Source organism: Alcanivorax xiamenensis, assembly GCF_009846745.1.
GTDB lineage: Bacteria > Pseudomonadota > Gammaproteobacteria > Pseudomonadales > Alcanivoracaceae > Alloalcanivorax > Alloalcanivorax xiamenensis.
On the sequence record NZ_AQPF01000007.1, the window covers coordinates 1 to 56963 of the forward strand.

Sequence of the window (56963 nt, forward strand, 5' to 3'; positions counted from 1 at the left end):
GACTTTAGCGTCTGGCGTCTGGCGTCTGGCGCCCGGCGCCCGGCGCCCGGCGCCCGGCGTTCAATTCTTCGGGAAATGCTCAGCCAGCAGCCCGGCAAGCCGATCCAGGCGGTGGCGGCGTTTGGACAGCCCGAACACGTTCATCATGCGGGTCCCCCAGGTCAGCGCCGTGGCCAGGGTGTCGCCGCCGCGGCGGGGGATCACATGAAGGTGGACATGGGGCACATGCTGATTGGCCTCGCGGCCGTCGTTGACCACCACGTTATGGGCTTTGACATCCAGCCCCGCCCGCTTCTGGGCGCGAATGGTGCGTCTCGCCAGTTCAAAAAGATGGGCCGCCAGATCCGGCTCCAGCTCTTCCAGCAGCGCATGATGGGCCACCGGAATCACCAGACAGTGGGCTTCGCGTACCGGAAACAAATCCAGCAGCACCACCGCCCGCTCGTCCCGGTACACCACACTGGCGGGGGCATCCCCGTTCAGGATCCGGCAGAAAACACAGTCAGTCGTCGTCATAATCCTCATCGGCCCCGGCCACCGCTTTACGGCGCTGGCGCCAGGACTCCAGCAAGGCAACGATAAACGCCACCAGCAGTACCGCCACCAACGGCGCCACCGCCCGCCAGGGCCCGCTGTCGTTGCCGGCGAACAGGCCGTCGAACAGACTGACCACCCAGGCCGGCGCCCATTCTTCCTGATTGGCCGCCACCGGCCACGGTGTCAGCAGCACGGCGGTCGCCAACCCCCGCAGCAGGGTTTTCAGCCAGGACATCAGAGGTCTGGTCAGATACCACAGCACCACCAGCACTCCCAGACTTCCCAATACGTAAGCCAGCCATCCCATCATATAGGCGTTCGTCGTCACAATTACTCCCTGGAGCCCTTCACGCTCTCAAGCCATTCTATACATCCTGGACCAACCTCTCTATCGGCTGGACCGGATCAGTTTTCCACCCAATGGATGACATGGTCTTCCCAGTCCCGCTCCGGCACCCGGTTCTCCGGCACCACGCGACCGGCAACACTGATACCGGCGGCCCGCACCGAGCCCGGTTCCCCGGACAGCAATGGATGCCACTCAGGCAGCGGTTTATCCTCGGCTCGCAATCGATAGGCGCAGCTGGCCGGCAGCCAGTCGGAACCGGCCATCTCTTCGGTCACCTGAAGGCAACCCGGCACCTTGCGCCGCCGCTGGGCGTAGACCTGGCAACGACAGCGGCGGGTATCGAGGTAACGGCAACTGAGATCCGTGAACACCACCTCGCCGCTGTCCTCGTCCTCCAGTTTGACCAGACAGCAGCGCCCACAGCCATCACACAGCGCCTCCCACTCCCGGCTATTGAGCTGCCCCAGTGGCAGGGTCCAGAAGCGCTCGCGCAGCGGCGGCCGGCTCGACGTCATGGCCGCTTCCCTCGCGGGTTGTCGGGATGGCCGGCGGCCAGGAACAGATCCTCGTCCGGCGGTGGCGGCATTTGCAGATAGAACCCCTTGTCACGCACCTCGTCCATGACCTTGCCCACCTCCGCCCGTGCCAGCGGCCGCTTGGGGTCCAGGATCATATCGCTAACGTGCACCAGCTTGCCGCATTGCTCGAGCAACACCTTCGGCACCGCTTCCAGGCCAGTGGCGCGGGCCACGAAAAGATACATCTCGGAGCGGCGGCTGCTCCGGTAGATGGAGCAGAACAACTTGCCTTGCAGTGTCATAGCATCTCCAACAACGGCTCGGCGACCGGCTCCCGGCGCCAGCCTCGCAACGGCTCGGGCAGGGATGCCGGATCGCGCACCAGCGCTTCCAGCCAGCGGCGCCGCACCAATACCTCCGGCTGCAACCCCAGATCCCCGGCCAGAACGGTCACCCGGTCACGCAATTGCTTTACCCGATCCCGCTGCGGCCGGTCCAACGGTTCCGGCAACGGCTCCGGCGGCGCTTGCCGGCGCCCCTGTTGCAGACAGGCGATGATCCGCTCACCGTCCCGCTGAACCAGCTTGGGATGCAGTCCCAGGGACTGCAGCGCGCTCCGATCAACGCGGCTGCGACGGCTCAATTCCAGCATCACCGGATCCTTGAGCACGAAACTGCGCGGCAGGTCCCGCTGCCGGGCGGTCTCCTCTCGCCAGCGCGCCAGCTCCGCCAGGGCGGCCAGTGCCTCGCCCTGCAAGGCGCCGGCGCCCTTGACCCCATGCCAGGGCTCACCACCCTGTCCACGGCGCCGCACGTCCGCCACCAGCCGATCACATTCCTCCCGCCACCAGGCTTCCCGCCCCAGGGCGTGGAGACGTTCACGCAAACGGCCGGTGACTTCAGGCAGGTATTTCACGTCATCCTCGGCGTAGCTCAGCTGCTCGGCGCTGAGCGGCCGTTTGAGCCAGTCGGTGCGCGTGGCGCCCTTGGGCAGCGCCACCCCGAGCAGCTGTTCCACCAGCCGCTGGTAACTCATTTGCATATCTTCACCGACCAGAGCGGCGGCGATCTGGGTATCCTCGATATGCCCCGGGCACTGGCCGGTGAAATACTGCAGCGCTTCCAGATCCTCGGAACAGGAATGCATCACCAGACACCGGTCCGCCAGCACCTGGCCCAGCGCCGTGGCGGTCACCCGGGTGGTATCGATGAGACGGATGGCATCGCCATCGTGAGCTTGCACCAGGGCCAGTCGCGGCCAGTAGGTCCGCTCCCGCATGAACTCGGTATCCAGGTACAGCGGGCCCGCCGCCGGTTGCCAGTCCTGGATCCGTTCGTCTGTGTCACACCATATATAACTCATGCCGCTCCCGGCTCGTCCGAATGGGGCGCATTATACGGGCTCGGGAGCCTCTGAATCACTCCCCGATGCTGCCGGCCTGGTGGGCGTCGCCCGCGAAAGCCCCGAAGGGCGGGCACCGCGGCCCCCGTTAGCCGTGTTAAACGCCTGCCAAGGGCGGGCGCCGCGCCTTGCTAGCGGGCCTGTAGCGCCCGGAGGTGTGCCCGCTATCCGCTTTCTGCTAACCTTGGCGCGCCTTGAAAACCGCACAGGAATCAACCATGAGCACGAAACTGGTACTGGTCCGCCACGGACAGAGCGTCTGGAACAAGGAAAACCGTTTCACCGGCTGGAAGGACGTGGATCTCACCGACCAAGGGCGGGTGGAAGCGAAAACCGCCGGCGATCTGCTGAAAGAAGCGGGCTTCGAGTTCGATATCGCCTACACATCCGTGCTCAAGCGCGCTATCCGCACCCTGTGGACGATCCTCGATACCATGGATCAGATGTGGATTCCGGTAGTGCGCGATTATCGCCTCAACGAACGCCACTACGGCGCCCTGCAGGGCCTGAACAAGGCGGAAACCGCCGCCAAGTACGGTGACGAGCAGGTGTTGATCTGGCGTCGCAGCTACGATACGCCGCCGCCGCCAATGGAGCGTGATGATGAGCGCTACGCCGGCCGTTTCCGCGTTTATAGTAACCTCAGCGAATCCGAAATCCCGCTGTCCGAGAGCCTCAAGGACACCGTGTCCCGCTTCGTTCCCTATTTCCAGAGCGCGATCGAACCGGATATCCGCGCCGGCAAGCAGGTGCTGATCTGCGCCCACGGCAACAGCCTGCGCGCCCTGGTCAAGCACCTGGGCAATATTTCCGACGAGGAAATCGTCAAACTCAATATCCCCACCGGCATCCCCATGGTGTATGAGCTGGACGACGATCTGAGGCCGATCAAGAACTACTATCTGGGTGACGCCGAAGCCGCCGCCGCGGCCGCGGAAGCGGTGGCCAACCAAGGGAAAGCCTGACAGTTATCCCCCCGGTGGCGCCCGCCGCTGGGGATAGCTTCAGGAATCCGGCGCCGGAATACGATCCAGGACTTCCACCCGGCGCCGCTCTCCCGTCTCGAACAAGCGCTCCCGCAACCGCTCTATTTCCGCCTGCTGGTCGCTCGGCGCCAGCCCGCTTTCCAGAATGACTCGGCGCTGTTCCCGGTAATCCTCGTAACGGGACTGCCAGAGTGCCCGGCGCTGATCCAGCTCCGCCAGACGATCCGCCGCCTCCCGCCCCAGTCGTTGTTCGCGCAGTTGATCGATCCGCTGGGACGACGCGCCTTCATTCCTTAACGCCTGTATTTCCTCACGCACCCGCATCGGCTCCCGTGAAGCACGCACCTGTTCGCGCAACTCCGGTGGCAAGGTGGCTTCCAATGCTTCCAGGCGCTCTGCCCTGGTGGCTTCGCCCAGCTCTTCATCTTCAAGAATCCGGCGCCGCTGCAGGGCGAAGTCCGCGTAGCGATCCTCGAAGCCAAAAAACGCCTCGGCGGTGGCGGCATCGAAAAACCGGTCCCGCAAAGCCCGGCGTTGCTCCAGGCTGTGGCGTAACGCGGCCGGTTCCTGTGCCGGCGGCGTCAATTCCGCCAGCGCCTCGCGATAGCCCAGATACTGTTGCAGCAATGCCCACGCCCGGGCCGCCGCCGACGGCGACAATCGTGCCTCGAAATCCGCCGCCAGACGCGCCTTGAGCGTGTCCAGATCCTCTTCACCCAACGCCGACAACACATAGTCGAAGCGGCGCCGCAGCGCCTCGTTGATGATCAGGTTGCCTTTCTCGTCCTCGGCCAGCGCCCCATCCGGGCGGGTGCCGCGCCAGGACGGCGGCGGTGAATCGGCCAGCGCCCGGCCGCGCTCGGCGTAATCATGCAACGGTGGCATTGTCGGGGTTTGCGGCGGGGTTTGGCGCGCCGCTGTCACCTCGCTCTCACCATCGCCGGCCCATCCCCAGATGCCCAGGACCGCCAGCGCCACCAGTGCGATCAGAATTGTGTATATGCGTCCTTTGCTCACGTTCAGTCCTCGACGGAAACCGCTCCCGACCCTCGCACCACCGTTCTAACAGGAGATGCCGCTCGTCGGATTACGACATTTTTATTAGTGAACGCCTGTTCCGCTCTGTTTAGGATCATAGCAGGCTGTTGGCAAACAGTCCGGAACCCGCCGGGTTCCACTGATAAAGGGTGGCCGATGGAATCGGTCATTGGCAAGAAAGAGCGCGGCAGCGGCTGATGCCGTGGTTCAGCCGCGACGGGCTCGACAAAAAATACCGAAAACAACAGATAAACAGGGAAGCTTATGAAAACGTCAAATAAAGCGCTGAAGGCGCTGCTCGGCATCCTGTTGTTCGCATGGTTGGCCGGCGCCACCCATGCCGACGACTACACCGAAACCCGCTATCCCATCGTGCTGGTGCACGGCTTGTTCGGCTTCGATACCGCCGTTGGCGTGGACTATTGGTACCGCATCCCCGAGGAACTGCGGCGAAGCGGCGCCGAAGTCTACGTGGCCCAGGTTGCCGCGGCCCAGGACACCGAGGTGCGCGGCGAGCAACTGGCACGACAGGTGGAGGATATTCTTGCCATCAGTGGCGCCGAGAAGGTCAACCTGATCGGCCACAGTCACGGCAGCCCCACCATCCGTTACGTGGCCTCGGTCTACCCGGACATGGTGGCCTCCGCCACCGGTGTTGGTGGCGTCAACTGGGGCGCGCGCCTGGCGGATGTCTTGCAAGGCGCGGTGGAGGATGTGCCTTTCAGCGGCGACCTGATCGGCTTTCTCGGCAACGCCCTTGCCGGGCTGATCGATCTGTTCTCCGGTGGCGGCCACGAACAGGACATCCTGGCCGCCTTGAAAGCACTCACCACCGAAGAGACCCTCGCTTTCAACCAGCGTTATCCGGAAGGCATGCCCAGTGAGTATTGTGGTGAGGGGCCCCGGGAAGGCAGCAACGGCGTTTCCTACTTCTCCTGGAGTGGCGCCAAGCCACTGACGAATTTCCTCGACCCTTCCGATGTTCTGCTCGGCGCCACCTCCATCGTTTTTCTCGGCGAGAAGAATGATGGACTGGTGAGCAGTTGCTCCAGCCACCTTGGCATGGTGATCCGCGATGACTATCGCATGAACCACCTGGATGAGGTGAACCAGGTCCTGGGGCTACGTGATCTGTTCAGTACCGATCCGGTCACCCTTTACCGTCAGCACGCCAATCGGCTCCGAAACTACCAATTCTGAGTCGAAACGGCCACGCCGGGCGCCACATCGCTGGCGTGGCCGGGACACGGATAATACGGTCTGCGCACCTGCCGAAACACCCGTCATTTTGAAGACCGGGGCGCCGTTGCCGGCCGTCGCTCCGGTATTGAGCGATGATACCAGCGGCCGCCATTATCAGATTCCAAGGGACGATCCAACTTTACTCAAAAGCAGGACAATAACCATGATAAGAAGTCTTCGCATTGTGCTGGCCTTATGCGCCACGCTGACCATTTCCCTGGCCCAGGCCGCCGATCCGATCGAGAGGCGTATCTGCGTGTTCGATCTGGCCGGTAACGTCGGTCCGGTAATGACCGCCATGAAGGACTGGCAGACCGCCGCGCTGCAATGGGGGCTGAAAGCCAAGCTGGTGGCTTACACCAATGAAGCCATCGCCGCCGAGGATCTCAAGGCCGGCGTTTGTGACGCCTCCCTGATCACCGGCCTGCGCGCCCGCAAGTTCAACAAATACGTTGGCACCGTCGACGCCATCGGCGCCATGCCAACCATGGAACACATGAAAGTCCTGTTGCAGGTGCTGGCCGATCCACGCAGCGCCAAGCCAATGAGCCACGGCGATTATGAAGTCATTGGCCTGGCACCGGCGGGGGCGGCCTATATTTTCGTCAATGACCGGGCCATCGATTCCCTGGCCAAGGCCGCCGGCAAGAAGATGGCGGTGCTGGAGTTCGATGAAACCCAGGCGATCATGGTGGCTCAGGCGGGCGCCACGCCGGTCTCTTCGGATATCACCAATTTCTCCACCAAATTCAACAATGGCGTGGTGGATATGATTGCCGCGCCCCTGGTGGTCTATGAGGTTCTGGAACTGTACAAGGGACTGTCACCGGACGGCGGCATCATTGACTACCCGCTACTGCAATTGTCCATTCAACTGGTCGCCAACAAGGCGCGCTTCCCGGAACGGATCGCACAGCAATCCCGCGAATATTTTTACAACAATCTGGATCGCGTCATCGAACAACTGCAACGTGAGGCCGCCACGGTCAACGATAAATGGTGGGTGCAGATTCCCGACAGCGACAAGCAGGAGTACGAACTCATGATGCAGGAAGGCCGGACCCAGTTACAGCAGCGGGGCTTCTACGACGCCGATATGCTGGCACTGCAAAAACGGATTCGCTGCAAGCTGGATCCGACCCGGGCGGAATGTACCTGAACACCGCGATATCACGGTTCGTGAATTGCTGCCGTCCGATCAATTTTCACGGATTGGGCACGTCACTTCATTCGCGAGTAAACTCGCTTCCCACAGGCGTGCCACGGAGCCGCTGTGGGAAGCCGCCGGGCGGCGCTCCGCTTTGGCAGCGAATGGTTTGTCAGCATGCCGGTGTCTCGTTGTATGCGACTTGCCTACAGCCCCAGCCGCTTGGCGATGATCTCGTTCATGATCTCGTAAGTGCCACCACCGATGGATAGGATGCGGTTGTCGCGAAACAGCCGTTCCACCACGGTGCCGCGCATGAAGCCGCTGCCACCGAAGATCTGCACCGCATCCCAGGTGACCCGGTCCGCGCACTGGGTAGCCTGATTCTTGGCCATGGACACATCCAGCACGCAATCCTCACCGGCGGCGATACGAGCCGCCACCCGATAAGTGAACTCGGTACTCGCTTTCACCATCGTGGCCATTTCCGCCAGTTTATGGCGGGTCACCTGGAAGCCGGCCAGCGGCCTCCCGAACGCCTGACGCTCACGGGCATAGGCCAGCGCCTCCTCCAGTGCCACCTGCGCGGTCATGTTGGCGGTGACGGCCAGGATCAGGCGTTCCATCTGGAAATTGCTCATGATGCAGTAAAAGCCGCCGTTCTCCGGACCAATGAGATTCTCCACCGGTACCTGGCAATCCTCGAAGAACAGCTCGGCGGTATCCGATGCCCACCAGCCCATCTTCTTCAGTTGCCTGCCGACGGTGAAACCGGGGGTGCCCTTCTCCACCAACAACAGGCTGATACCGCCAAATCCCGCATCCCCGGTGCGTACCGCCACGGTGTAATAATCCGCGCGCACGCCGCTGGTAATGAAGGTTTTCGAGCCGTTCACCCGGTAATGATCACCCTCCTTGACCGCCCGGGTACGCAGGTTCGCCACATCGGAACCGCCGCCAGGCTCGGTGATCGCCAGCGCGGAAATCTTTTCCCCCGCCAGCACCGCCGGCACCACCCGTTCCTGCAGCGCGTCGCTGCCCCACTTCCACACCGGCGGCAAACCGATGTCCAGGGAGCCGAGACTGGCGCCAACACCTCCGGAGGTGCATCGCACCATCTCCTCACAGGCCGCCACTTTCATGAACACATCCTCGCCGGTGCCGCCCCAGCGCTCCGGCGCGCCAATCCCCAATAGCCCCGCCTGAGCAGCCTTGACGTACAACTCACGGGGAAAAGTCCCCGCCTCCTCCCACTCATCCACGTGCGGGCGGATCTCCCGCTCAACAAAAGCCTTCACGGTTTCTCGCACCATCCGGTGGGTGTCATTGAAATAATCGAGTGCGGACACGGAACCTCCTGTGATTGTCGCCCTGGCACCAGCCATACCTAGCGCTTGCTTGGTTTACAAGGTAGCAAACCCCGCCTGGCCGGACAAAGACCGGAACGCGCAATCTGGAGGACGAATTCGTCAACGGCGGCACGCCAACGCGCCATTCGCTGCTAAAGCGGCTTCGTAGCTCCTCCGCTGTGGGAAGCTGGCTTGCCAGCGAATACGATGCAAGTTCGATCTCAGGGCCTTTTCGCTGCCAAGGCAGTCTCCCACAACGGCTTCGAAGTGAAAGGCCACGGAGCCAGCAAGACTCCCACGGATAGGGCCTCGCTGTGGGAAGCTTGCTCGCAAGCGAATATTGTCAAGTGGCTGAGTGAACCCCATTCACTTGCGAGCAAGCTTCCCACAGCGGCTTCGTAGCCCATGATTCAAAGCGAATGATCCCACCATGGCGCATGTACCGTCCCAGTCACCAAAGCGCCTCATAAAGCCGCACGATCTCCTCGGCCTCCGGCACCCGGGGATTGTTCCCCGGCGAGCCGGAAGCCAGGGCCTGTTCCGCCATGGTGTGACGGACCTCGAAAAAGCGGTCGCGGTCGATGCCGAAGCCCGCCGGCGTCGGCACCCGCAGTTCCTCGTTGATCGCCACCAGGGTCTCCAACAACTTGGCGTTGGCGCGGGCATCGTCATCATCCAGCCCGGCGAACCCCAGCGCGCGGGCGCAATCCGCATAACGGGCCGAAGCCGCCGGCAGCGAATATTCGGTCACCGCCGGCAGCAACATGGCGTTGGACAAGCCGTGGGGCACATGGAAGAAAGCACCGATGGGACGGCTCATGCCGTGCACCAGCGCCACCGAGCTGTTGCAGAAAGCCACTCCGGCCAGCGTGGCGCCCAGCATCATCGCCTCGCGTGCCACCCGGTCCTCGCCATCGTGGTAGGCACGACGCAAATGAGGACCGATCAACCGCAACGCCGCCAGAGCCTGGCTGTCACTGTAGCCGTTGGCCTTGCGGCTAACGTAGGCCTCGATGGCGTGAGTCATGGCATCGATACCGGTGTCCGCGGTGGTTCGCGGGGGCACCGACACAGTCAGCTCGTAGTCCACCAGTGCCGCCACCGGCATGAAGGCGGCGCCGACGCAGAGCAGTTTTTCGTCGGTACGTTCGTCGGTGATGATGGTGAAACGGGTGGCTTCCGAACCGGTGCCGGCGGTGGTGGGAATGGCGATCACCGGCAACCCCGCTTCATCCACCTGACGCGGAAAGCGGTAATCATTGATTACGCCGCCATGCCTGCCCAGCACGGCGATGGCCTTGGCGCTGTCGATGGGGCTGCCGCCGCCCAGGGCCACCACGGCGTCATAATCACCGTCGCGTACCATCGCCAGTCCGCCTTCCAGAGAGGCGGCGGTGGGCTCCGGCAGCGTATCGGCGAACACGTCAGCGCCCATGCCCGCCTCCGCCAGCAACCCCCGCAAACGTTCCAGATACCCCAGTCGCGCCATCATCCGGTCGGTGACGATCAGCGGATTGCGGCAACCGAGCCCCTGCAGTACCGCCGGCAGGCGCGCCATGGCGCCGGCGCCCACCTCCAGCACACGGGGCAATATGATCGAGGCCATGCTGTTCTCCTTGTTCTGTGTGTAGCCGAGCCAAGGAGACTGTTACATGGTGATCGAGGGGGTGCAATAAGTTCGCTAAGTTCGCTGGCAAGCCAGCTTCCCACAGGTTCGGCTACGAAGACCCTGTGGGAGCTGGCTTGCCAGCGAATACCGCGCGGCAAGGCCGCGCACAAGGGCTGGCGCGCTGCGTGTAAGCGTGCCGGCGGCTTTTTCGCTCAATCCTCGAACGGGCGGCGGGCGCGCAGGGCCTGAGCCAGGGTGGCGCCGTCGACGAACTCCAGATCACCGCCCATGGGAACACCCTGAGCGATGCGGGTGACACTAACGCCCGCTTCCCGGGCCAGATCGAGGACATAGTGAGCGGTCGCCTCCCCCTCCACGGTGGTGCCGGTGGCCAGAATCAGCTCGCGAATTTCACCGTCACGCAGCCGTTGCTCGAGCACATCCAGACCCAGTTCCCGCGGCCCGATACCGTCCAGCGGCGACAACTCACCCATCAGCACGAAATAATGGCCACGAAATTCACCGGACTGTTCCACCGCCAGCACATTGGCCGGCGAGGACACGATACAGATCAGCGACGGATCCCGGCGCGGGTCCAGGCAAATGGCGCACAGGGTCTGCTCCGCATTGGTCCGCTCGGCATAGTTGCGGCAACGCTCGCAGTGGCTGACACCATCCATGGCCGCGCGCAGCGCGTCAGCCAGTTCACGCCCCTGCTCGCGACCCCGCTCCAGCAAGGCGTACGTCATGCGTTGCGCGGACCGGGGGCCCACACCGGGCAGGCAGGTAAAGGCGTCGATCAGGTTTTCCACCAGGGGCGGATGCTTCATCACATCGATCCGTTACATGCCCGGGAACGGGAAACCACCTAGCCCGCCACCCGCCATGTTCTTCATGGCATCCTGCTGGCTGCGTTCGACCCGGCGCACCGCGTCATTGACGGCGGCGGCCAGCAGATCCTCAAGGAATTCCTTATCCTCGCTCATGACACTGGGATCAAGCTCCACTTTCTTGACGTCATGGCGGCCATTCATCACCACCTTGACCAGACCGGCGCCGGCTTCGCCGGTGACTTCGGCGTTGGCGGCGTCTTCCTGCATTTTTTTCATCTTCTCCTGCATGGCCTGGGCCTGCTTGAGAAGGTCGTTCATGTCGAAATCCATCGTTTTGCTACCTGTTCGGGCCCTAGTCGCGGGGGCGGATACTGTCTTCATCGAGGCGGCCGCCGAAACGGCTCATCAGCGTTTGCACGGTGTCGTCGGCCAGCAGTGATGCCCGCGCCTCCTCCAGCCGTTCCTGACGGCGCTGCTGATCCAGCAACTCCGGGGTATCGGCCACGGTTTCATGGTAACGCACCTGAACCCGGATACGGCGATGGTAGTAATCACTGAGCGCGCCGCCCAATTCCTCCAGACGCTCATTATTGACCAGCACCTGGTGGCCATTGCTGAGTTCCAGCGTCCACTGATGTTCGTCGCGCTCCGCCAGCACCGCGTTGCGGGCCAGGTGCCGCACCGCCCCGTCCAGCGGCAACCGCATCAACAACGCCGCCCACCAGGAAGCCATTTCGCCGTCATCCCGGGGCTCCCCCAAGGGTTCGGGATCCGGCTGCCGACGTACCGGCTGCTCGGCGGCCGCCGGCCCGGGTTCCGGTTCGGGCTCGGACTGGGGGTCCGGTTCGGGTTCCAGTGCCGCTGGCGCGGTCTCCAGAGCCCGCGACAGCGCCGCGGCTCCGGGCTCCGGCCGCGGGGCCGTCTCAGGCGGGGGCGCCGGTTCATTCCGGGGCGGGTAGCGGTCTTCAGGTTGCGGAGCCAGAGCAGGCTCGGGCGCCGGTTCCGCCGCCACCGCCTGTTGAGCCGGCGGTGCGCTCACCGTGGCGTCCAATCGCGCTTGCGATCCGGATTGCTCGTTGGCACCAGCGGTGCCGCCGTCCAGCATGGCCTTCATAGCGCCGGGGCCCGACGCCGCGGGGGCGTCGCTAGGGGCTGGCTGGGGCTTTTTTGCCGGGGCGCTGCCCTCCCCCGCCGCGAGCACGCCCTTGGGTGAGAACAGCACCATGCGCAGCAGCGTCATTTCCAGCGCGGCGCGGCTGTCCGGGGCGTCCTGTACATCGCGGCGGCCGCGCAGAGCCACGTCGTAATAGAGTTGCACCTGCTCGGCGGTGAACTCCCCGGCCAGCGCCTGCATGTCGGCGTCATCGCTTTCACCCAGCGCCTGAGTCACCGCCAACTCGTGCAGCGCCGACACCAGTTCGTCCAACAATGCCAGCTCGTCCGGAGCGTGTTCGGACACCGCCGCCAGCGCGTTCAGCACCGCCGCCGGCGTATCCTCGGCCAACGCCCGCAACAAGGTCCGCACATGAGCGCGATCAACGGTCCCCAGCATGCCGGAGACGGCGCCGGTGGTCAGTTGCTCACCACCGAAAGCAATGGCCTGGTCAGTGAGGCTGAGGGCGTCACGCATGGACCCGCGCGCGGCCTTGCCCAGCGCCAGCAGCGCCGGCTCCTCGAAGCGGATCATCTCCCGTTCGAGCAGGTCCTTGAGGTGGCGGGCGATCTGTTCCGCCGGTAACGCCTTGAGGCTGAACTGCAGGCAGCGCGACAGGACGGTCACCGGCAGTTTCTGCGGATCGGTGGTGGCGAGCAGGAACTTCACATGGGGCGGCGGCTCCTCCAACGTCTTCAGCAGCGCGTTGAACGAGTGCGCGGAGAGCATGTGCACTTCGTCGATCAGATAGACCTTGTAGCGGCCACGGCTGGGCGCGTACTGCACGTTTTCCAGCAGCTCGCGGGTATCCTCCACCTTGGTGCGGCTGGCGGCATCCACCTCGATCAGATCAACGAAGCGACCCTCGCCAATTTCCTGACAAGTGGGGCAAACGCCACAAGGACGGCTGCTGACGCCTTCCTCGCAATTGAGGCAGCGGGACAGGATGCGGGCGATGGTGGTCTTGCCGACACCCCGGGTGCCGGTGAACAAGTAGGCGTGGTGCAAGCGATCCTGATCGAGCGCGTGCATCAACGCCCGGGAAACGTGTTCCTGGCCCACCAGTTCATCGAAGGTGCGCGGGCGATACTTGCGGGCAAGAACCTGGTAACTCATGGTACTCCAGCCAAAAGGATGCGGGCTTTGCAAAAGCGATAAGCTTGGCGAATGCCGTATGCTAGCGAATCTGGCCGGGTTGCAACAGCACGGGAACGGAATGGTGTGATGGCGCGGCGAAGAAAGGGGGGAAATGGAGGCCTTCCCGCCAGCCGCACCTCGGCACACAAGTCCACCGCGTCCGTTGCTCCCTTCCGGGCCTGGCGGGTTGCGCGATTTATCGTTGCGAGGGGACCGGCAGGTCGGCCATAACGCGCCCGTGAAGGCGAGCGCGCATTGTGGCCAAACGTTTATGCCATTGCAAGTTCAATTGAACGGACTGAAATCGTCCTCGTGACCCACTTCCCTGGCCTCGCGGTGGCGTTGCTCCATCATCCGTTCCACCCGGCGCGCCTGGACTTCGGTATCGGCGTCCACCATCACCAGGTAGTTGCCATTCTCCACGTCTTTCCAGTAGGGCTCCAGGTGATGGTTGCGGCTGGAAATACCGTAGATGCCGCCCAGCCAGGCGCCGAAGCACATGCAGAAAAGAGTGCTGAAGATCACCACGCTCAAGGCCAGTTGCTGCCCCCAGGGCTCCATCGCCACCAGCACCGAGCCGATGATGAAACCGCCGAGCGCGCCGAACAGAGCGCCGAGAAAACCGGCATGCATGATCTCGGTATCTTCCCATATGGTGGTGGCGTGCAGCTGGGCCCGGATCACCGGGCCGGATTCCTTGCCCAGAACATGCATGCGGCCTTCGTCGATCCCGGTCACGTCCAGATCCCGGGAGATATTCTGGACACTGTCGAGAGTGCCGGTAACGTAGTACAAGCGTTTCATGGGTCCGCCTCCTTGTCCGCAGCCGGAATCACGCGTTCTCCCGTCAGGGGGCGTGCATTCCGGGCTTGTATCTTCGATTCTGCGCCGCCGCCGACAACGGTGTCAGGGCGTTGAATAGACAAGTTGGCTATATTGGAGGGAGCCTGATAACGGGAGGGAATGTCAGGGACCGGTGTTACCGGCCCCTGAGTATATTGGTATCAATCCTTGTTGATCGGGACCTGACGGGCTTTCTCGGATTCCGGAACCACCCGTTTCAGATGCACCACCAGCAGGCCATCGTTCAGCGCGGCGCTGTCCACCTGCACGTGGTCGGCCAATCGGAAGGTGCGCTCGAAGGCACGGCGGGCAATGCCGCGATGCAGCCAGGTACGGCCCTGCTGCTCCTCGGCGCCGGGTTTGCCGGTGATGCGCAGAACATTCTCCTGCACCGTCACGGTCAGCTCGGCCTCACGGAAGCCGGCCACCGCCATCACCACCTGATAACGGCCATCGGCGTCACGGATAATGTCGTACGGGGGATAACCGCCGGACTGGTCGGAACGCAGGCCGTCCAGCCACTCGTCGAAACGGTCAAAACCCACACTGTGTCGAAAAAGAGGTGCCAAAGTATTCATCACGTCGTCTCCAGATTCATACCACCCGTTCCCCGCAGGCAAAGGGGTGGACAATTTACCGGGCATCCCGCTCATCGGAACGCCTGTTTGGGACGTGACACTTCAGCCGGCTGTGGTCACGGGGAGATAAATGGGGGGTGCCGAAAAGATTTCAAGGGGGGGATACACCGTTTCCGCTGGCACGCGACACGCCAGCACGCCAGGCTTGCCAGCCCGAAGTCAGACGGAGAGGCCTGAGTGCTTGGGAAGTCACAACAGAAGTGGGTTCGTGAACTCACTACGCAGGGTCCTCGATGCCGCCCTGCTTAGCGTGCAAGCGTGCTGGCGTGTTGCGTGCCAGCGGATCCCTTTTCAACGTGGCGGATCGAGCCGTTCGGCGGTGGTGTTATTGCAGCGAAACCAGCCGGCGATGCTGATTCGTTGGGCCTGGGCCTCCAGCACCTCATGAGGAATGTGCTCGCTCAGGAAGCACACCAGCGTGCCACCGAGGGGTTCCACTTCCGTATCCACCACGCGGCTGTGCGGTTCCGGCCACAGGCGCAGGCGGCCGCCCAGGTCACTGCTCCAGTTCTGATTCAGGTACAGCACCACCGATAACACGCGGCCGGAGTTGCCGCGAAAGGCATCCAGGTGGCGCCGATAAAAAGCGCCGGGATCGTAGATGGCGAAGTGCGCTTCCAGATCGAACAGCCCGAGAAACAGCTCCCGGTTCACCGCCAGCCGCAGCTGCTCCAGTTCTTCCTGCAGGCGGCATTGGGCCAGGGTCGAGCCGTTCAGCCAGCAGGTGCGGTCACGGCGCACGCGCTGGTCATGCTGGTGATCCTCGCGCCGACCGATACCGGCTTCCTGAAATTCGCCACGGGCATCACGCAACAACGCCTCGCGGCGCAGGGCGCGGATCAAAGGCGTGGGAAAATAACCCGGCATGACCGCGTAATGACGGGCCACCAGGCTGTCGATGAGCCGCGCCCGCCGTTCACCGGCCTGCGCGTCAAAAGGGCTGATTGTGGGTTCCAGCGAAGGATCCTCGGTGAATCCTCAAGCGTCTAGTGACGCTCATCCTCAAGCGTCCCGGGATATTGCTCCGGGTGGAAACGCTCAGTGCAGCGCGCCGGGCTCCGAGGGCGCGCCCTCATCGTCGGGCCAGAATAACCAACCCGCCTGCTGGCATTCTTCCAGCAGTTGTACGGTGCCGTCCACGGTGGCCTGCACGAAATAGATGAACTGATCAAAGGTCACGCCCTGACGGCCAAGCAGCAGGTCGCAGGCCACCAGCCTCGGCATGGAATCGTCATTGACGTCCAGGAACAGTTTCAGGGACGGATACTGCATGTTCAGAGCCGACAGTTCCGCCTGCACCGCGAACAAGGCACCGGGGCGGATCTCCAGCTCCGTGGTCAGTAACAGACCGTCTTCCTCGACGAACAAGCGCGCGTCCACCACCCCTTCCCGGGACTGCAACTCACTCAGGTGCAACCCATGGCACTGATCACAAATATAGTGCTGGATATTTGCCTGCTGCAGCCAACGCGTCACCTGTTCCGCGTCGGGAGTGACCACCGTTATCATCCTTCTCTCCTGTAGAGCCTGTTCATAATCTTTACGCCGCCGCGCCAGAGTTCCCTGTTCACCTGGTAGAAAGTGTCGTCAGGTCGTGATTCCGATTGTGCGGTGTAGTCAATCTACATAAACAAGCGTAATCGCGGCCTGGCGACACTCTCTACCTAAGGAAAGTGGACCCGGCCCTTCGGGTTGCGCTGGAAAATACCCGGAGGGCACAGGCCCGCCAAACGACGCCCCGGCCTTTGACTTTGGCCCCACCAAAGCCTGCAGTCCGCGACGCCGCCTGGCGGCTTTTCCAGCAGCAACGCGGTGGCGTAAAGATCATGAACAGGCTCTTGGGAGGCGCATCATCCGGCATTCGCCGGGCAAAAGAAAGAGCCGATCCACTCACCGTTTGCCGATCCGGCCCCGGCATGACGACGCCGCGGCCGTGCCCACCCCGGCCGGGAACCGCTAACATGCCTGGGCCTGCTCATTAAAGACCGGAAGCAAACGATGACGACAAAGACCTATGTGGCTTTTCCCTCCAGCGACGACCTCCACCAGACCACCGATGGCTTCATTCGCCGCATGGCGAGGGGGGCGCGAAGCGCGGAGCCCGAAACCGTGGAAAAGATCATGAGGACCTTCGTCGAGGAGGCATTGGAGGTTTTCTTCCTAAAACCGGCGGCAATGGCCGGTCTTGGCAGTGGACAGATGCGTCTGATCCGCGTGGCCTGCGACACCATCGCCAAGGCCACTGGCTTGGTGGTGGGCCGCAGCGCCAGGAAAATGGATCTGGCGCAGAGCCAGGCCGCCGCCCGCTATATGGATGACATCCGTTTCCAGTCAAATAACGGCGACATCTGGTACGTTGCCTTCCCCATCGACGAAGTTCTGGCGGAGAAAGGCCGCCAGGCACGGCGGCTGGCGGATGAGGGCAGGGAGACGGAGGCTCGCGATGCGCTGATCGCCTATCTGCGTGAAATGACCGAGGTTGCTCTGGACTGGTATTTTGAAAAACCAGTGGCCCTGCTTCATTTTGGTCCCATTTTACGTAAAGTAGCGGCCGTTGGCATCGATACCACCCGGCGGGCCAGTTTCGGTGTGATCGGCAAGGTCATCCCCAAATTGGAGCGCCAGCAGTTGCTCCACTCCGTACACTATTACTGTGGCATGCAGAGGACATTCTGATTTCGTGCTCGGTTTCCTTGTTTATTCCCCCTTATTGTGCACATGTCGTCACTGAATGTATCCGTTGTACTCATCAATAAAACGCTTTCATAACAAAGTATTACCTAGGTATCAGGCAGGGATATAACCTCACTAAGTTTTTACAAAACTGCTTATACAACGGATTGCGCAGGCACAATTTCGCTCTCTACTATCGCAGTAGAGAGACCGATAAACAAAAAACGAGGAGCCAGCCGTGTCATTGCGCCATGCCATTCTTGTCCTGTTACAAGACGAAGAAGCCAGCGGCTACGACCTCGCGCGGGAGTTCGCCAACAGCATCGGCCTGGTGTGGAACGCCACCCACCAGCAGATCTATCTGGAACTGGGAAAATTGAACGAGCAGAACATGGTGCATTATCGCCATGTGCCCCAGGACGGAAAGCCAGATAAAAAGCTGTACCGCATTACCGATGAAGGGCGACAGGAACTGGTGCGATGGTTGCGCCGCCCGGCGGCACCGGCCCGGGTCCGGGACGCCTTCATGGTGAAGGTCGCCGGAGCCGCCCTGGCCGATCCGGAAACCCTGCTTGGCGAACTGGATCAATTGGTCCAGCAACGCAAGGAGCGACTCGCCAACTTCGAAGCCGAGGCCAGAAAACTGGAGCGACAAAGCGAGGGCAACAGCCGCTTTCAGCATCTTACCCTGCGCCGGGGCATTCTCGACCAGGAGGCCTGGCTGGCCTGGGCCGAGGAAGTTCGGGAAGTCCTGGAGGACACACTGAGCCATCAACACTGAGACCTCCATCCCGTTCGAGGGGCCACCGGCGATCCGCCTGTTTCAATGGCTGATCGAAGCCCCGCCTCTGTTCGCCACACCAGCGGGCGCCGACCAGGATGCCGGTGTTCTGCTGGCCCAATGCCTGGCCGAGGATCCTGATTGGCCCCATCGCGCCGCCGCGGCGGGCGCCCCTCCCCTGCAAGGTCGTCTCGGCCACTGGTTCGAAGCCCTGGTGGCCGCTCTGCTTGCCCATGGCCAGCGCCTTGAACTGCTGGCACGCAATGTTCCGCTACGCCGACAGGGACGCACGCTGGGGGAGTTGGATATGGTGCTGTTTGACCACGGCAGCGGCCGGCGCCTGCACTGGGAACTGGCGCTCAAGTTCTTTCTCGGCCACGACGGCCGATGGCCCGGCCCCAATCCGCGCGACACTCTGCAAAGCAAAGCCGAACACCTGTTTCAGCGCCAGCTGCCCCGCAGCCTGGATGTGAGCGCGGCGGAACCGCCCATGGCTCCGATCGACCATCGGCAGGCGCTGACTCGGGGGCGCTTGTTCTACCCGATGCCGCCCTGCCCGCCACCAGCGCAAGCGGCTCGGGGACATCAACGCGGCTTCTGGTGCCGGGCCGCGCAGTGGTCCACCCCGGCCCGGCCGGTGCCCCGGGCCTTTTGGGCCATTCCCGAGTTGTTGTCGGACAATTTCACCGCACCGGTTGCCCCCACCGAATTGCGCGACTATGTTCAGCGCAAACAATCCGTGGTGATGATCCTCACCGATAACAACGCACCGGGTTTTCTGGTGCCGGACACTTGGCCCTTTTAATGCATTTCGATCCCTTACCCGAACCACTGGTGGCCCCGTGTGGACAGGTCCGGCTCGGCCTGTTTCCCGATTCCGTCGCCACCGTCAACGGCCGCGCCTACGACTACCGCACGCCGATGGGCGCCCCCGCCTCGCGCCGGGCCCGTCATTTCCATTACAAGCAATTCCAGTATCTCGGCGTGATCAGCGACGATTTGCTGATCGGCTGCGCCCTGGCGGACACCGCTTATCTGGGCGTGGCCTTTCTCTACATTTACGAACCCGCCACCGGCACCCTGGAAGAGCACACCTGGCGGGCACCGCTGGGGCGCGGTTTATGCATGTCGGACTCCCCGGTGAACGGCGAAAGCCGCTTCCGTCGCGGCGGCACCGACATCACGCTGGGCTATCGCGCCAGCGGCGGCCACCGGGAGAAGTCCCTGACCGTGCGCGGTGCCGGGCTCGACCTGGATGTCACCCTGGAAGAGCCGGACGGCTACCAGCCCATGTCCCTGTGCACCCGCACCGGCATCAATGGCTGGGTCTACGCCAACAAAGTGGCCGGCGTCGGGCTGCGCGGCCGGTTGCGCTGGCGCGGCCGTGAATGGTCACTGGCGGATCTGGGCAATGTCGGTGGCCATCATGATTTCTCCGCCGGTTACATGCGCCGCGAAACGTTCTGGAACTGGGCCTGTTTCTCCGCCTGTATCGACGGTCACCGGGTGGGGCTGAACGTGTCCTGTGGCGTCAACGAAACCAGCGTCAACGAAAACTGCCTGTGGTTGGATGGCCGTTTGATCAAACTCGACGGGGTCAGCTTTGATTATCAGCGGGACAATCTCATGGCCCGGTGGGAAATGCACAGCCGCTGCGGCCGTCTCCGGCTGAGCTTCGAGCCGCGCGGCGAACACCGCGAGCGCCTTGATCTGGCGCTGTTCGCCAGCAACTTCCATCAACTTTTCGGGGTGTTCCATGGCGAGCTCACGCTGCCCGATGGCACCACCCTGACCCTTTCCGGCCAGCCCGGCTTTGTCGAGGAGCAATACGCCAAATGGTAGATCCGCGCAACGACGACACCACGCCCGAAACCGGCGAGCCTCAATCCCCGCCGGCCCATGACCCCTTCAATGAAAAGCTGCGCCGCGCTCTGTTCTGGATGGTGCAGTACTGGAAAGAGCTGGTGAGTTTTCGCTTCGACCGCTACATGATCATCCAGGTGATTCCCGGCGTCTACGGCGTGGCGCTTGCCGCCATCGCCCTGGGGCTGCTGTATCTCACGGTGGAAGCGTTCATGACCTCCACCTGGCGCGGCCTGTTCTTTTTGTTCATCGGCGCGCCGCTGGGGTTCCTGTTCATGGCGTCGGCCCTGCGCGCCCTGCTCGAGTTCTACATGGTGGTGTTCAAGATCTCCGAGCACGTCGACCAGTTGGTGGGACTGCGCGATACCGTGGACCGGCTCTCCGGCATCGGTGATACCGTGGATGAAATGGTGGCGGTGACCCGCCGCATCCCGTTCTGGCGGGTGCTGTCCGGACGTGGCCGGCCGGGCAAGGAGAAGGACAGCGAAGACGGCAACGACGACGACAACCGCTGAAGCAGAAAGGAAAAGATCCTGGAACAGCCTGATCTTTAGCCACCGTGGGAAGCATGCTTGCAAGCGAAGGGGCTCACTCAGGCGCTTGGCAATATTCGCTTGCAAGCAAGCTTCCCACAGCGGTTCTTTTCGCTCTCAACGGTCCACTATCAACCGTCAATTCCAGCGAGACCTGGTCGCCTCCAACGCCGTCAGCAGCAGGCGCTGATACAGCCGCTCGCGCAAGCCGTCCGGGTCAGCCAGCCCCATCCGCTCCAGTGCCTCGCCGTGGCGTTCCGCGTGATGGTCCTGGAACAGCGCCTTGCGGCCCAGCTTGAGGTATTCCTTCTGGCTGACCTTGGCCTTGAGCCAGGTCAGGGCTTCCAGAACGCGCTGCTCGGTACTGGTGAAATCACTGCCCAGCGGGAACGGCGGCAGAGCCCCGGCACCGGCCCGGGCCGCCAGACGCTCCAGCGCTTCCGGGGTATTGTGTCGGTGCGCTTCCGGGATCTGATAATCCCGCCGCAACTTGCCCGCTTCCTGGGCCTGTTCCAACAATTGCGCCTGGAAACGGCTGTCGGTGATGTTGAGCGTCGCCATCACCACTTCCTCGTCACTGCGCCCGCGTAAATCGGCGACCCCGTATTCGGTCACCACGACATCGCGCAAGTGCCGGGGAATGGTGTTGTGGGCATAGGAGAACACCACATTGGATTGCGCTTCCCCACCACGCTCACGCCAGGCCCGGACCATCAGAATGGAGCGGGCGCCGGCCAGCTCATGGGCCTGGGCGACGAAGTTATATTGGCCGCCAACACCGCTAAGGACGCGGCCATCGTCCAACTGATCCGCCACCGCCGCGCCCAGCAGGGTGATGGAAAAAGCGCTGTTGATGAAACGGGCATCGCGCCGCTGCAAACGGCAAATGGCCTCCTCACCGAACAGATCATTGATGTAATTCACCCGCGTCATGTTGATGGCCGCGCGGGTCTCGTCGTCCAGTTCACGCAGGCGCTGGTAGAACGCCCGCGGCCCCAGGAAGAAACCGCCGTGCATGACGATGCCGCCCAGCAGCCGGCGGCCCAGCACCGACTTGAGCGCCTCGCGGGTGGCGCGTTGCTCCAGATCATTGGGTACCACCACGCCGTTGGGCAGCGACAGGTTATCGCCGCCGTCCCGCAGCGCCAGTTCCTCCTGAACAATACCGTAGCGGCGCAGCCGGCTCAGATCGTCGGCGCCGAGCCGCGCCGGCAGGTCACCACCGGCGCGCAGATCATCCAGCAACGCCAGGGTCGGCGTCAGCGCCGCGTCCGCCAGCGCCCGCCGTTGCAGCGCCGGCCAGTCGTAGACGGCACGGCGGATAATGCCGTCATCGATCAGGGTCAGCAGCCCGTGGGTCATCATTTCGCTGCAGCCGTAAAGTCCCTGCTGAAACGGCCCCACCCCGCCCTCACGTTCGATCAGTTGTCGCTGGCTGTCGGACATCGGCAATTGCCCCAGCAGGGCACGGTATTCATCGTTGTGGTGTTGCCGGCGCAGGGTGTGATGCACCAGGGCATCGCCGAGAGCGCCGATACCAATCTGCAAAGTACCGCCATCACGAACCAGGGTGCTGGCGTGCAAACCAATGAAATGGTCCTGGTGGCTGACCGGCATGTTCGGGGTGGAAAACAAACGGGTCCGCGCCTGTTCGTCATCCAGAAGAATGTCCATTTCCGGCAACCAGCGCTCCAGGGACGCATCGTTCTCCATGAACGGCAAATCGTGATGCACCTGCCCCACCGCGACGATGGTTTCACCGGCATCGCGGCGCGCCTTGAGTATGGGCAGCAGCTCCAGGGTCACTTCCGGGTTGCAGGAAAAGCTGTACTGGCGCCGGCCATCACGTTCCCGCGTGGCCAGCAGTTGCGCCACCACATTGACGCCCCGGGCATTGATGTCGCGGGCGGCGTGGGTGTAGTTGACGCTGATGTAATGCCGCTGGGCGTCCGTACTGTTCAACAGGCTGCCCGGCTGGAAGAAGAACTCGAACACGCGGATGTTCTCCGGCAAGGCGTCCTTGCGCACCGCGTGCAGATAGTCCAGCTCCTCATAATCAGCGAACACGCGGTCGGCGAACGGCTCGAGAAAGCGGCGCTCCAGGTCGCTGCCGGCACCGGGCCGCCCCAGGGACAGGGCGGTATAAATTTCCAGGGACAGGTTGGGGTCGGCCTTCACCCTTTGGTACAACGCATTGACGAAACGGTTGGGTTTGCCGAGGCCCAGCGGCATCCCCAGGCGCACCTCGCCGCCGGTGAGTTCAAGAACCCGGTCCACCGCCTGTTCGGCGTTGTCCATGTGTTGCGGCATGGCTGACTCCATCATTCCAGATCAGACGACAGCATATCGCGGGCCTTTCTTTAGATGAATAGCGCCGCTCCTATACGTCCGTCAGACATTGTTTTGCCGAGAAGCCGCGTTTCATGCGCCGTTTTCGCCGCCAAGGCAGCTTCCCACAGAAAGGACTACGAAGCCGCTGTGGGAAGCTGCCTTGGCAGCGAATAACGTGCCGCGCCTCAGCGCCTAATACAGCGGCTCGGAGATAATCTTCACGTCGCTGGCTTTCATGCTGTAGCCGGCCTGGCCGTATTCGGTCTCTTCCGGGGTCACTTTCAGGGTGCCGGTGACTTGCAGCGCCCCCATGATCGCATCCAGCGGCACGCCCTTGCCGCTGGCGCGGACCAGGATGATCTGATTGCGCGGCGGCGGTGGCGCATGAATGCAGGCACCGAAATACGGCACCAGCAAAAATTCGCGCACATGGTCGGCATCGCCCTCCAACGGCACGCCGAACCCGACCAGCCGGATGTCCTTGTCGTCCAGACTTTCCTGCAAGGGCGCGCTGTTCCACAGCGCCTGGATGTCATCCATGATCGACATCGCCTCGGGGTCCTCATCCTCGGTGCGGTTGATACGCTCCGCCAGTTCGTTGACCTCCTTTTCCGGATTCCAGTCCTCCGGAATCAGATGGTCCCATTCCAGTGTCACCGGCGTTGCCCGCGCCATCAGCGTCAGCATCGCCAACACCATCACCAAAGCGAATCGCATACTCTCTCGACCTCTCTAATAGCGTGGCGTGAGCCCGTCACTGAGGGTGTGACGATAGGCCCGCCAGGCCGGAATCAAGCCGACCAGCATGCCGCTGACCAGCACCACCAGCAACCACAGCGCTTCCAGTGGTGCTGGCCGCCACAGACTCAGCGCCATGCCCAGTCGCTCGCTCAGTACCGGCATCACCAAAGCGGCCACCCCCTGCAACAGCAGCACCCCCACCACCACGCCCACCAGGGACAGCAAAGCGCTCTCCCCCACCATCAACAGTCCGATCTGCCAGGGCCGCGCCCCCAGGGCACGGAGAATCGCCATCTCCCGGCGCCGTTCGTTGAGCGCGGTGAGCAAGGCGCTGAGCATCACCAACAGGGCGACACCGAGCACCGCCACCGAGATCACCCTTAACGCCTGTTCCACCATTCCCAGCATGCGCCACATCTGGCCCAGGGCGACGCCGGGGATCACCGCCTGCAAGGGTTCCGGCGCCCGGGTGTTGATCCAGCGCTGCATCTGGAACACCGCGACCCGGGAATTCAGTCCCACCAGCAGCGAGGTCACCGAATCCGGCTGCAGATCACGGGCACGCGCTTGATCCGGACTGGTGTGGCGGCCCGGCAGCGGTGTACCCGCCACCCAATCCAGGTGGATCGCGGTCATTGCCGCCAGTGAGATATGCACCGACTGGTCCACCGGCGTGCCGGTGGCGGCGAGCACGCCACGGACCTTGAACGGCATGGTGTCATGGCGCCGCACCGACACCGTGCCGGTGCCATGCCCCAGCACCACCTCGTCGCCTACTTTCAGTCCCAGCCGCGCCGCCACCCCGGCGCCCAGCACCGCGTCGAACACATCATCGAACGGTTCTCCGTCACTGAAACGCAGTGGTTCATCGCGACCATAACGGTAATAACGGAAATAATCGGTGGTGGTCCCCACCACCGGAAAACCACGCAGATTGTCGCCGAGGGAGATCGGCACCACCCACGCCACTTCCGGCCGCTTGGTGATCGCCTCGACGCTTCCCCAGTCCAGGTTCGCCACCGGCTCACCCAGGCGGAACACACTATAGAGCAGCAGATTCAGAGCACCGCTGGGTTTGCCGACGATCAGGTCCACTCCGGAAACCGTACTGGTGAAACGGTCGCGGGTTTCCTGGCGGACCCGCTCCACGCCCGCCAGCAAGGCGGTGCTCAAAGCAATCGCCAGCACCACCAGCACCAGGGTGGCGCGGCGATGCCAGAGGCTGCGCAGGGTCAATCGCCAGAGCATGGCGTCGCTCCGTTGAGGGTGGGCAAATCAAGATGGCGGTCGAAATGCGCCGCCAGCCGTTGATCGTGGCTGACGAACAATACCGCGCTGTTCTGGCGTTCGCTCTCACGCAGCAACAGCGTCATGAAGTGGTCCCGGCGGCGATCGTCCAGTGCCGAGGTGGGCTCGTCGGCGATCAGCAGCGCCGGTTCGGCGATCATCGCCCGCACCGCGGCCACCCGCTGCTGCTGCCCCACCGATAGCTCCGTGGCTTTCCGGGCCAGCAGTGTTTCCGACAGTTCCAGGCGCTGCGCCAGCGCCAGCGCCTGCTCCTTGCCGGGCGCACGGCCAATACCGGAGAGCGACGCGGCCAGCAGCACGTTGTCCAGGCCGCTCAGGTACGGCACCAGGTTGAACTGCTGGAAAATGATGCCCAGGTGACGGGCCCGCCAGCGATCACGGCCGGCGGCGGAAAGGCCCGCCAGGTCCTGCCCGGCCACCGCGACGCTGCCCTGTCGCGGCAGCACCAGACCGGCGATCAGGGCCAGTAACGAGGACTTGCCGGAACCGCTGGGACCACTCAGAAACACCCTCTCCCCGGCGGCCACGCAAAGCGATTCCAGCACCAGCACCGGTGTCTCGCGCCAGCCGAAAATCAGGTCCTGGCAGCGCAGCACCTCAGTGCTCATTACTCCTCCCGCGTTGTGCCTCTCTCAATTGCAACGTCCTCATTGCACGTCCATGGACAACCGGGTGTCGGGTGCCTTCAGGGTATCGGCACGGGCGCCCTGATCGGTGACCAGTTGCACCTTGAGCGTGACGCCGTTAAGGAATTCCAGCAACGGCACATCGATCCACGCCAGTTTTTCCGGGTGATCGCAGTGCCAGCGATAACGCGCTTCGAAGTCGGCATGGCCACCGTGGTCGTGGTCGTGGTCGTGGTCGTGGTCGTGGTCGTGGTCGTGGTCGTGGTCGTGGTCGTGGTCGTGGTCGTGGTCGTGGTCGTGGTCGTGGTCGTGGTCGTGGTCGTGGTCGTGGTCGTGGTCGTGGTCGTGGTCGTGGTCGTGGTCGTGGTCGTGGTCGTGGTCGTGGTCGTGGTCGTGGTCGTGGTCGTGGTCGTGGTCGTGGTCGTGGTCGTGGTCGTGGTCGTGGTCGTGGTCGTGGTCGTGGTCGTGGTCGTGGTCGTGGTCGTGGTCGTGGTCGTGGTCGTGGTCGTGGTCGTGGTCGTGGTCGTGGTCGTGGTCGTGGTCGTGGTCGTGGTCGTGGTCGTGGTCGTGGTCGTGGTCGTGGTCGACGCCATGATCATGGCTTTCTTCTCCATGATCATGCTCTTCGGCTTCGGAATCGGAGAGGCCACTGTGCACGCTCTCGCGAGTTACCTTGCAGGCGGCGGCGGGTGCCGGCTCCAGCACATTGGTGCCCTTGCCAAGCCGGGCCAGGGCATCTTCCAACAGAGCCGTCTGCTCATCGTTCCGGGGAGCATGTTCAAACCCCACCACATCCGCCGCCGGCAGCGACAGTTCCACCAGCAGAGTGCCGCCGGCCATGGCCAGGTCCAGATTGCCCTGTCCATGCACATGGGGGCCCGCCGCCTGGGCCAGCCCCGCCGCCGTGCTCAACGCCATCACTATCGCCAACCGTCGCATGGTGGTGCTCCTCTTTATATGCAGAATGTCAGTGCCGTATGGAATCCAGCTCCGCGCGGAACGCCGCCAGGCACTGGCCGGGAAAGACCGGGTCGTCGCCATCGGTAATCAGCACCAGCCGGCTACCCTCATCGCCACCAGGCCACGACGGCAGCGGCGACACCTCCAATGGCTGGCCACCCACGCCTTGGACCAACAAGGGCCCATCCAGTTTGTCCACCGCCACCAGCGCCTTGAGCCGCACCAGACGCGGGCCACACCGCTCCAGCAGGTCCGCCCACAATGGCTGCAGCGCGAAATAGTCCACCGCGCCGCGCCAACGCAGGTCGGCGGCGTGCAGCCGGTGGCGGCCCGCCTCTGGCGCCGCTGGCGGCGCCGGCCACCGCGCTCAGCTGCCCGGTGACCCGGCAACGGCGTGGAAAGGCGCGATCCAGCAACGCCGGTTCCACCCGCCCCTGTTCGCTCCACTGCCGTTCGGCGGCGGAGTTCAATTCCGCCAGGGCGGCTTCCAGAGGCCCGCGTTGTTCCAGTTCCACCTGATCCGCCTTGGTCAGCAACAGCACATCGGCGGCACGCACCTGCTCGATCACCTCGGGATGCCGGCTCAACCCCGCCATGCCGGATCGGGCGTCCACCGTGGTGATCACCGATCGCAGCTGAAAATGACGCCGCAGCCATGGATCCTGTTCCAGCACCGAGGTGACGCCGAAAGGATCGGCGGCGCCGGTGGTTTCCACCAATACGGTGGAAAAGCGCGGCACGTCGCCGGCGGCACGGGCCATGAACAGGTTGCGCAAGGTGGTGCGCAACGACCCTTGCACCGTGCAGCAGACGCAACCGCCGGCCAGCAGACTTACCGGCGCCGATGCCTCACCCACCAGCGCCTGGTCGATGCCCACCTGCCCCAGCTCATTGATGATCACCGCCAGATCATCGCGCCCGGACAGCCAGTGATTCAGCACCGTGGTTTTGCCGCTGCCGAGAAAGCCGGTCAGCACCACCACCGGCAAAGGGGTCACGGCGCGACCGACCAGGGCAGCGTTTCGCCGGCCAGGAACGGCACCAACTCTTCACCGGCGGCCTGCACCTGTTGCGGTACCGCCCAGGGTTCCCGCCGCAGGGTAATGGTGTCCGGATTGCGGGGAAGGCGATAAAAATCCGCGCCGAAATGACTGGCGAAGCCTTCCAGTTTGTCCAGCGCGCCATGACGCTCCAGGAAAGTGGCGTACAACGGCAGCGCCGCCCGCGCCGAATAACAGCCGGCGCAACCGCAGGCGGCTTCTTTCTTGTCGCGGGCGTGCGGAGCGGAGTCAGTGCCCAGGAAGAAGCGCGGATGCCCTTCCAGCACCGCCTGTTGAATACGCTCCTGATGGGTGCGGCGCTTGAGCACCGGCAGGCAGTAATTATGCGGGCGCACGCCGCCCACCAGCAGATCATTGCGGTTCATCATCAGGTGCTGCGGTGTCACGGTGGCGGCGGTGGCGTCGCCGGAGTCCTTGACGAAATCCACCGCTTCACCGGTGGTGACGTGTTCGAACACAATGCGCAAGGCTGGGAAACGGCGGCGAATATCGGTGAGATAACGGTCGATGAAGACCTTCTCCCGATCGAACACGTCGATCTCCGCCTCGGTCACCTCCCCGTGAACCAGCAACGGTACATCGTGCTTCTCCATCGCCTCATAGAGATGGGCGATCCGTGACGGATCGGTAACGCCGCTGTCGGAGTTGGTGGTGGCACCGGCGGGATACAGTTTGAAGGCATGCACAAAGCCGCTGGCGGCCGCCCTTGCCACCTCCTCCACCGGCGTCTCGTCGGTGAGGTAAAGCACCATCAGCGGTTCGAACGCCACGCCGGCGGGAATGTGGGGCACGATGCGCTGCCTATAGGCCTCGGCCTGGGCCACGGTGGTGACCGGCGGAGTCAGGTTGGGCATGACAATGGCGCGGCGGAACACCCGTGCGGTCACCGGCACGGTCTCGGCCAGCATGGCACCGTCGCGAAAATGCAGGTGCCAATCATCGGGGCGGCAAAGTGTGAGGGTATCGGTCATAGGAAAACTGTCGGTTCCGGGAAAAGTGCCATGATACGAAAAACCGCCGGCACTTGCCCTGAAGAACCGGTTTCCCATGGCATTGCGCCAATTTGTTATAACATAACAAAAACAGAAAAAATCACAACCCCGCACCGGAGCTGTTCCACCATCGGCGAACCACCGGCCCCGCTACAGCAGCCAGCGGAACGAGCGCTGCAGCTCCTCCGTACCACGCTCCTGGTACCAGCGGCCATGCGCCAGAATCACCCGTTCCGGCTCCCAGTCGAGCATGGTCCGCACCGCGGCGCGCAACCCCGCCCGGCGGCCAAGAAAGGTGAGTCGCATGTCCCGGGGCATTTGGCCGTCCGGGTCCAGCACGCCACCCAGGCGAGCCAGCCAGCGCTGGGCCGGCGCCAGACGCGCCGCTTCGAAGTTTTCGATCAGGTCGGTGAGGATCAGGGTGCGGCTGTGCGGATGGAAGAACACCACCTCGGTCATGTAGCGGCTGGTCACCGGCAGGGTCCGCAGCAGATCATCCCAGGGCCAGGGCCCGTCACGGTCCAGTACCTCCACGGGGAAATCGATGCGCCCCCGGGCCCTCTCCTTGATTCCCCGCGCCACGAACGTGCGGGCGGCGGGGAAAGCATCTTGCCACTGCGGCAGCCACCAATAGTGAATGCGATTGGGACCAATCAACCAGCGTGGCTCACCGAGGGCCTGCACCTGCCGCCGTAACGGCTCGGTCAGGACCGTGGGCGAATGCACGAACAGTCCGCCGTCGGCCGAACGCACCAGCGTCATGCGTGTCGGAAACGGCATCTTCACGCCCGGTGCTCCGAAGCGGATCAGCGGTCCGTCGACGATCCAGACCGAATCCGCCACCGGTTTCAACTGATTCAAAGGAGCGTAAACGCGGTTTCCCCCCGCAGTGCTCATGGCTGTTGCCCTCTGTTCGCCCAGGCCACACCGTACCGGGCCTGATCGTTTTCGCCAATGGCTTTGTCGCAGCCGGCCATTGTGGCGACGCCCCGCGCCTTCAGACTGGAAGCCGGCCTGCAGCGGGAACCTCGCCGTCCGCCTCTCGACATACTCTGTTCGTCGCCGGCATACAGCCGCAATGATCAGAACAATAACAATACCGGAGGCCATGCCATGACGCCGTTCGCTCGTGCTTTGTGCGTTCTTTCCATACTGTCACTGTGGTGTCTTTCCCCATCCGTCCAGGCCGAGCCGAGGACCCTGCATTACGCCACCGCCGTGGCGCCCACCGATCGTCCCAACAACCAGGCCCGCCGCTGGTGGGCGGAGCAGATCAAGGCACGCACCAACGGCGAGATCGAAATCGAAATTCACTGGATGCAGAGTCTGGTGAAGTATCCGGATACCGCCCAGGCTGTCAGTTCAGGCCTGGCGGATATCGCCGGGATGACACCGGATTACACCGCCGCCCGTTTCCCGCTGTGGGCGCTGTCACAAACCGAAGTCGGCCCGGGCGACCACTACATTTCCGCCGAAGCCTGGCGGCGCATGATGGCGAACACCCCTGCTCTCCAGGAAGAACTACGGCGTAACAACATGGCGTTCATGTCGGTGTACTCCACCGGACCACGGGTCCTGATCAGCAACACCCGCCCTTATCTGACGCCGGCGGACTTCGAGGGTGACCGTGTGCGACTGACGCCTCGCAGCGTTCAGGCCGCGCAGCGGGCGGATTGGGATGTGACGCCGATCAATCTGACCTTTACCGATATTTATTCCGCCATGGATCGCGGCACTCTCAATGGCGCTCAGTCCGCCGCTTATCTGGTACCGCTGTTCAAACACCACGAGGTCGCCACGCACATCGTCGAAACCGGTAACGGCCAGTCCATGATCCTGGAGGCCATGAACCTCGACACCTGGAACAGCCTGACCCCGAAGCAGCAACGGGTGTTCAGCGAAGTGAACCGGGAACTGGAAGTGCGGATGGCGGAAGCCGGCCTGGAAGAGCTGGAACAGGCGCGGAAGATGATCCGGAACAACCGCGAGTTCCCCACCGAATACCACATTCTTGATGCCGAACAGCAAGCTCAGTGGGAAGCCGGGTACCTGCCAGTGGAGCGCGCCTTCGCGGAACGGACCAGCAAGCGCTCACCCCAGGCGGCATCAGTATTCGAGCGCTTCCAGGAACGCCTCAAGGAGGTGGCCTCGGAGGTAAGAGAGGACGGTTATCCCTGGGAACGGAATGAGGTGGCGGATCGCTGAACCGGCGCCCGTCGCACTGGTGCTTTACGCCAAATCTTTTGTCGCGATAGGTCATTGTTGCCCGACCAGGGGAGCGACAGACTGAAATTCGAATAGGGTGGCCCGCTGGCCGCCCCTGCCTCGGATGTAATGGATCAAACCATTAATAAGAATAGTAATAGTGGAGGCCCTGTTAAATGTCGCTGAAAAAAAACCTGATGGTCGCCGGCGCGGCCGTTACTCTCACGCTCTCCAGTGTTCTGGCCGGCGCCGAAACGCGCACGCTCCATTACGCCACCCCGGCCCCTCCCACCGACCGCCCCAGTAACGAGGTGCTGCGCTGGTGGACCAATGAGGTCAAGGAACGCACCAACGGCGAAATCGAGATTGAAGTCCACTGGCTGCAAAGCCTGGTGAAATATCATGATTCCGCCCAGGCGCTCAGTTCCGGGCTCGCCGATATCTCGCCGATGAATCCGGAATACGTGGAATCCCGTTTCCCGCTGTGGACACTGTCACAGACCGAAATCGGCTCCGGCGACAACTATATCGCCAACGAAGCCTGGCACCGTGTTCTGGAAAAAAACCCGGCGATGGCCGAGGAACTGAAGAAAAACAACATGGTGCATCTGATCGCCTATTCCAGCGGCCCGCGCGTCAACGCCAGCACCAGCCGCCCCTATCTGACACCCGATGATTTCAAGGGCGACAAGGTCCGCATGACGCCCAGAGCGGTGCAGGCAGCCAAACAAGCCGATTGGAACGTGACACCGGTGCAAGTGGCGTTCGCCGATATCTATTCCGCCATGGATCGCGGCACCATCAATGGCGCCCAGACCTACACCTATCTGATGCCTCCCTACAAACACCACGAAGTAGCGAAATACGCGGTGGAAACCGGCATCGGCCAGTCCATGGTGGTGGTCAACATGAATCTGAACACCTGGAACAGCCTGACGCCGGAACAGCAGCAGGTGTTTGCCGATCTGAACGGTGAGTACCGTCTCCGCATGGCCCGCGCCGGCCTTCAGGAAGCCGGGGATGCACGCGAGATGATGCGCACCAATAAAGAATTCCCCACCGAATTCCATATCCTCACCCAGGAACAGCAAAAAGCCTGGCAAGCCGCCCTGGAACCGGTCGAACGGGCCTACGCGGAAAAACTGGCGAAGCGTGATCCCCGTGCCCTGGAAATTTTCGAAAGTTTCCAGAACGAGTTGCGCGCGGTGCAGAAAGAAGTGGCGGACAACGGCTACCCCTGGCAATCCGAAAAAGTCGCCGGGAACTGATTCATGTCTCGAATGCCGTGGCCCGTTCGTGTGATGGACCGGGTGGATCAGATCCTGGTATGGCTGTCCCAGGCACTGCTCGCCGCCATGGTCGGCATCACCTTTGTGTCGGTGGTGGGGCGGAGTTTTTTCCGCAGCCCGGTCCCCGATGATCTGCTGCTTTCGGAAATGCTGATGGTGGCGATCGTGTTCGTGCCACTGAGCTATGTTCAGTCCATTCGCGCCCATATCGAAGTCACCGTGCTCACCGATCACCTGCCCCACTGGTTGCAGGAAACCCTGGTCTCGCTGGGGCTGATCATCGGCATCGTCATGTTCGCCTGGATGGCCTGGCTCAGCGCCGGCAAGGCCTGGGAATCCTATGAGTGGGGAGAAATCGCCTACGCCAGCACGCTGGGTTTACCGGAGTGGCCGGTGCGCGCCCTGATTCCATTGGGCCTGATCTGGTGGTGCGTGCGCATGCTGATTCAACTGCTGATGCCCTGGACCCGCGAACCGCCGGAGTCCGAGGTGGAACGCACCTTGCGCGAGTCCGAGGACGCCTGACTTTTCAGTATCGGGATAGCACAGGTCCTCTCGGTATTTCAGGCGTCCATCCCCTTGAAGAACGATAACAACAGGAGATCCGATGGATCCGGTTACGATCGGCATTGCGGTCACCGTGGTAATGGTGGCCCTGTTATTGTTGCGCATTCCCATTGCCGTGGTTCTGGTCAGCACCGGCTATGTCGGCCTGGTGCTGGTCATGGCGGTACGCACCGGCGAATTCGATCTGGCACGCGGGTTGAGTACCGCCAATCAGTTCCTCTCGGATCTGCCCTATTCCTCCACCGCGGAATACACCTTCACCACCATTCCCATGTTTCTGTTGATGGGCTACCTGGCCACCGAAGCCGGTTTCACCCGTGATATCTATCAGACCGCCCGGCTGTGGCTGGCAAGGGTCCCCGGCGGCCTGGCCGTGGCGTCCTCGGTGGGCTGCGCGCTGTTCGCCGCGATCAGTGGTTCGAGCCTGGCCACCGCCGCCGCCATGGGCCGCATGGCGATTCCGGAAATGCTCAAGCACGGTTACGACAAGCGGCTCGCCACCGGCGTGGTGGCCGCCTCAGGCACCCTCGGCTCACTGATTCCGCCCAGTATCCTGATGATTCTCTACGCGGTGTTCACCGACCAGTCCATCGCCAAACTGTTCATCGCCGGTATCATTCCCGGCATTCTGTCCCTCGGTATTTATGTCGGCTTCGTCATGATCCGCTCGAAGATGAATCCGGAACTGGCACCACCGGTGCCCAAGGTGGACATGGCCGAGAAGATGGCGGCACTGAAAAAAAGCTGGAACATGCTGGCACTGATCGCGCTGATCGTGATCGGCCTCTACACCGGTATTTTTACCCCTTCGGAAGCAGGCGCGGTGGGCGCCGCGGTGGCGTTCCTGATGTGTATCGTCACCCGCCGTCTGGACCGGGAAAAAACCCGCAGCGCCCTGAATGAAACCCTCAAGACCACCTCGATGCTGTTCGCCGCGGTGATCGGCGCCTACATGGTGACCTCCTTCACCGCCCTCACCGGCATCGCCTCGGAGCTGACCTCCTGGGCCGGCAACCTGGATCTGCCACCGGTGGTGATCCTGCTGTCGTTGACGTTGCTCTATGTATTTCTCGGCACCTTCATGGGTTCCATCGAGATCATGCTGCTGACGCTGCCGGTGGTGATCCCGATCATCAAAGGCCTGGAATACGACCTGATCTGGTTCGGCATCATCATGATCAAGTATCTGGAAATCGGCATGATCACGCCGCCGGTGGGGATCAACTGCTTCATCATCAAAGGCGTGGTGGGCAAATCGGTGAGCCTCGGCCAGATCTTCCACGGGGTAACCTGGTTCATCGTCCTCGACGTCATCACCGTCGCCATCCTGATCCTGTTCCCGGATCTGGTCACGTTCCTGCCCAACCTCATGTAACGGTTCCTGGAGAAAAGCCCTCATGTACCTGACGCAATCCCTGCACAAGGCCCTGCAACAATGTCCCGAGCGCACCGCCACCGTTTGCGATGGTCGGCGCCACAGCTACGCCGAATGGGTCCCGCGGGTAGCCCGGGTGGCCGGGGCTCTGCAGGGTCTTGGCGTGGCGCCCGGCGACCGCGTCGGCATTCTCGCCCTGGGCTCGGACCGTTACCTGGAAACCATTTACGGCTGCTGGTGGCGCGGCGCGGTGATCAATCCGGTGAACATTCGCTGGAGTCCGCGAGAAATCGCCTATTCCCTGGACGACTGCGGTACCCGGGTATTGCTGGTGGACCGCCACTTCCTCGGCATGGTGCCGCAATTGGGGGAATTGTCCGAAGCCCTGGAAGAAGTGATCTATCTGGATGACGATGCACCGGGGGACCTCATCGGCTACGAGAGATGGATCGCCGATGCCCCCGAGCTGGACGATCAGATCGCCAGCCACCAACAACTGGCCGCCATTCTCTACACTGGCGGTACCACCGGCGCGCCCAAGGGAGTAATGCTCAGCCATCGCAATCTGTACTCCGGCACTCTGGGGCAGATGGCGGCGGTACAGCGCAGCCATCACCCGGTGGCCCTGTACTCCTCGCCGCTGTTTCATGTGGCCGGCATGGCCTCGGTGGTGCAGATCGCGGTGCGCCAGGGCACCCATGTAATTCTGCCGGGCTTCGATCCGGCGGTGGTGCTGGACACCATCGAGCGCGAAGGCGTGGAAGAAACCTTTCTGGTACCGACCATGCTGCGCATGTTGCTGGATCATCCGGACTTCTCCCGGCGCGATCTTTCAGCGCTGAAGTACCTGCGCTACGGTGCCTCCCCCATGGACGAGGCGCTGCTGCTGCGGGCCATGGAAGTCCTGCCCGGCGCGGAATTCTCGCAGAGCTACGGCATGACCGAACTGTCGCCGGTGATCTCGATCCTCAGCGGCTGGCACCACACCGCCGAGGGACGCCGCGCCGGCAAACTGAAGTCCGCCGGCTATCCGCTGCCCAACGCGGAAGTCCGCATCGTTGACGAAAACGATAACGACGTTCCGCCGGGCCAGGTGGGCGAAATCATCGCGCGCGGCCCCATGGTCATGGAAGGCTACTGGAACAAACCGGAACAAACCGCCGAGGCCCTGCGTAGCGGCTGGATGCACACCGGCGATGGCGGCTACATGGACGACGACGGCTTTATCTACGTGGTCGACCGGATCAAGGACATGATCGTCACCGGCGGCGAGAACGTCTATTCCGCGGAGGTGGAAAACGCCCTGCTGAAACTGCCTGAGGTCGCCCAATGCGCGGTGATCGGCGTACCCGATGAGCGCTGGGGGGAGCGCGTGCACGCGGTGGTGGTGACGGCCCCCGGTCAGCAACTGGACGAGCAGCGCATCGACGCTCACTGCCGCGATCTGATCGCCGGCTACAAATGCCCCAAGAGCATCGAGTTCCGTGATGCCCTGCCCATGTCCGGCGCCGGCAAGATACTCAAGTACGAGCTGCGCAAACCCTTCTGGGAAGGCCGGCAACGGCGGGTAAGCTGACACCGGGTGCCATCCGCTCATTTGAGACGCAGGTCACCGTTCCAGAGGGTGTCTTTGAAGACGCCGCACGCGCCGCCTAAACTTGCGCGTTTTTGACGCGCAAAGGAGAGCCCCGTGCAAAAACGCGTACTCGTCCCCCTGATTGCCCTCCCCCTGTTCAGCCCGGCCGCCCTGGCCGGGGATCTGTATCCCCTGGGCAAGGCCGAAGGTACCACCTGGAAAACCGTGGCCCAGGCCGAGGAAGACAACCGCCTGTCCGTGGCGGCGCTGTCCACCGACGGCGAGATGCAAATGGTGTTCACCTTCGAAACCGTCATCGGCAGCACCGAACAGTTCCTCGGCGTATTCGATGCGCCCGTGGAAAGCTGCGGTCAGAGCGACGGCAAGACCATGACCCTGAAAGCCCCCGACCCGTCCCGTCTGATGAAGGTGAATGGTCAGGAATTTCCCTCTTCGGAAAACTGCCTGGAAGGCCACACCCACTATTCGTTCAAAGGCGTGGATGCCGCTCATGACATCAGCGCGGCGCTGATCGCCGGCAAGCCGGTAACGCTGAGCATCCCCCGCGACGACGGCCGCAAGGAATACACCTGGGAGCCAGACGGCTTCAAGGCTCTGGCGCGGGAGCGGGTGAAAGAGTACGAAAAGGGGGCGCGTTATCAGGCCTACAAGGGCATGACCCGCTAAGCAACGCGGCTGTTTTCCCTGTCTGGAGAGGATACCGGGTGCGCTAGCGGCATCGCCGCTAGCGCACTGTACTCCTACTCACTTCTTCCCATTGCCGCCTCCACAGCCTCCTCCAGCATCTCCAGGCGATCTTGTCCCCAAAAGAGTTCTCCCTGAAAAACGTAAGACGGAGAACCAAATACCCCGGCACTCACCGCTTCATCGGTATAGTAACGATACACATCGGCAATATCGCTTTGTCTGGCCAGAGAGATCAGACGACCACCGTCCAATCCCCTCTCATTCAAGATATCAAGCAATGTCCGCTCCGAAGAGATATCCCGGTCTTGGCACCACTGTGCATGGAGAATCGACTTATACAGTGGTCCCACCGGGAGTCCCTGACGGTCGGCGGCAATAACGATGCAAGACGCCAGATCAGCGTTCGGGCACATGAAAGCAGGTTGCGCGTTAATCGATATTTTCAGCTTGCGACACCACCGCTTTAATTCCAATACACGATAGGCCCGCCGCTCGGGTGAACGATCACTCAGGAGCTGCCCTCCTGTTCTATAATAAATATTGGGCAAATCAACTGGTTTGTATAACACCCGTATATTTTGCCGCTCTGCCAGAGCTTCCAGACGATCCGCACCAAGATAGGCCCAATCCGAGTTCATCCAGAAGTAGTAATCGATGGCCTCGACTTTCATGCACCCACTCCTTCCGTTATACGATCCGGTATGACAAACCGCCCTGGACCGTGCATCAGGAACGAGCAGACTACGGCGATGGCTCCGAGTGCGCTCAGATACCAAATAATATAACGAGGGTCACCGTCACCAAGGCCAAGTAAAGACGTCGCCATAATGGGAGCCAACCCACCGCCAATGGCCCCCGACACCTGAACGGCAATGGAAATACCGCTATAACGCACTTCCGCGGGAAATTGAGCGGAGAACAAGCCGCCTTCGGGACCGTACAGAGATGAATACACGCCACCAATTGCGATCACTACGGCCAGCGTGATGTAAGTCACTTCCAGGGTTTGTAACAGGGAAAAAAACACTGGCGAAAAAAGCGCTATTCCAACAGAGCCTCCCATGAAGATCCATTTATAGCCTACCCGATCCCCCAGCATCCCGAATAATGGAATGAACACCAAGGCCGCGAAGGCGCCCCAAATAGTGGCATCCAACATAATCCCGCGCTCCAACCCCAGCGTACTGGTAACATAGGTAAGCGCAAAGGTAACTACCGTGTAGAACCAGGTAACCTCCGCCAAGCGTCCTCCCACCACAACGAGGACCTCCTTCGGGTAGCGCCGCAGGACTTCCAATGCCGGCACGTCCACCTTGTTGCCCTTCTCTTCCATTTTTTCGAAATCCGGCGATTCAGCTACCTTCACCCTGATGAACCACCCAATCAAAAGCAATACGACGCTAGCCAGGAATGGCAGTCTCCATCCCCAACTCAACATCTCGCTTTCTGGCAGGGTGGCAACCAATCCCATGGCGAACGATGACAGGATCAGACCAGGAGCAACGCCGGCTTGGGGCAAGCTACCGAAGAACCCTTTCTTACCCTGAGGTGCGGATTCCACCGCCATTAGTACGGCCCCGCCCCACTCGCCTCCCACGGCGATGCCTTGCAGGAAGCGCATCAGAACCAACAGGACGGCGGCCCAATAGCCGATATCTTCATAGGTGGGAATAAGACCGATGAGAATAGTGGGAATACCCATCAGGAACAGTGTAATGAGCAACATGGATTTGCGCCCGACCCGATCACCAAAATGACCGAATATCAAACCACCGAGAGGACGGGCAAAGAACCCCACCGAGTAGGTGGCAAACGCGGCTAAAGTACCCATGAGGGGATCAAATTCAGGAAAGAATATCTTATTGAAGATCAAAGCCGCCGCGGTGCCATAGAGGAAAAAATCGTACCATTCAATGGTTGTTCCCATCATGCTGGCCAGTCCGGCGGTGATATATTGGCGGCGAGTGCGAGCCGCCGCCGGCGTATGCGTAGTCATTTTAGTGTCCTTTATACGTTGTTGTTGTTTTCAAATGAGTGCCGAGCTCATTTCGACGGCAATGGAGGAATGCCGTGTGTCTGTCGGGCCCAGTAGTTAAAAGTAGCGTTGACGATCGATGGTTTGAGTAGGTAATCGTGGGCTTCACGGGCAAGTTCGTCGTCCACTGGAGTCAGCGGTCCGAATACTCGCGCCCTGACCTGCATTCTGGCGGCCCGTTCCAGATAAACGGACAGGTAAGTCGCTTCTTCGCAGGACACGCCGGCGGTTAAATAGCCGTGATGGGCCAGGATAATCGCCTTCTTGTCCTGGATGGCTTCGGAAATAATTACCCCTTCCTGATCAGCGATGGGCACGCCAGGCCAGTCCGCCAAAAAGGCGCAGTCATCGTGCAAAGGCGTCATATCCATCTGTGAAATCACCAACGGCTGCCTCGCCGCGGCAAGGGCCGATGCCCAGGGTGAATGGGTATGAACGATAGAGTTGACGTCCGGCCGCGCATCGTAGACCCAAAGATGGAATCGGGTGGCTGGATTCGCCATTCCCTCTCCCGTCAGAGTATGTAGATCACGATCGACCTCTATGAAATCATCGGGAGTGGCCTCATCGAACCCAAGCCCGAACCTGAGTGTCCAGTATGCACCTGGACGTTGCGAGCGAACGCTTATCTGCCCCGCCAAACCGGCTTCTTGTTCGGTCATCGCCAGGATGCGGCAAGCATAAGCCATGGTTTCTCGAACATCGCGCTCCACGCCATGGAGATGCTGCTCCATTTCCTGCGTCGCTCGCTGATCGAAATAGGATTTTTCTCTAAGGGAGGAATTCATGCTGACTCCTTCGTACATTGATAATCAGGAGTCAGTATCGGAGGACTATATTTTCAGAGCCATGGAGTGAGAGTCATACCAGCTATTCCATGATTTATGTCAATTGCCTGCATATGCGTAACGCACATTGCAGAAGGTCCTCCGCCAGAGGCAAGGATGATCGTTTTACCGGACTGATAGCTACGACCTTTCGGCGCAGCAAAGGATTGACTATCCGGACTTTTCGAAGCTGGTAATCAGCAAGCAGCGCATCCGGAATACGCCCAGGAAGGATGCAAGCACCGACGTCCGACGAAACCAGCTTCAACATAGCGTCAATAGTCTCTGCTTCCGCCACATATACCGGTTTCAGCCCCCCGCTTTGCAGCATACGCCGAAGCGCATAATGTGACGGGAAGCCAACAAGCCTGAGATCCACATCATTCAGATTGATACTGCCATCAACACCGAGGGCGGACTTCTGATGAGTGATCAAGCACATGTCATCATCGAATAAGGGTTGGGAGTTCAAGGAACGGGACGCCACAACGGAGTCGTAGACGAAGCCCAAATCCGCTTTTCCGCTTTCCACCAGCTCCACGACTTCGGGTGAGCTCCGCCCCAGCAGTGACAAATTGACACTGGGGTGTTTGCTAACAAAGCTCGCCACCACATCCGACATGAAGTAATAGCTCAACGTATGCACCGTTGCCAGGCGCACGGTGCCCCGCGTGATGCCGTGCTCTTGGCGAATGCCATCCACGGCCTGATCGATTTGTTGATAAGACAGCTTGAGAACTCCGTACAGCTTCTCGCCAGCTTCGGTCAGCGCCACACCACGGCCGGTTCGAGTGAACAGGGACTTTCCCAGGCCCGTCTCCAACGCCGCCAGCTCCTTACTGATCCATGACTGCGTTCGATTTAGCTTTTCAGCGGCTTTGGAAAGTGACTTGAGTTCCGCGATGTGAACGAAACAGCGGAGTTGCCGGTCCGGGGTATCCATGAATCTCCTATTACAGGTATTGGGAGTCCAGGATGAGTCTATGTCAGAAGGGAACGTGTAGGCCAATCCCCCATGATTGAGCCCTCGCCTCCGATCTGCTTTGTGGATATACAAAACATTGACCGGGGCGAGGAGGGAATCGAGAGGCTTGCTAACGTTAAAAGGAAGGAATGACAATTATTCCTTGCGTCGAGTGCGGTAGCCGATAGCCGCCACCGCACTCGCGTTCGATCAGCGTTCCACCGCCAGGGCCACGCCCTGACCACCACCGATGCACAGCGTGGCGAGACCGCGTTTGACGTCGCGGCGCTGCATTTCATGCAGCAGAGTGACCAGGATACGGCAGCCGGACGCGCCGATCGGGTGTCCCAGAGCGATGGCGCCGCCATTCACGTTGACCTTCTCCGCGTCCCACTCCAGTTCCTTGCCCACCGACAGCGCCTGGGCGGCGAACGCTTCATTGGCTTCGATCAAGTCCACCTGATCCAGAGTCCAGCCGGCCCGTTCCAGACAACGGCGGGTGGCGGACACCGGGGCGATGCCCATGATCGCCGGGTCCACGCCAGCGCTGGCCTGCCCGGCCAGACGCGCGAGGATCGGCAGCCCCAGTTCCCTGGCGCGGGCTTCGCTCATCAGCATTACCGCCGCACCACCGTCATTCAGTGTGGAGGCATTACCCGCGGTCACCGTACCGTCCTTCTTGAACGCCGGACGCAAGCCGGCCAGGGTCTCCGCGGTGGTGCCGGCGCGCGGTTGCTCGTCGGTGTCGAATACCTTCGGGTCCCCCTTGCGCTGGGGAATCGTGACCGGCGTGATCTCATCCTTGAAGCGGCCGCTTTCGATGGCGGCCAGCGCCTTGGCCTGGCTGGCGGCGGCGAAGGCGTCCTGCTCCTCCCGGGTAACACCGTATTTCTCCGCCAGATTCTCGGCGGTGATGCCCATGTGGTAGTCGTTGAAGGCATCCCACAGGCCGTCCTGGATCATCGAATCCACCAGCGAGGCGTGGCCCATGCGCAGACCAGTGCGGGCCTTGGGCAGCACATAAGGCGCCAGGCTCATGTTTTCCTGGCCGCCGGCGATGATGATATCGGCTTCCCCGCAGCGGATTGCCTGGCTGCCCAAATGCACCGCCTTGAGACCGGAACCGCACACCTTGTTGATGGTAAGCGCCGGCACCTGCCGCGGCAGGCCGGCGTTGATCGCGGTCTGACGCGCCGGGTTCTGGCCGGCGCCAGCAGTGAGCACCTGGCCGAGGATCACTTCGCTGATCCGGTCCGGCGCCACCCCGGTATCCGCCAGCAGTTTGCGCACCACCGCTTCACCCAAAGCGGTGGCGGGCAGATTGGCCAGGGAACCCTGAAAAGCACCGACCGCGGTGCGGGTGGCGGCAACGATGACCACGTCTTGCATAATGTCTCTCCCGGTCACGCCGGGCCGGGCCCGGCGGAATGATGAAAATTGGCCTCGCATGATAGCTTGATCGGGGCGGCGCGTCCCGGCCTGCTCACTCGGCGGCGCCGGCCTGCTTCCAGCCGCCCAGTAAGCGCGGCCGCTCCAGCGCCAGGTAGAGAACGACCCCGGCGGCCAGTCCCCAACCAGCGCCGTAGACCGCCAGCACCACACCCATGGTACCGGCGATGCCCCGCTCCAGGTTATTGTTGAGCTGCTCGAAACCCACCATCAGGCAGATATAACCAGTCAGAATCAACGTCAGCGACAGTGCGATCGGCAGCACCGGCTGGAAGAAACTGACCAGTGGCAGCATGAACAGTGCCAGAAAACCGGCGATCCAGAAGGTGCCAGCGCCGCTGTAGATCGAATCCATGGCGTCCCGGCCATATTTATAGCGCTCGGCCATGGTGGCCCCCACCGCCGTCCACAACGGTCCGGCCAGCCCCGGATAGGGCGCGAAGAAAGCGTGCAACGCGTTACGGAGGGCGGTCACCAGATGAACACGGTCCAGATCGATTTCGATCACTTCGTCACTGCGCAATTCATCCGCCCGCTGCATCAGCGATTGCCCGACGATGATGTCGCCAAAAGCGATCACGTAAGCGATCACCGCCGTGGGCACCGCGTACAGGAACACCTTGGCATCCGGAATACCGTGGACGAACGGCAGGTACCGCCACAGTTGGTCGAAGGCCGGGCGAGTGATCCCCCATTGCAGCTCCGGCATTTTGTATTCGCCCACCGCGATACCCACACCGATGGCCACCAGCATGCCTGGCACCATGCCGTAATTGACGATCTTGCGCGCCAGCGGGAACTGCTTCACGTACTCCTGAAACGACGCCGAGAACATGAAGTAAAGGCAGATCAACCCGCCCACCACTAGCGAAATCGGAGTATTGGCGACCCGACCGCCCTCGCTGATTTCACCGGTAATAGCGGCGATGCCGGCGCCGATGATAATCCCCGCCTTCATCGAGTTGGGAATGATGCGCACCAGCGTACTGCCCAGGCGGGTGACACCGAGGATCAGGAAGATCAGGAACACCAGGAATTGCAAGGCGAACAGGCCCTGGATCGCCTCGGGCCCTGGCTCGAACTGACCGAGGTACAGCACCACCACCGGGATTGCCGGCGTGATCCAGCCCGGCACCAGCGGTACGCCCAGCAGCGCCGGCAGCATGAAGCCGATACCACAGATCACCACATAGGCCAGCGCCACGTCATAAGGCAATCCCAGGTGTTTCTGCAGCAACGGGATCATCGCCAGGCTGACCACGAACATGATCAGTGCCTGAATCATTTCCGCCATTTCCCAGCGGTAATGAACGAACGGTAAGCGGATGCGGAAGGGTCCCAGCGGCCAGCATGGTTGCTGTTCGCCGTCTTTACGTTGGTACATTTGCATTGTCGTTCTCCTCCACTGGCGAGCGCCGGCAGGGTCATTGTTGTTGTCGGAAATCCTGTTACCGGAAACACCGGGCGGGCACCCGGCTATCGGGTCTTACCGAAAAAGGACCTCGCCCCGGCAGCTTGCTGAATGCGCCGGAGCGAGGCCGAAAGCTACAGGTTCCTCGCCCACTCCCGTAGTACATACTTCTGGATCTTGCCGGTGGAAGTCTTCGGCAGATCCTGAAACACCACGGTCTTGGGTACTTTGAATCCGGCCAGATGTTCACGGCAGAAGCCGATCACATCCGCCCCGGTGACGGCGGTGTGCTCCTGCCCGGCCTTGAGGGTGACGAAGGCGCAAGGCGTCTCGCCCCATTTTTCATCGGGACGCGCCACCACCGCCGCTTCCAATACGGAGGGATGGCGGTAAAGCGTGTTCTCCACCTCGATGGTGGAAATGTTCTCGCCACCGGAAATAATGATGTCCTTGAGGCGGTCCTTGATCTCCACGTAACCGTCCTCATGCCACACCGCCAAGTCACCGGTATGGAACCAGCCGCCCTCGAAGGCTTCGCGGGTGGCGTCTTCGTTCTTCAGATAACCCTTCATCACGGTATTGCCGCGCATGAAGATCTCGCCGATGGTTTCACCATCCTTGGGAACCGCCCGCAGACTCTTTGGATCCGCCACCATCACCCCTTCCAGAGTCGGGTAACGCACACCCTGGCGGGACTTGATCGCGGCGCGCTCCTCCAACGGCAACTCATCCCAGTGGCCGTGCCAGGCACAGACGGTGACCGGCCCGTAGACTTCGGTCAGGCCGTACACATGGGTGACGTTGATGCCCATTTCCTCCACCGCTCCGATCACTTTGGCCGGCGGCGCCGCACCGGCGGTCATGGCGTTGACCGGATGATCAATGGCGGCCTTGGCCTCATCCGGCATGTTGATCAGGGCATTGAGCACAACCGGCGCACCGCACAGATGAGAGACCTGATGCTGACGAATCAGCGTCAGAATACGCTGCGGATCAACCCGGCGCAGACACACATGCACGCCAGCCTGGGCGGTGATGGTCCAGGGATAGCACCAGCCGTTGCAGTGGAACATGGGCAGCGTCCACAGATACACCGGATGCAGCCCCATGGACCAGGTGGCCTGGTTGCCCAGGGAATTCAGGTAGGCGCCGCGGTGGTGGTAAACCACGCCCTTGGGATCACCGGTGGTGCCGGAGGTGTAGTTGAGGGAAATGGCATTCCACTCGTTGTCCGGCCACTGCCACGGGAACTCCGGGTCCCCCTCGGCCAGGAAGGCCTCGTAATCCAGCTCACTGACCGGCTCTCCTTCACCGTATTCGGGATCGTCCACATCGATCAGCAGCGGTGGCGTCTCCAGTTTGGCCACGGCGTCACCGATCACTTGATGGAATTCGCGATCCACGATCAATACCTTGGCTTCGCCATGGCGCAGCATGTAGGCGATGGCGTCGGCATCCAGACGGACATTGAGGGTATTGAGAACGGCGCCGATCATCGGTACGCCGAAGTGGGCTTCCAGCATAGCCGGAATGTTCGGCAACATCGCCGCCACGGTATCGCCCTTGCCGATACCACGGCCGGCCAGGGCCGAAGCCAGCCGCCGGCAGCGCCGATAGGTTTCCCGCCAGGTGCGCCGGATATCACCATGGATCACCGACGGATAATCGGGGTACACCGCCGCGGTACGCTCAATAAAGCTCAGCGGGGTCAGGGGAACATGATTGACTTCGGTGGGCGAAAGGCCCTGCTCATAAATGGACATAATGACCGTCCCGTGGTTGTTCGCGGTATTCTTCGGGTAGAGTTACCAGCATAAGCCTGCAACTACGAGGCGCATTTATAGACCATAAAGAACAAATATGGAAATAAAACTAGAGTCTTATAGTATTTTTACTAGATTACTTCTATTGAGCCCATGATGGACCAGGACAATACCTTTCCCCTGTTGCTACGGAACTGGCTGCGATTGCAGCAGGACCGCATGCCCCGTTCCCAACGCGCCGCCGGCTTGTGCCGGATGATGGCGTCTACCCCGGAAGTGCGGCGGGCTTTCTACCTGTTCTGGCAGGCGGATGCCGGGGTTTACGACGACGCGGAAGGCCAGGCCGGTCTGCCACCAGGCCCCGGCGATCCGTTCCTGGCTTCGGATCATGCCTTGCACCAACGGCTGGCCGGAGAAACAGCGCTATCACTGAGCGAGTTGCGCGTCCTGCCCTGCTGGCTCGCCGGCCGGGTTCGACGCGCCGCTCTGCACCATGGCGCGATTCTGCCACTGTCGCTGGATGACGACAGCCCGGGCCTGCTGCTGTTGGAATTGTCCCCGCACTGCGGCAGCCAGTGGCTGCTCTCGCTGGCCGCCATGCTCAATCAACTGGCCCGCCCATTACCCCACCGGGAGGGGGCCTTTGCACTGCTCAGCAACGACCCCCAACTGATGGCGGTGCTTGATAATCACGGCCAGGCCGTCGATACCAACCACGCTCTGCAACAATGGCTCGGTGAACACCACATCGACGCCGGCACGTGCCTGCCAATCAACCACCAGGCCCTGGCCACCGCCTGCCTTTCCCAGGGCCGCGCCATCGTTGATGTGGAAGCGCGACTCGGTGATCGCATTTTACTGTGGAGCTTTATTCCCGACCTGCCTGGCCAACGCATCCTGGCCCGCGGCCGTGACGCCACCGAACAGCTACGGAACGAAAAGGCCGGCAACCGCGCCCGCCGCTTGTACCGTCTGATCACCGAGAACACCACTGATTTGATCTCGCGGCACACGCCGGACGGCGTTTTCCTTGACGCTTCGCCAGCCTCCTGGGGCTTGTTGGGCTACTGGCCGGAACAATTACGCGGCACGGCGGTGCGGACGCTGTTTCATGAACAGGACCGGGAGCGGTTGCAACAACAGGCCAAGGCGGCGCTGGAGGAGTTGGGTTATCACACCATGACCTATCAGATCCGCCACCGGCGCGGCCACTATCTGTGGTTCGAGACCGCCAGCCATGCCATCCGCGAGACCTATACCGGCGCGGTGGTGGAGGTGGTCAGCGTCACCCGCGACATTACCGCCCGGGTCCGGGCGGAAGAAAACCGCCGCCGTCTGGCCGAAGTAGTGGAAGCGAACACCGATCTGGTGCTGTTCGTCGGGCTCGACGAACGCCTCACCTACGCCAACCGTGCCGCTCGTGAGGCGCTGGCCATCGGCCCGGACCCGTGGCCGGATCTGGCCGAGTTATTCGCCGCCGAGGACATCCGGCGGCTGCGCGAACAAGGCTGGAACAGCGCCCGGGAACAAGGGGTGTGGACCAGCGAGGCGCAACTGCGCGCCGGCGACTCCGGCGAATCCTTTCCAGTATCCCTGGTACTGCTGGCCCATCGCGGCGCGGGCAACGACCAGTACTATTCCCTGGTTGCCCGGGATATGACCGAACGGGCCCTGCGCGAAGCCCAGCAACGCCGCCATCAGAATGAACTGGCGCAAAGCAGCCGGTTGATCGCCATGGGCGAACTGGCCTCCGGCATCGCCCATGAAATCAACCAGCCGCTGGCGGCGATCAGTAATTACGCCGCGGCCAGTCTGCGCCACCTTCGCTCGCTCCAATCACCTGTCCACGACAGTCCAACCGAATACGGCCCGGCGTCCGCTGCCGGGCCGAAAATCGAAAAAGTCGCCCAGGGTTTGAATCGTATCAGCGAACACGCCCACCATGCTTCGGAAGTGATCCGGCGGCTGCGCGCGTTTCTCCGCAAAGGTCAGCGGCGCCTGGAAGCGCTCGATATCAACACGGTGGCGAATCAAGCCATTCACCTTTGCGCCTGGGAAGCGGAGAGCCATCGTATTACCATCGCCAGACAGTTTGCCGTGGACCTGCCGCCACTGTACGCGGACCGTATTCTGCTGGAACAGGTGCTGGTAAATCTGCTGCGTAACGCGCTCGACGCCAATCGCGAACGCTGGCCGGAGCAACCCTCCGAAATCACCGTCGCCACCCTGCGCGCACCCGACAACTTCCTGGTGATCCGCGTCATTGATCAAGGCGCCGGTGCCGACCCCGAGACACTCAAGCATATGTTCACGCCGTTCTATACCAGCAAACCCGACGGCCTGGGGCTGGGATTGTCCATGAGCCGTTCCGTCATCGAAGGGCTCGGCGGTGAATTGAATGCCCGTTTGCTCGAACACGGACTGGAACTGTACTGCCGGCTGCCGCTGGCCCATAACGAGGAGACCCCATGACCACCGGCACACAAATCGTTTACGTGGTGGACGACGACCCCGGCATGCTGGAGTCCACCGTCTGGCTGTTGGAGTCGGTCGGTCTGGACGCCCGCCCGTTCACCAACGGCGGCGACTTTCTCGAAGCCTGCGTATCGGGAGCCAACGCCTGTGTGCTGCTGGACGTCCGCATGCCCACCCTGGGCGGACTGCATGTACAGCAGGCGATGAAGGATCGCGGGCTGGACTACCCCATCATCTTCGTCAGCGGCCATGCCGACGTGCCCATCGTGGTGCGAGCGTTCAAGGCCGGCGCCGTGGATTTCATCGAAAAGCCCTACAACGAACAACTGTTGCTGGACAGCGTGCAGCAGGCGCTCAATAGTGAACGCAAAGAGGATAAACAGGCCACCGGCCGGCAACAGGTGGATGAAAAACTGGACACTCTCACACCCCGTGAGCGGGACGTGCTGCTGCCACTGGTCAAGGGCTACACCAACCGCGAGATCGCCGCGCAATTGGACGTCAGCGTCAAAACCGTGGATCTGTACCGGTCGCGGGTGATGAAGCGAATGGGCGCCGAACGCCTGCCGGATCTGGTCGGCATGGCGGTGGCCGCCGGGCTGGTGGATCCGTTGCGATTGCGCGTGCCATGACGCCATTCGCGGCCAGGATCGCTCCCACGGAGGTTACGCTGACCACTCGGCGCTTTCCTCCGCCACCGCCCGCAACACCCGAAAGGCCTGATCCAGCAGCGGGCCGTGTTTCCCCCGGGCGCGGGCGAGGTACACCGGATAGGTGAATTCCGGCGCATCGGCGACCCGTTCCAGCGTCCCCTCGCGCAGATGAGGCTCGGCCACGCGGGTACGAAAATAGCCGCTGCCCCCTTGCTGCAGCAGAAACTGAATCGCCAGCGGACCGAAATTCGCGGACACCGGCGAGCGCGCCCGCTCCGGCAAAGCGACGTCGTGCTGCTTGCGAAAATCCGCCCCCCAGTCCACGTAGACATAGGGCTCCTCGGTGCGGACCGACCGCACCAGGATCAGTTTTTCTTCCAGCAGTTGCTCCACCTGCAACCCCGGCCAGTAAGCGGGCCGGTGCACCAGCGCCGCGTCCAGTACCCCCCTTTCCAGGCGTTCCTGCAACGCTTCGCCGTCGTGCACTTCGGCACGAGTGGCGACATTCGGGTGGTGCTGACGCAAGCGGGTAACCCAGTTCAGCAGCAGCGGATTCCACAGACTGGTTTCACCACCCAGCACCAGCATATCCTCGGCCCCATCCGGCAACGGCAACTCCCGCCTCGCGGCTTCCCAAGTACGGACCAACTGACTGGCATGCGGGGTGAAGCGTTCACCATGGGGCGTGAGCCGGGCCCCGGCCCGATTGCGCACGAACAGCCGGCAACCCAGTTGCCCTTCCAGGTTATGGATGCGGGCGGTCACCGTGGTCTGGGTGATGTGCAGACGCTCGGCGGCGGCCATGAAACTGCCGGTACGGACAATCTCCAGAAACGTTCGGGCCAGATCGATATCCATGATTTATATCAACTTCTTTGAATTTAAACCGCATTCTATTTCATTATTTCTATTCAAAATACGTCCCCATACTGTCGGTCCACGTTGAAGTACGGAGCCGGAGATGACGGCGCACGCCACACCGCCCCCTTTTTCCGACCCTCAATGGCGCCAGGTCCGACAATTACTGGGCGCCCTGGACGAGCGGCAACGCTGGTGGCTGAGCGGCTATCTCACCGCCACCGGCACAGCGCCGGACACCGCCGCGGCCAGGACGGACGCTCCGCATCCGGTGCTGATCGGCTACGGCACGGAAACCGATAACTGCCGGCAACTGGCCAGGCTGTTGAGCGAACGTTGCGGAGCCGCGGGCATCGCCACGGAAGTGATTGATCTGGCCCGGTTGCGGCCCCGGCAACTGGCACGGCGCGATCACCTGGTGATCATCACCGCCACCCACGGCGACGGCGACCCGCCGGAACCGATCCAGGCGTTTTATCAGGGCCTGATGGGCGACGATGCTCCAAAGCTGGACAACCTCAAATTCGCCGTATTGGCCCTGGGAGACAGCAGCTACGAGCGCTTCTGTGTCACCGGTCAGGAGTTCGATCAGCGTCTGGAGGCGCTGGGCGGCGAACGGCTGATCGCCCGGCAAGACTGTGACGTGGACTTCGAACAGCTGGCCCGGGACTGGATCGCCCGCCTGTTGGAAGCATTGCCCAAGACCGGAAACACGGACGCGGCGCCGGGCCCATCGCCGGCCCCGGCCTCCAGCCCTTTTCGCTACGACAAACACCATCCGTTGACGGTGGAGGTGCTGGTCAACCAGAACCTGAGCGCCGCTGATCGCCGCCAGCCGATACACCATCTGGAGTTGGCCCTGGATCAAGCAATTCCGGACCTGCTCCCCGGCGACGCCGTCGGTATTCTCGCCGACAACCCGCCCGAGCTGGTGGCGGCGGTGCTGGACGCCTGCGAGCTGTCCGGCGAGCAGCCGGTGACCGTGAACGATGACGCCCAGCCCCTGGTGCAGGCACTGCGCCAATCCCGGGATCTGACCATCGTCGGCACCGGTTTTCTCACCTTCTGGGCGGAACACAGCAATGCCCCGGCGCTGAAAACGCTGTGCGAAGCGGAGAGCCGGGAGCAGCGGGCCTTTCTCCGCCAGCATCAACTGCTCGATCTGCTCAGCCAGTATCCGGCACATGCGCCGGCCCAGGCTCTGGTAAACGCCCTGCGTCCCTTGCAACCCCGGCTCTATGACGTGGCCAACAGCCTGGCGGAGCTGGACGACGAGTTGCACCTTACCATCAAGGCGTTCCGCTATCCGTTCCGGGAACGGCACGAACAGGGTATCGCCTCCCGCTATCTGCTGGATTTGCAGCCCGGCGACCCGGTGCGGTTGTACCCGCATCGCAACACCCGTTTCCGTCTGCCGGATGACGACGCTCCGCTGATCCTGATTGCCGAAGGCACCGGCATCGCCCCTTATCGCGCTTTCCTGCAAGCGCTGTCACAGCGGCCTCAACGCCCGCCGTGCTGGCTGGTGTTCGCTGAGCAGCGTTTCGAAGAGGACTTTCTTTATCAGCTGGATATTCAGCAGGCCCACGCGGATGGCGTGCTGGAACAGGTGGATACGGTGTTTTACCAGGACCGCCCCGGCGCCAGCCTGATCGATCCGCTGCTCAACCAGATCGATCGTCTGGCCAGTTGGATCGAACAAGGCGCGCATCTCTACCTGTGTGGCGACAAGGGTCGATTGAGCGACCTGGAGAACAGCTTGAAAACCGCTCTGGACCAGCGCCAGGGAGACGGCGCCTGGAAGCAACTGGGCCGCAACAAGCGCCTGCACCGCAACCTGTATTGAGGAGACCGTGATGAGCGATTCCCGTCCCGATCTCAGTCAGCCGGTGGAACGACTGCACGAGAACGAACAACTGAAAGCCCGCAGCCGCCATCTGCGCGGCACCATCGCCGAGGGGCTCGACGACCTGCTCACCGGCGCGGTGCCCGGGGAAGACCCACTGCTGATGAAGTTCCATGGCATCTATCAGCAGGACGACCGCGACCGCCGCGCCGATCGCCGCCAGCGCCGCCTGGAACCGGCTTACCAGTTCATGGTGCGCCTGCGTATTCCCGGCGGTGTGCTGGACAAGCGCCAATGGCAGGGTCTGGACCGTCTTTCCCGTCTCTACGCCGAACGGGGCCTGCGCATCACTACCCGGGGCACCGTTCAGTTGCATGGTGTGCGCAAATCGCAGCTGCGCTCGCTGATTCAAGGACTGCGGCCGTTAGGGCTGGACACCATCGCCGCCTGCGGCGACGACAGCCGCGGCGTGGTGTGCGGCGCCAATCCGTACTTGTCCAAAGCTCACGAGCGGGTGCAGCAGCTGGCGCGGATCACCAGTGACCGTCTGATTCCGAAAACCGGCGCCTATGCGGACATCTGGCATCAACAGCCAACGCCGGTGAGCGACGGCGAGGAGCCGCTCTATGGCAAGCTGTACCTGCCACGCAAATTCAAGGTCGGCTTCGTGCTGCCGCCAGTCAACGACGTCGACATCCACGGCCAGGATCTGGGCTATATCGCGGTGGTGGACAACGGCGATCTGATCGGCTTCAACGTCTGTGTCGGCGGCGGCATGGGTCAGTTGGACAACCGCGAGGACAGCTATCCCCGTCTGGCGGAGGAAATCGGTTTTATCGAGGCGGACGAGGCCCCCGCCTTCGCCGAATTGGTGATGAGCATCCAGCGCGACTTCGGTGATCGTCAGGATCGCCACCGGGCCCGTTTCAAATACACCCTGGATCGTCTCGGCCTGCCCTGGTTCCTGGAAGAACTGGAACGCCGTCGTGGCCGCCCGCTGGAGCCGGCCCTCGGCGTCCACTTCGACCACAACGGCGATCGACTTGGCTGGCAGCAGGGCGACGATGGCCTCTGGCACGCCACGCTCTATGTGGAAAGCGGCCGCGTGGACGATGCCCTGCGCACCCAACTGGGCGGCTTTCTGGAACAGTATGGCGGCCGCCTGCGGCTAACCACCAACCAGAACCTGCAGTTGACCCATATCGAGACGCACGAGCTGGAACAGGTGCAATGGCGCCTTGAAGACCTGGGACTGGATTGGCGCCTCGATCCGGAAGCGCAGGCCGCCCATACCCTCAGTTGCGTGGCACTGCCGACCTGCGGCCTGGCCATGGCCGAGGCGGAACGTTACTTACCCACGTTTCTGGAGCGCTTCCAGCGGCTCAAGGGCCAATACGGACTGCGCGAGGAACCCATCACCCTGCGTCTGACCGGCTGCCCCAACGGCTGCGCCCGGCCTTATCTGGCCGAGATCGCCCTCACCGGCCGCGCCCCAGGGCTGTACAACCTGTATCTGGGCGGCAGCTTTCATGGCGACCGGCTGGCGCAACTGTACGCCGGCAACGTGGACGAAGAACGCTTCCTCGCGTTGCTCGCGCCCATGTTCGAACGCTATGCCGGCCAACGACGTGATGGCGAACATTTCGGTGACTTCCTGCTGCGCAAGCAGCTGCTGGAAGAACGTCCGCTGACTTCCCTTTCTTCCTGATCCTGGAGACGTCCATGTCCGACTATCTGTTCATCCAAAGCCAGGACCCGTTTACCGAGGTCCGCTGCGCGGCGCAATACCGATTGGCCCGTCAGCTCCGCGAGGCTGGCCATCAAGTTGCCGTTCTATTGGTGCAGAACGGCGTCGTGCCCGCCCGCCGGGACGCCCGCGATGGCGCTTTTGACACTTTGATCGCCAGCGGTGTCGCGGTCAGCGCCGATGGCTTCTCATTGAAGCAACGGGAAATCGAAGCCTCGGATTTGAAAGCCGACGTGGCGGTGGGCGATGTCGGCGATGCCATCGAAGCGCTGCTGGCCGGCGCCAAAGTGATCTGGAACTAGGAGGACCCATGAACAACCCGAAAACCCTGACCTTCGCCTTCATGGATCCACCCTTCGAAAGCGAACGCACGGTGACCTTCTTCCGCCTGCTGGATGCCGCTCTGGAGCGTGGCGCTTCGCTGCGAGTCTTCGCTTATGAGGGGGCCGTGGCCCTGGCTTTCGCCAGACAGTCCCCTCACGGCAACGCGGTGCACGGCCGTGACGCGGCGGAAGAAGATCATCCGCTGACCCGGGAATGGATCCGGGCGCTGCAGGAGAAAGCCGCCGCCAAAACGTTGAGCTTCGAGTGGATAAACTGCGGTCTGTGCGTGGACGAACGCGGCGTCAATGAGGTGATCGACGGCTGCGGCCGGGGCGGCCCGCCGGACCTGTGGCGCTACGCCAGTGACGCCTTCAATACCCTGACCATCGGCACGAGGTAAGCGCCATGAAAGTACTGCAGGTTATCGATCAAGCCTTCCGCACCACGGTGGAAGAACAGGACGACACCATTCTCTGGCTGACACGGTCCATGCGCGGCGCCGGTGGCGATTTGCAAGTGCTGCTCAGCGGCCATGGCGTGCACTACGCGGTGCTGAGTCAACGCCAACCACCGCTGGAGCTGGGTAACTGGAAACAAAGCCAACCGGCGGAACTGCTGCGTGACCTGACCGATCTCACCGAAAGCGGCGTTCCCATCTTCGCGGTACGTGAGGATCTGGAGGAGCGCGGCCTCGCCAACCTGCCCCTGCAAGCCGGCGTGGAACTGGTGAGCCAGACCGGACTGGTGGATCTGTACCAGCAGGCCGATCAAATATGGCAGTGGTAGCACCGTCGGCACTACGCACCCCGCTTTGCCAGCAATTGGGCTGCGCTTACCCGATCTTGCTGGCCGGCATGGGCGGCGTCGCCCGGCACCGGCTGGCCGCGGCGGTCTGCCAGGCCGGTGGCTTCGGCGTGCTGGGCATGGTGCGCGAGCCGGTGGAACGAATCCGCGATGAAGTCCTGGCGTTACGACACCTCACTGATAAACCGTTCGCGGTCAATCTGATCCCCGCGGCCACCGATCCCGCTCTGCTCCATCAGCAAGTGCATACTTGTCTGAACCTTCAGGTGCCGTTCGTGGTGCTGTTCTGGGACGTGGACAGCGCCCTGATACGCCACCTGGTCAGCGAAGGCATTGGTGTCATTCACCAGGTCGGCAGTCGCTGGGACGCCGAGCTGGCCATCGACGCCGGCGCTGAAATCATCATCGCCCAGGGCTGGGAGGCCGGCGGTCACGTACGCGGCCAAATCGGTACCTTGAGCCTGCTGGCCGAACTCGTTCCATTCTGTCCGGTGCCCGTGGTGGCGTCCGGCGGCATCGCCAATGGCCGGTCCCTGGTGGCGGCCCTTGCCCTCGGCGCCCAAGGCGCGAGCCTGGGCAGCGCCTTCCTGGCCACGCAAGAGGCCAATGCCCATCGTCACCATCAACAAAGACTGCTCAACGCGGAAGCCGGTGATACCGTGCACTGCCGCCATTTTACCCGCAACTGGCATGAGCCGGCCCCGGTAAGGGTGCTGCGTAGCCGCGTTACCCGGGGGGAATACGACGATTTGCGGCATGTGCGGATTTCCGAGATCATCGGGGAGCAGGACGGGCAGCCGGTTTATCTGTTCTCCACCGACTCGCCACTGGCCGATGCCCGCGGTGAAGTCGATGACATGGCGTTGTACGCCGGACAATCCTGCGGACAGATTCAGCAACTGCTGAGCGCGAAGCAACGTCTGAACCGCATCATCGAGGAGGCCGCCGAAACCCTGACCCGGTTAACCAGCGCCCCATGAGGTTCCAACATGCAAGGTCCTGCCCGGATTCAATGCAAACGTGTCTATGACGATCGGGACGACGACGACGGCTACCGCGCGCTGGTGGACCGTGCCTGGCCGCGCGGCATGAAGAAAGAACAGGTGGCTGCCGATGGCTGGTTTCGAAAGCTGGCCCCCTCCACCGCGTTGCGCAAATGGTTCGGCCACGACCCGCAACGCTGGGATGAATTCCAGAAACGTTATCACGAAGAACTGGATGCCAACCCCGAGCTCGTCGAGGGCCTGCTACAATCCAGCGCGGACCACACTTTGACATTGCTCTACGCAGCCCGAGATACCCGCCACAACAACGCCGTGGCGCTGAAAAACCATCTGCAAGCACAGCAGAAAAAGCACCGCTCGCACTAAGCGATATTCCCTTGATCCAGGTCAAGACCGCGGAAACGGTGAACCGGTAGCCTGAACTCGCCGTCGCCACTCCCCGTCCCCTGGTTCGCGCTCCGTCCGGTCGTTGGGGGGCTCGGCGGCGGCACTTATTCTTCCCGCCTTTCCATTTTTCCTTTCCGCTTCTCCTTTCCGGTATTTCCCTTACACGAAAAGACATCACGGTTCCAGGGTTGGTGCTGTTCCCCCGCTGTCGGGAGACACACTTAAACGCCCTTCGCTGCCAAGGCAGCATCCCACGGAGAAAGCTGCGAGGCAGCTGTGGGAGCTGCCTTGGCAGCGAAGGGCATGGTGGCGGCCCTCTTGTTCAGAAAAGGGCCGCCCCGCGGTTGCCGTCGATCACTCCTTGTCTTCGACCTCACGGGCCCGCTCATCCACTTCGGACAACTCGAACCACATGGCGTTGAGGATGGCAAACGTACAAGCCAGGCCCACGCCGAGAATCCAACTGAAGTACCACATACTCTATTCTCCTCAGTACATGTCCTTGTTGACGTCGCTTTCGCTGACCTTGCCCCACAGCACCTTATACACCCAGGCGGTATACAGCAGGATGATTGGCAGAAAAATCGCGGTCGCCACCAGCATGATGCCAAGCGTGTAATGGCTGGACGAACTGTCCCAGACCGTCAGGCTGTGGCCGGGCTCCGAGCTGCTTGGCAGGATGACCGGGAACATGGCTACCCCCACTGTGGTGATGATGGCGGCAACCGACAACTTGGATCCAAGGAAGCTGAGTGCACCGATGCGCGAGAACAGCCCCAACAACGCCAGCAACGCTCCGCCGAACCCGATCAGCGGCACCAGCCACAGAATCGGCTGAGCCCGATAGTTGCTCAGCCAGATACCCGCCTCCTGAAGCACTTCCTTGCGCAATGGGTTACTGGGGCCGTTCGGATCCAGCGCGGTTGCGATCCGGTACCCTTCCATATTGCTGATCCAGATACCGCCGATGGCAAACAGTACTATCACCACCACGGCGGCGATCATGCCGTATTTTCGGGCCCGCTCGGCCGGCTCACCGTCCGCCTTGATCTGCAACCAGGTAGCGCCGTGCAGAATCAGCATCGACAGCGACACCAGCCCGCACAGCAGCGCGAACGGATTCAGCAGCCCGAAGAAGGACCCGGTATAGAACGGCCGCAGATCGCTGTCAAAGTGGAAGGGAACCCCCTGCAGCACGTTGCCAACGGCAACGCCGAAAATCAGTGCCGGCACCACGCCACTGAAGCACAAAGCCGCGTCCCAGCGCGCACGCCAGGCCGGCTCGTCCCTTTTTGAGCGGAACTTGAACGCCACCGGCCGGATAATCAGCGCCGACAGAATCAGGAACATGGCCAGATAAAACCCGGAAAAGCTGACTGCGTAGAGCGCCGGCCAGGCGGCGAAAATGGCGCCGCCACCGAGAATGAACCAGACCTGATTGCCTTCCCATACTGGTCCCACGGTATTGATCACCTGGCGGCGCTGGCCGTCGCTTCGGGCCACCGCCGGCAGCAGCGCGGCCACGCCCATATCGAAGCCATCGGTGACGGCGAAGGCCACCAGCAGGACACCGAGCAAGGCCCACCAGATCAAACGCAACACTTCGTAATCGAAAATCATGGCGTTTCCTCCCTCATTCCTGGGGCTTGGCGAAGGCCGGTGACAAGCCGGCGTCCAGTTTGGCGGGATCGTCACCGCTTTCCTCTTCCGGCCCCTTGCGGATGTATTTGAGCATCAGGCGGATCTCGATCACCGCCAGCACCGTGTACAACACCATGAAGCCACCCAGGGAAATCAGAATGTCACTGATGCCAATGGAACTGACTCCGAGGAAAGTCGGTAATACGCCTTCGATGACCCAGGGCTGCCGACCGTATTCCGCCACCAGCCAACCCAGTTCCGCCGCCAGCCAGGGCAAGGGTAAAGTGTAGAACGACACTCTCAGGAACCAGCGCGGCACCCGGCGCCGTAGCGATATCAGATAAAACGCCAGGCCGAACAAGGCGATCATGTAGAACCCGATCGCCACCATGAAACGGAATGACC

58 protein-coding genes and 1 other RNA gene (1 of these 59 running past the window's edge) are annotated in these 56963 nt (G+C 62.2%); 23 read left to right on the forward strand and 36 right to left on the reverse strand.

Features of this window, described 5'->3' with window-relative positions; translation table 11 throughout:
• Positions 1-60 precede the first annotated feature (60 nt).
• The 5 genes from A6D6_RS06595 to rnd all read right to left on the reverse strand — a co-directional run bounded on the left by A6D6_RS06595 (position 61) and on the right by rnd (position 2767).
• On the reverse strand, positions 61-516 hold the full coding sequence (locus A6D6_RS06595; protein WP_133492114.1) for an HIT family protein: 456 nt from the start codon (positions 514-516) through the stop codon (positions 61-63).
• Positions 503-865, reverse strand: a complete 363-nt coding sequence (locus A6D6_RS06600; RefSeq protein ID WP_231504719.1) for a hypothetical protein — start codon at positions 863-865, stop codon at positions 503-505. Before A6D6_RS06600 ends, A6D6_RS06595 begins: the two co-directional genes overlap by 14 nt.
• Positions 866-942: 77 nt before the next feature.
• Complete coding sequence (locus A6D6_RS06605; protein ID WP_201303713.1) at positions 943-1401, reverse strand: YcgN family cysteine cluster protein; 459 nt, start codon at positions 1399-1401, stop codon at positions 943-945.
• Positions 1398-1706, reverse strand: coding sequence for a YcgL domain-containing protein (locus tag A6D6_RS06610; protein WP_159660282.1), 309 nt, complete (start codon positions 1704-1706; stop codon positions 1398-1400). The genes A6D6_RS06605 and A6D6_RS06610 overlap by 4 nt, the downstream gene beginning before the upstream one ends.
• On the reverse strand, positions 1703-2767 hold the full coding sequence (rnd, locus tag A6D6_RS06615; RefSeq protein WP_133492112.1) for a ribonuclease D: 1065 nt from the start codon (positions 2765-2767) through the stop codon (positions 1703-1705). Before rnd ends, A6D6_RS06610 begins: the two co-directional genes overlap by 4 nt.
• Before the next feature lie 257 nt (positions 2768-3024).
• Here rnd and gpmA point away from each other — a divergent pair, with 257 nt between their 5' ends.
• Complete coding sequence (gene gpmA, locus A6D6_RS06620) at positions 3025-3771, forward strand: 2,3-diphosphoglycerate-dependent phosphoglycerate mutase (protein WP_133492111.1); 747 nt, start codon at positions 3025-3027, stop codon at positions 3769-3771.
• Between the two features lie 39 nt (positions 3772-3810).
• Here gpmA and A6D6_RS06625 read toward each other — a convergent pair whose 3' ends face one another.
• A complete protein-coding gene (locus tag A6D6_RS06625) occupies positions 3811-4809 on the reverse strand; it encodes a lipase secretion chaperone (RefSeq protein WP_133492110.1) in 999 nt (332 codons plus the stop codon).
• A gap of 285 nt (positions 4810-5094) precedes the next feature.
• Between A6D6_RS06625 and A6D6_RS06630 the strand changes: the two genes are divergently transcribed.
• On the forward strand, positions 5095-6030 hold the full coding sequence (locus A6D6_RS06630) for a triacylglycerol lipase (protein WP_133492109.1): 936 nt from the start codon (positions 5095-5097) through the stop codon (positions 6028-6030).
• Between the two features lie 205 nt (positions 6031-6235).
• Positions 6236-7231 carry a putative solute-binding protein gene (locus tag A6D6_RS06635; protein WP_133492108.1) on the forward strand — a complete coding sequence of 332 codons (996 nt, stop codon included), beginning with the start codon at positions 6236-6238 and terminating at the stop codon, positions 7229-7231.
• Between the two features lie 194 nt (positions 7232-7425).
• Here A6D6_RS06635 and A6D6_RS06640 read toward each other — a convergent pair whose 3' ends face one another.
• The 10 genes from A6D6_RS06640 to A6D6_RS06685 form a co-directional block, all read right to left on the reverse strand.
• A complete protein-coding gene (locus A6D6_RS06640; RefSeq protein WP_159660283.1) occupies positions 7426-8568 on the reverse strand; it encodes an acyl-CoA dehydrogenase family protein in 1143 nt (380 codons plus the stop codon).
• 451 nt (positions 8569-9019) lie between these two features.
• Positions 9020-10174, reverse strand: a complete 1155-nt coding sequence (locus A6D6_RS06645) for an iron-containing alcohol dehydrogenase (RefSeq protein WP_159660284.1) — start codon at positions 10172-10174, stop codon at positions 9020-9022.
• Between the two features lie 215 nt (positions 10175-10389).
• The gene (recR, locus tag A6D6_RS06650; protein WP_159660285.1) at positions 10390-11007 is read right to left on the reverse strand and encodes a recombination mediator RecR; all 618 of its coding nucleotides are present in this window, start codon (positions 11005-11007) and stop codon (positions 10390-10392) included.
• Between the two features lie 12 nt (positions 11008-11019).
• The gene (locus tag A6D6_RS06655; protein ID WP_133492104.1) at positions 11020-11340 is read right to left on the reverse strand and encodes a YbaB/EbfC family nucleoid-associated protein; all 321 of its coding nucleotides are present in this window, start codon (positions 11338-11340) and stop codon (positions 11020-11022) included.
• Between the two features lie 22 nt (positions 11341-11362).
• Positions 11363-13279, reverse strand: coding sequence for a DNA polymerase III subunit gamma/tau (gene dnaX, locus A6D6_RS06660; RefSeq protein ID WP_159660286.1), 1917 nt, complete (start codon positions 13277-13279; stop codon positions 11363-11365).
• A gap of 143 nt (positions 13280-13422) precedes the next feature.
• An RNA gene (gene ffs, locus A6D6_RS06665) (signal recognition particle sRNA small type) lies at positions 13423-13519 on the reverse strand.
• A 66-nt stretch (positions 13520-13585) separates the two neighbouring features.
• Positions 13586-14104 carry a hypothetical protein gene (locus A6D6_RS06670; RefSeq protein ID WP_159660287.1) on the reverse strand — a complete coding sequence of 173 codons (519 nt, stop codon included), beginning with the start codon at positions 14102-14104 and terminating at the stop codon, positions 13586-13588.
• Positions 14105-14304: 200 nt separating this feature from the next.
• Entirely contained in the window at positions 14305-14721 is a 417-nt protein-coding gene (locus tag A6D6_RS06675) for an Hsp20 family protein (protein ID WP_080531218.1), read from the reverse strand.
• Positions 14722-15072: 351 nt separating this feature from the next.
• The gene (locus A6D6_RS06680; protein ID WP_342352125.1) at positions 15073-15669 is read right to left on the reverse strand and encodes a 2OG-Fe(II) oxygenase; all 597 of its coding nucleotides are present in this window, start codon (positions 15667-15669) and stop codon (positions 15073-15075) included.
• Between the two features lie 150 nt (positions 15670-15819).
• Positions 15820-16290, reverse strand: a complete 471-nt coding sequence (locus A6D6_RS06685) for a YbjN domain-containing protein (RefSeq protein ID WP_133492101.1) — start codon at positions 16288-16290, stop codon at positions 15820-15822.
• Between the two features lie 489 nt (positions 16291-16779).
• On the opposite strand from A6D6_RS06685, the gene A6D6_RS06690 reads away from it, so the two are divergent.
• The 5 genes from A6D6_RS06690 to A6D6_RS06710 all read left to right on the forward strand — a co-directional run bounded on the left by A6D6_RS06690 (position 16780) and on the right by A6D6_RS06710 (position 20613).
• Positions 16780-17457, forward strand: coding sequence for a hypothetical protein (locus A6D6_RS06690; protein ID WP_159660288.1), 678 nt, complete (start codon positions 16780-16782; stop codon positions 17455-17457).
• A gap of 235 nt (positions 17458-17692) precedes the next feature.
• Positions 17693-18235, forward strand: coding sequence for a PadR family transcriptional regulator (locus A6D6_RS06695; RefSeq protein ID WP_097058181.1), 543 nt, complete (start codon positions 17693-17695; stop codon positions 18233-18235).
• A gap of 52 nt (positions 18236-18287) precedes the next feature.
• Positions 18288-19040 carry a DUF1853 family protein gene (locus A6D6_RS06700; RefSeq protein ID WP_255433147.1) on the forward strand — a complete coding sequence of 251 codons (753 nt, stop codon included), beginning with the start codon at positions 18288-18290 and terminating at the stop codon, positions 19038-19040.
• Positions 19040-20077 (forward strand): DUF2804 domain-containing protein, encoded by a 1038-nt coding sequence (locus A6D6_RS06705; RefSeq protein ID WP_159660289.1) that lies wholly within the window; start codon positions 19040-19042, stop codon positions 20075-20077. Before A6D6_RS06700 ends, A6D6_RS06705 begins: the two co-directional genes overlap by 1 nt.
• Positions 20071-20613, forward strand: coding sequence for a DUF4282 domain-containing protein (locus tag A6D6_RS06710; RefSeq protein ID WP_133492097.1), 543 nt, complete (start codon positions 20071-20073; stop codon positions 20611-20613). The genes A6D6_RS06705 and A6D6_RS06710 overlap by 7 nt, the downstream gene beginning before the upstream one ends.
• Positions 20614-20769: 156 nt before the next feature.
• Here the strand turns inward: A6D6_RS06710 and A6D6_RS06715 are convergent, their stop codons facing one another.
• The 9 genes from A6D6_RS06715 to A6D6_RS06750 form a co-directional block, all read right to left on the reverse strand.
• The gene (locus tag A6D6_RS06715) at positions 20770-22941 is read right to left on the reverse strand and encodes an acetyl-CoA hydrolase/transferase C-terminal domain-containing protein (RefSeq protein ID WP_159660290.1); all 2172 of its coding nucleotides are present in this window, start codon (positions 22939-22941) and stop codon (positions 20770-20772) included.
• Between the two features lie 213 nt (positions 22942-23154).
• Positions 23155-23679, reverse strand: coding sequence for a DUF3299 domain-containing protein (locus A6D6_RS06720; RefSeq protein WP_133492095.1), 525 nt, complete (start codon positions 23677-23679; stop codon positions 23155-23157).
• 15 nt (positions 23680-23694) lie between these two features.
• Positions 23695-24951: an ABC transporter permease gene (locus tag A6D6_RS06725; protein WP_133492094.1), complete on the reverse strand. Its 1257-nt coding sequence runs from the start codon at positions 24949-24951 to the stop codon at positions 23695-23697.
• The gene (locus A6D6_RS06730) at positions 24936-25619 is read right to left on the reverse strand and encodes an ABC transporter ATP-binding protein (protein WP_159660291.1); all 684 of its coding nucleotides are present in this window, start codon (positions 25617-25619) and stop codon (positions 24936-24938) included. Before A6D6_RS06730 ends, A6D6_RS06725 begins: the two co-directional genes overlap by 16 nt.
• A 39-nt stretch (positions 25620-25658) precedes the next feature.
• A complete protein-coding gene (locus A6D6_RS22090; RefSeq protein WP_201303721.1) occupies positions 25659-26576 on the reverse strand; it encodes a ZrgA family zinc uptake protein in 918 nt (305 codons plus the stop codon).
• 28 nt (positions 26577-26604) lie between these two features.
• Entirely contained in the window at positions 26605-26796 is a 192-nt protein-coding gene (locus tag A6D6_RS21845; protein WP_236564010.1) for a hypothetical protein, read from the reverse strand.
• On the reverse strand, positions 26705-27595 hold the full coding sequence (locus A6D6_RS06740; RefSeq protein ID WP_236564011.1) for a CobW family GTP-binding protein: 891 nt from the start codon (positions 27593-27595) through the stop codon (positions 26705-26707). Before A6D6_RS06740 ends, A6D6_RS21845 begins: the two co-directional genes overlap by 92 nt.
• On the reverse strand, positions 27592-28629 hold the full coding sequence (gene pyrC / locus A6D6_RS06745) for a dihydroorotase (RefSeq protein WP_133492090.1): 1038 nt from the start codon (positions 28627-28629) through the stop codon (positions 27592-27594). The genes A6D6_RS06740 and pyrC overlap by 4 nt, the downstream gene beginning before the upstream one ends.
• A 171-nt stretch (positions 28630-28800) precedes the next feature.
• Positions 28801-29547, reverse strand: a complete 747-nt coding sequence (locus tag A6D6_RS06750) for a DUF4336 domain-containing protein (protein WP_133492089.1) — start codon at positions 29545-29547, stop codon at positions 28801-28803.
• Positions 29548-29763: 216 nt separating this feature from the next.
• Between A6D6_RS06750 and dctP the strand changes: the two genes are divergently transcribed.
• The 6 genes from dctP (at position 29764) to A6D6_RS06780 (ending at position 36349) form a co-directional block, all read left to right on the forward strand.
• Positions 29764-30855 (forward strand): TRAP transporter substrate-binding protein DctP, encoded by a 1092-nt coding sequence (gene dctP, locus A6D6_RS06755; RefSeq protein WP_159660292.1) that lies wholly within the window; start codon positions 29764-29766, stop codon positions 30853-30855.
• Positions 30856-31031: 176 nt separating this feature from the next.
• A complete protein-coding gene (locus A6D6_RS06760; RefSeq protein WP_133492087.1) occupies positions 31032-32123 on the forward strand; it encodes a TRAP transporter substrate-binding protein in 1092 nt (363 codons plus the stop codon).
• Positions 32124-32126: 3 nt separating this feature from the next.
• Positions 32127-32669, forward strand: coding sequence for a TRAP transporter small permease (locus A6D6_RS06765; protein ID WP_236564012.1), 543 nt, complete (start codon positions 32127-32129; stop codon positions 32667-32669).
• Positions 32670-32751: 82 nt separating this feature from the next.
• Positions 32752-34086, forward strand: coding sequence for a TRAP transporter large permease (locus A6D6_RS06770; RefSeq protein WP_133492086.1), 1335 nt, complete (start codon positions 32752-32754; stop codon positions 34084-34086).
• A 22-nt stretch (positions 34087-34108) separates the two neighbouring features.
• Positions 34109-35662 carry an acyl-CoA synthetase gene (locus A6D6_RS06775; protein WP_133492085.1) on the forward strand — a complete coding sequence of 518 codons (1554 nt, stop codon included), beginning with the start codon at positions 34109-34111 and terminating at the stop codon, positions 35660-35662.
• A gap of 114 nt (positions 35663-35776) precedes the next feature.
• On the forward strand, positions 35777-36349 hold the full coding sequence (locus A6D6_RS06780) for a hypothetical protein (RefSeq protein WP_133492084.1): 573 nt from the start codon (positions 35777-35779) through the stop codon (positions 36347-36349).
• Positions 36350-36423: 74 nt separating this feature from the next.
• On the opposite strand, the gene A6D6_RS06785 is transcribed toward A6D6_RS06780, so the two are convergent.
• From A6D6_RS06785 to A6D6_RS06815, 7 genes are all read right to left on the reverse strand, one after another.
• A complete protein-coding gene (locus A6D6_RS06785) occupies positions 36424-37041 on the reverse strand; it encodes a 2-hydroxychromene-2-carboxylate isomerase (RefSeq protein WP_133492083.1) in 618 nt (205 codons plus the stop codon).
• Positions 37038-38366 carry an MFS transporter gene (locus A6D6_RS06790; protein ID WP_133492082.1) on the reverse strand — a complete coding sequence of 443 codons (1329 nt, stop codon included), beginning with the start codon at positions 38364-38366 and terminating at the stop codon, positions 37038-37040. Before A6D6_RS06790 ends, A6D6_RS06785 begins: the two co-directional genes overlap by 4 nt.
• A gap of 47 nt (positions 38367-38413) precedes the next feature.
• Positions 38414-39193, reverse strand: a complete 780-nt coding sequence (locus A6D6_RS06795; RefSeq protein WP_133492081.1) for an aldolase — start codon at positions 39191-39193, stop codon at positions 38414-38416.
• 94 nt (positions 39194-39287) lie between these two features.
• Positions 39288-40175, reverse strand: coding sequence for a LysR family transcriptional regulator (locus A6D6_RS06800; protein ID WP_133492080.1), 888 nt, complete (start codon positions 40173-40175; stop codon positions 39288-39290).
• 231 nt (positions 40176-40406) lie between these two features.
• Positions 40407-41585, reverse strand: coding sequence for an acetyl-CoA C-acetyltransferase (locus A6D6_RS06805; protein WP_133492079.1), 1179 nt, complete (start codon positions 41583-41585; stop codon positions 40407-40409).
• Positions 41586-41679: 94 nt separating this feature from the next.
• Entirely contained in the window at positions 41680-43035 is a 1356-nt protein-coding gene (locus tag A6D6_RS06810; protein ID WP_159660293.1) for a solute carrier family 23 protein, read from the reverse strand.
• 155 nt (positions 43036-43190) lie between these two features.
• Positions 43191-44819, reverse strand: coding sequence for an acyl-CoA synthetase (locus tag A6D6_RS06815; RefSeq protein ID WP_159660294.1), 1629 nt, complete (start codon positions 44817-44819; stop codon positions 43191-43193).
• A gap of 153 nt (positions 44820-44972) precedes the next feature.
• Between A6D6_RS06815 and A6D6_RS06820 the strand changes: the two genes are divergently transcribed.
• Together A6D6_RS06820 and A6D6_RS06825 are read left to right on the forward strand one after the other, a co-directional pair.
• Positions 44973-47291 carry a PAS domain-containing sensor histidine kinase gene (locus tag A6D6_RS06820; protein WP_201303714.1) on the forward strand — a complete coding sequence of 773 codons (2319 nt, stop codon included), beginning with the start codon at positions 44973-44975 and terminating at the stop codon, positions 47289-47291.
• Positions 47288-47926, forward strand: a complete 639-nt coding sequence (locus tag A6D6_RS06825) for a response regulator transcription factor (protein WP_133492076.1) — start codon at positions 47288-47290, stop codon at positions 47924-47926. The genes A6D6_RS06820 and A6D6_RS06825 overlap by 4 nt, the downstream gene beginning before the upstream one ends.
• Before the next feature lie 33 nt (positions 47927-47959).
• On the opposite strand, the gene A6D6_RS06830 is transcribed toward A6D6_RS06825, so the two are convergent.
• Entirely contained in the window at positions 47960-48805 is an 846-nt protein-coding gene (locus A6D6_RS06830) for a LysR family transcriptional regulator (RefSeq protein ID WP_133492075.1), read from the reverse strand.
• Between the two features lie 103 nt (positions 48806-48908).
• On the opposite strand from A6D6_RS06830, the gene A6D6_RS06835 reads away from it, so the two are divergent.
• The 7 genes from A6D6_RS06835 to A6D6_RS06865 are packed head-to-tail and all read left to right on the forward strand — an operon-like array spanning position 48909 to position 54896.
• Positions 48909-50651, forward strand: a complete 1743-nt coding sequence (locus tag A6D6_RS06835) for a diflavin oxidoreductase (RefSeq protein WP_159660295.1) — start codon at positions 48909-48911, stop codon at positions 50649-50651.
• A 10-nt stretch (positions 50652-50661) separates the two neighbouring features.
• Positions 50662-52359 (forward strand): NADPH-dependent assimilatory sulfite reductase hemoprotein subunit, encoded by a 1698-nt coding sequence (locus tag A6D6_RS06840; protein ID WP_159660296.1) that lies wholly within the window; start codon positions 50662-50664, stop codon positions 52357-52359.
• A 14-nt stretch (positions 52360-52373) separates the two neighbouring features.
• Positions 52374-52700, forward strand: a complete 327-nt coding sequence (locus tag A6D6_RS06845) for a DsrE family protein (RefSeq protein ID WP_159660297.1) — start codon at positions 52374-52376, stop codon at positions 52698-52700.
• An 8-nt stretch (positions 52701-52708) separates the two neighbouring features.
• Positions 52709-53122 carry a DsrE/DsrF/TusD sulfur relay family protein gene (locus A6D6_RS06850; RefSeq protein WP_133492071.1) on the forward strand — a complete coding sequence of 138 codons (414 nt, stop codon included), beginning with the start codon at positions 52709-52711 and terminating at the stop codon, positions 53120-53122.
• A 5-nt stretch (positions 53123-53127) separates the two neighbouring features.
• Complete coding sequence (locus A6D6_RS06855; RefSeq protein ID WP_159660298.1) at positions 53128-53508, forward strand: DsrE family protein; 381 nt, start codon at positions 53128-53130, stop codon at positions 53506-53508.
• Positions 53496-54506, forward strand: coding sequence for an NAD(P)H-dependent flavin oxidoreductase (locus A6D6_RS06860; RefSeq protein ID WP_159660299.1), 1011 nt, complete (start codon positions 53496-53498; stop codon positions 54504-54506). The genes A6D6_RS06855 and A6D6_RS06860 overlap by 13 nt, the downstream gene beginning before the upstream one ends.
• Before the next feature lie 9 nt (positions 54507-54515).
• On the forward strand, positions 54516-54896 hold the full coding sequence (locus A6D6_RS06865) for a DUF488 domain-containing protein (RefSeq protein WP_159660300.1): 381 nt from the start codon (positions 54516-54518) through the stop codon (positions 54894-54896).
• A 375-nt stretch (positions 54897-55271) separates the two neighbouring features.
• Here A6D6_RS06865 and cydX read toward each other — a convergent pair whose 3' ends face one another.
• The 3 genes in view from cydX to A6D6_RS06880 are tightly spaced (at most 13 nt apart) and all read right to left on the reverse strand, a layout consistent with a single transcriptional unit that may run on beyond the window.
• Positions 55272-55394, reverse strand: a complete 123-nt coding sequence (cydX, locus tag A6D6_RS06870; protein WP_133492067.1) for a cytochrome bd-I oxidase subunit CydX — start codon at positions 55392-55394, stop codon at positions 55272-55274.
• Positions 55395-55406: 12 nt separating this feature from the next.
• Entirely contained in the window at positions 55407-56537 is a 1131-nt protein-coding gene (gene cydB, locus A6D6_RS06875) for a cytochrome d ubiquinol oxidase subunit II (RefSeq protein WP_133492066.1), read from the reverse strand.
• Between the two features lie 13 nt (positions 56538-56550).
• On the reverse strand, positions 56551-56963 hold the 3' end of the coding sequence (locus A6D6_RS06880) for a cytochrome ubiquinol oxidase subunit I (RefSeq protein ID WP_201303715.1). It continues 1168 nt past the right edge of the window; 413 of the gene's 1581 nt are visible here — the last part of the coding sequence; its start codon lies off the right edge, out of view; its stop codon occupies positions 56551-56553.

Coding starts and splice junctions, on each gene's coding strand:
- A6D6_RS06595 (WP_133492114.1), bottom strand. CDS start 516: ATGACGACGACTGACTGTGTTTTCTGCCGGATCCTGAACGGGGATGCC.
- A6D6_RS06605 (WP_201303713.1), bottom strand. CDS start 1,401: ATGACGTCGAGCCGGCCGCCGCTGCGCGAGCGCTTCTGGACCCTGCCA.
- A6D6_RS06610 (WP_159660282.1), bottom strand. CDS start 1,706: ATGACACTGCAAGGCAAGTTGTTCTGCTCCATCTACCGGAGCAGCCGC.
- rnd (WP_133492112.1), bottom strand. CDS start 2,767: ATGAGTTATATATGGTGTGACACAGACGAACGGATCCAGGACTGGCAA.
- gpmA (WP_133492111.1), top strand. CDS start 3,025: ATGAGCACGAAACTGGTACTGGTCCGCCACGGACAGAGCGTCTGGAAC.
- A6D6_RS06630 (WP_133492109.1), top strand. CDS start 5,095: ATGAAAACGTCAAATAAAGCGCTGAAGGCGCTGCTCGGCATCCTGTTG.
- A6D6_RS06635 (WP_133492108.1), top strand. CDS start 6,236: ATGATAAGAAGTCTTCGCATTGTGCTGGCCTTATGCGCCACGCTGACC.
- A6D6_RS06645 (WP_159660284.1), bottom strand. CDS start 10,174: ATGGCCTCGATCATATTGCCCCGTGTGCTGGAGGTGGGCGCCGGCGCC.
- recR (WP_159660285.1), bottom strand. CDS start 11,007: ATGAAGCATCCGCCCCTGGTGGAAAACCTGATCGACGCCTTTACCTGC.
- A6D6_RS06655 (WP_133492104.1), bottom strand. CDS start 11,340: ATGGATTTCGACATGAACGACCTTCTCAAGCAGGCCCAGGCCATGCAG.
- dnaX (WP_159660286.1), bottom strand. CDS start 13,279: ATGAGTTACCAGGTTCTTGCCCGCAAGTATCGCCCGCGCACCTTCGAT.
- A6D6_RS06670 (WP_159660287.1), bottom strand. CDS start 14,104: ATGAAACGCTTGTACTACGTTACCGGCACTCTCGACAGTGTCCAGAAT.
- A6D6_RS06675 (WP_080531218.1), bottom strand. CDS start 14,721: ATGAATACTTTGGCACCTCTTTTTCGACACAGTGTGGGTTTTGACCGT.
- A6D6_RS06685 (WP_133492101.1), bottom strand. CDS start 16,290: ATGATAACGGTGGTCACTCCCGACGCGGAACAGGTGACGCGTTGGCTG.
- A6D6_RS06690 (WP_159660288.1), top strand. CDS start 16,780: ATGACGACAAAGACCTATGTGGCTTTTCCCTCCAGCGACGACCTCCAC.
- A6D6_RS06705 (WP_159660289.1), top strand. CDS start 19,040: ATGCATTTCGATCCCTTACCCGAACCACTGGTGGCCCCGTGTGGACAG.
- A6D6_RS06710 (WP_133492097.1), top strand. CDS start 20,071: ATGGTAGATCCGCGCAACGACGACACCACGCCCGAAACCGGCGAGCCT.
- A6D6_RS06715 (WP_159660290.1), bottom strand. CDS start 22,941: ATGCCGCAACACATGGACAACGCCGAACAGGCGGTGGACCGGGTTCTT.
- A6D6_RS06720 (WP_133492095.1), bottom strand. CDS start 23,679: ATGCGATTCGCTTTGGTGATGGTGTTGGCGATGCTGACGCTGATGGCG.
- A6D6_RS06725 (WP_133492094.1), bottom strand. CDS start 24,951: ATGCTCTGGCGATTGACCCTGCGCAGCCTCTGGCATCGCCGCGCCACC.
- A6D6_RS06730 (WP_159660291.1), bottom strand. CDS start 25,619: ATGAGCACTGAGGTGCTGCGCTGCCAGGACCTGATTTTCGGCTGGCGC.
- A6D6_RS22090 (WP_201303721.1), bottom strand. CDS start 26,576: ATGCGACGGTTGGCGATAGTGATGGCGTTGAGCACGGCGGCGGGGCTG.
- pyrC (WP_133492090.1), bottom strand. CDS start 28,629: ATGACCGATACCCTCACACTTTGCCGCCCCGATGATTGGCACCTGCAT.
- A6D6_RS06750 (WP_133492089.1), bottom strand. CDS start 29,547: ATGAGCACTGCGGGGGGAAACCGCGTTTACGCTCCTTTGAATCAGTTG.
- dctP (WP_159660292.1), top strand. CDS start 29,764: ATGACGCCGTTCGCTCGTGCTTTGTGCGTTCTTTCCATACTGTCACTG.
- A6D6_RS06760 (WP_133492087.1), top strand. CDS start 31,032: ATGTCGCTGAAAAAAAACCTGATGGTCGCCGGCGCGGCCGTTACTCTC.
- A6D6_RS06765 (WP_236564012.1), top strand. CDS start 32,127: ATGTCTCGAATGCCGTGGCCCGTTCGTGTGATGGACCGGGTGGATCAG.
- A6D6_RS06770 (WP_133492086.1), top strand. CDS start 32,752: ATGGATCCGGTTACGATCGGCATTGCGGTCACCGTGGTAATGGTGGCC.
- A6D6_RS06775 (WP_133492085.1), top strand. CDS start 34,109: ATGTACCTGACGCAATCCCTGCACAAGGCCCTGCAACAATGTCCCGAG.
- A6D6_RS06785 (WP_133492083.1), bottom strand. CDS start 37,041: ATGAAAGTCGAGGCCATCGATTACTACTTCTGGATGAACTCGGATTGG.
- A6D6_RS06790 (WP_133492082.1), bottom strand. CDS start 38,366: ATGACTACGCATACGCCGGCGGCGGCTCGCACTCGCCGCCAATATATC.
- A6D6_RS06795 (WP_133492081.1), bottom strand. CDS start 39,193: ATGAATTCCTCCCTTAGAGAAAAATCCTATTTCGATCAGCGAGCGACG.
- A6D6_RS06800 (WP_133492080.1), bottom strand. CDS start 40,175: ATGGATACCCCGGACCGGCAACTCCGCTGTTTCGTTCACATCGCGGAA.
- A6D6_RS06805 (WP_133492079.1), bottom strand. CDS start 41,585: ATGCAAGACGTGGTCATCGTTGCCGCCACCCGCACCGCGGTCGGTGCT.
- A6D6_RS06810 (WP_159660293.1), bottom strand. CDS start 43,035: ATGCAAATGTACCAACGTAAAGACGGCGAACAGCAACCATGCTGGCCG.
- A6D6_RS06815 (WP_159660294.1), bottom strand. CDS start 44,819: ATGTCCATTTATGAGCAGGGCCTTTCGCCCACCGAAGTCAATCATGTT.
- A6D6_RS06820 (WP_201303714.1), top strand. CDS start 44,973: ATGATGGACCAGGACAATACCTTTCCCCTGTTGCTACGGAACTGGCTG.
- A6D6_RS06825 (WP_133492076.1), top strand. CDS start 47,288: ATGACCACCGGCACACAAATCGTTTACGTGGTGGACGACGACCCCGGC.
- A6D6_RS06830 (WP_133492075.1), bottom strand. CDS start 48,805: ATGGATATCGATCTGGCCCGAACGTTTCTGGAGATTGTCCGTACCGGC.
- A6D6_RS06835 (WP_159660295.1), top strand. CDS start 48,909: ATGACGGCGCACGCCACACCGCCCCCTTTTTCCGACCCTCAATGGCGC.
- A6D6_RS06840 (WP_159660296.1), top strand. CDS start 50,662: ATGAGCGATTCCCGTCCCGATCTCAGTCAGCCGGTGGAACGACTGCAC.
- A6D6_RS06845 (WP_159660297.1), top strand. CDS start 52,374: ATGTCCGACTATCTGTTCATCCAAAGCCAGGACCCGTTTACCGAGGTC.
- A6D6_RS06850 (WP_133492071.1), top strand. CDS start 52,709: ATGAACAACCCGAAAACCCTGACCTTCGCCTTCATGGATCCACCCTTC.
- A6D6_RS06855 (WP_159660298.1), top strand. CDS start 53,128: ATGAAAGTACTGCAGGTTATCGATCAAGCCTTCCGCACCACGGTGGAA.
- A6D6_RS06860 (WP_159660299.1), top strand. CDS start 53,496: ATGGCAGTGGTAGCACCGTCGGCACTACGCACCCCGCTTTGCCAGCAA.
- A6D6_RS06865 (WP_159660300.1), top strand. CDS start 54,516: ATGCAAGGTCCTGCCCGGATTCAATGCAAACGTGTCTATGACGATCGG.
- cydX (WP_133492067.1), bottom strand. CDS start 55,394: ATGTGGTACTTCAGTTGGATTCTCGGCGTGGGCCTGGCTTGTACGTTT.
- cydB (WP_133492066.1), bottom strand. CDS start 56,537: ATGATTTTCGATTACGAAGTGTTGCGTTTGATCTGGTGGGCCTTGCTC.